Annotated in this window: 42 protein-coding genes and 2 pseudogenes; 4 read left to right on the forward strand and 40 right to left on the reverse strand. The window is 45.3% G+C overall.

All coding sequences use genetic code 11. From position 1 onward, the window contains the following. Positions 1-2: 2 nt before the first annotated feature. Positions 3-737 carry an IS21-like element helper ATPase IstB gene (gene istB, locus C6Y40_RS14640; RefSeq protein WP_071979584.1) on the forward strand — a complete coding sequence of 245 codons (735 nt, stop codon included), beginning with the start codon at positions 3-5 and terminating at the stop codon, positions 735-737. 117 nt (positions 738-854) lie between these two features. Here istB and C6Y40_RS14645 read toward each other — a convergent pair whose 3' ends face one another. The 27 genes from C6Y40_RS14645 to C6Y40_RS14780 form a co-directional block, all read right to left on the reverse strand. Next, entirely contained in the window at positions 855-2,402 is a 1,548-nt protein-coding gene (locus tag C6Y40_RS14645; protein WP_146129580.1) for an efflux RND transporter permease subunit, read from the reverse strand. A gap of 15 nt (positions 2,403-2,417) precedes the next feature. Continuing rightward, complete coding sequence (locus tag C6Y40_RS14650) at positions 2,418-2,849, reverse strand: hypothetical protein (RefSeq protein WP_146129581.1); 432 nt, start codon at positions 2,847-2,849, stop codon at positions 2,418-2,420. Positions 2,850-2,931: 82 nt separating this feature from the next. Further along, positions 2,932-4,269, reverse strand: a complete 1,338-nt coding sequence (gene gdhA, locus C6Y40_RS14655) for an NADP-specific glutamate dehydrogenase (protein ID WP_105935263.1) — start codon at positions 4,267-4,269, stop codon at positions 2,932-2,934. Between the two features lie 92 nt (positions 4,270-4,361). Further along, positions 4,362-4,733, reverse strand: coding sequence for a hypothetical protein (locus C6Y40_RS14660; RefSeq protein WP_013755265.1), 372 nt, complete (start codon positions 4,731-4,733; stop codon positions 4,362-4,364). A 49-nt stretch (positions 4,734-4,782) separates the two neighbouring features. Then, on the reverse strand, positions 4,783-5,235 hold the full coding sequence (locus tag C6Y40_RS14665) for a hypothetical protein (protein ID WP_105935235.1): 453 nt from the start codon (positions 5,233-5,235) through the stop codon (positions 4,783-4,785). Between the two features lie 10 nt (positions 5,236-5,245). After that, positions 5,246-5,899, reverse strand: coding sequence for a methyltransferase family protein (locus C6Y40_RS14670; RefSeq protein WP_013755267.1), 654 nt, complete (start codon positions 5,897-5,899; stop codon positions 5,246-5,248). Beyond that, positions 5,889-6,212: a DUF2933 domain-containing protein gene (locus C6Y40_RS14675; RefSeq protein ID WP_013755268.1), complete on the reverse strand. Its 324-nt coding sequence runs from the start codon at positions 6,210-6,212 to the stop codon at positions 5,889-5,891. Before C6Y40_RS14675 ends, C6Y40_RS14670 begins: the two co-directional genes overlap by 11 nt. Before the next feature lie 46 nt (positions 6,213-6,258). Next, positions 6,259-6,612, reverse strand: coding sequence for a cupredoxin domain-containing protein (locus C6Y40_RS14680; RefSeq protein WP_013755269.1), 354 nt, complete (start codon positions 6,610-6,612; stop codon positions 6,259-6,261). Between the two features lie 12 nt (positions 6,613-6,624). Next, entirely contained in the window at positions 6,625-8,973 is a 2,349-nt protein-coding gene (locus C6Y40_RS14685) for a heavy metal translocating P-type ATPase (RefSeq protein ID WP_170308507.1), read from the reverse strand. 24 nt (positions 8,974-8,997) lie between these two features. Beyond that, positions 8,998-9,408 (reverse strand): MerR family transcriptional regulator, encoded by a 411-nt coding sequence (locus C6Y40_RS14690; protein ID WP_044447457.1) that lies wholly within the window; start codon positions 9,406-9,408, stop codon positions 8,998-9,000. 119 nt (positions 9,409-9,527) lie between these two features. Further along, the gene (gene hypE, locus C6Y40_RS14695) at positions 9,528-10,580 is read right to left on the reverse strand and encodes a hydrogenase expression/formation protein HypE (protein ID WP_105935236.1); all 1,053 of its coding nucleotides are present in this window, start codon (positions 10,578-10,580) and stop codon (positions 9,528-9,530) included. Continuing rightward, positions 10,577-12,886, reverse strand: a complete 2,310-nt coding sequence (hypF, locus tag C6Y40_RS14700; protein WP_105935237.1) for a carbamoyltransferase HypF — start codon at positions 12,884-12,886, stop codon at positions 10,577-10,579. Before hypF ends, hypE begins: the two co-directional genes overlap by 4 nt. Continuing rightward, positions 12,883-14,019 carry a hydrogenase formation protein HypD gene (gene hypD / locus C6Y40_RS14705; RefSeq protein WP_105935265.1) on the reverse strand — a complete coding sequence of 379 codons (1,137 nt, stop codon included), beginning with the start codon at positions 14,017-14,019 and terminating at the stop codon, positions 12,883-12,885. Before hypD ends, hypF begins: the two co-directional genes overlap by 4 nt. Before the next feature lie 4 nt (positions 14,020-14,023). Further along, positions 14,024-14,833 carry a hydrogenase nickel incorporation protein HypB gene (gene hypB / locus C6Y40_RS14710; RefSeq protein ID WP_240621972.1) on the reverse strand — a complete coding sequence of 270 codons (810 nt, stop codon included), beginning with the start codon at positions 14,831-14,833 and terminating at the stop codon, positions 14,024-14,026. After that, positions 14,760-15,146 carry a hydrogenase maturation nickel metallochaperone HypA/HybF gene (locus C6Y40_RS14715; RefSeq protein WP_105935239.1) on the reverse strand — a complete coding sequence of 129 codons (387 nt, stop codon included), beginning with the start codon at positions 15,144-15,146 and terminating at the stop codon, positions 14,760-14,762. Before C6Y40_RS14715 ends, hypB begins: the two co-directional genes overlap by 74 nt. Then, complete coding sequence (locus C6Y40_RS14720; RefSeq protein ID WP_013755277.1) at positions 15,139-15,366, reverse strand: HypC/HybG/HupF family hydrogenase formation chaperone; 228 nt, start codon at positions 15,364-15,366, stop codon at positions 15,139-15,141. The genes C6Y40_RS14715 and C6Y40_RS14720 overlap by 8 nt, the downstream gene beginning before the upstream one ends. A gap of 234 nt (positions 15,367-15,600) precedes the next feature. After that, positions 15,601-17,484 carry a nickel-dependent hydrogenase large subunit gene (locus C6Y40_RS14730; protein ID WP_105935241.1) on the reverse strand — a complete coding sequence of 628 codons (1,884 nt, stop codon included), beginning with the start codon at positions 17,482-17,484 and terminating at the stop codon, positions 15,601-15,603. 19 nt (positions 17,485-17,503) lie between these two features. Then, positions 17,504-18,502 carry a hydrogenase small subunit gene (locus C6Y40_RS14735; RefSeq protein ID WP_105935242.1) on the reverse strand — a complete coding sequence of 333 codons (999 nt, stop codon included), beginning with the start codon at positions 18,500-18,502 and terminating at the stop codon, positions 17,504-17,506. A 1-nt stretch (position 18,503) separates the two neighbouring features. After that, complete coding sequence (locus tag C6Y40_RS14740; protein WP_105935243.1) at positions 18,504-18,938, reverse strand: hydrogenase expression/formation C-terminal domain-containing protein; 435 nt, start codon at positions 18,936-18,938, stop codon at positions 18,504-18,506. Continuing rightward, positions 18,935-19,489, reverse strand: a complete 555-nt coding sequence (locus C6Y40_RS14745) for a HyaD/HybD family hydrogenase maturation endopeptidase (RefSeq protein WP_105935244.1) — start codon at positions 19,487-19,489, stop codon at positions 18,935-18,937. Before C6Y40_RS14745 ends, C6Y40_RS14740 begins: the two co-directional genes overlap by 4 nt. 16 nt (positions 19,490-19,505) lie before the next feature. Continuing rightward, positions 19,506-20,729 carry a hypothetical protein gene (locus C6Y40_RS14750; protein WP_105935245.1) on the reverse strand — a complete coding sequence of 408 codons (1,224 nt, stop codon included), beginning with the start codon at positions 20,727-20,729 and terminating at the stop codon, positions 19,506-19,508. A 12-nt stretch (positions 20,730-20,741) separates the two neighbouring features. Further along, positions 20,742-21,536, reverse strand: coding sequence for a multiheme c-type cytochrome (locus tag C6Y40_RS14755; RefSeq protein ID WP_105935246.1), 795 nt, complete (start codon positions 21,534-21,536; stop codon positions 20,742-20,744). After that, complete coding sequence (locus C6Y40_RS14760) at positions 21,533-22,291, reverse strand: hypothetical protein (RefSeq protein ID WP_105935247.1); 759 nt, start codon at positions 22,289-22,291, stop codon at positions 21,533-21,535. The genes C6Y40_RS14755 and C6Y40_RS14760 overlap by 4 nt, the downstream gene beginning before the upstream one ends. Further along, positions 22,291-24,228, reverse strand: a complete 1,938-nt coding sequence (locus C6Y40_RS14765; RefSeq protein WP_105935248.1) for a 2Fe-2S iron-sulfur cluster-binding protein — start codon at positions 24,226-24,228, stop codon at positions 22,291-22,293. The genes C6Y40_RS14760 and C6Y40_RS14765 overlap by 1 nt, the downstream gene beginning before the upstream one ends. Next, the gene (locus tag C6Y40_RS14770; protein ID WP_105935249.1) at positions 24,225-25,070 is read right to left on the reverse strand and encodes a hypothetical protein; all 846 of its coding nucleotides are present in this window, start codon (positions 25,068-25,070) and stop codon (positions 24,225-24,227) included. The genes C6Y40_RS14765 and C6Y40_RS14770 overlap by 4 nt, the downstream gene beginning before the upstream one ends. Positions 25,071-25,099: 29 nt before the next feature. Then, positions 25,100-25,456 carry a hypothetical protein gene (locus C6Y40_RS14775; RefSeq protein ID WP_044447444.1) on the reverse strand — a complete coding sequence of 119 codons (357 nt, stop codon included), beginning with the start codon at positions 25,454-25,456 and terminating at the stop codon, positions 25,100-25,102. Positions 25,457-25,520: 64 nt separating this feature from the next. Further along, the gene (locus C6Y40_RS14780) at positions 25,521-25,976 is read right to left on the reverse strand and encodes a hypothetical protein (protein ID WP_105935250.1); all 456 of its coding nucleotides are present in this window, start codon (positions 25,974-25,976) and stop codon (positions 25,521-25,523) included. 443 nt (positions 25,977-26,419) lie between these two features. On the opposite strand from C6Y40_RS14780, the gene C6Y40_RS14785 reads away from it, so the two are divergent. Next, entirely contained in the window at positions 26,420-28,540 is a 2,121-nt protein-coding gene (locus C6Y40_RS14785) for an SDR family NAD(P)-dependent oxidoreductase (protein WP_105935251.1), read from the forward strand. Between the two features lie 75 nt (positions 28,541-28,615). Further along, positions 28,616-30,031 (forward strand): hypothetical protein, encoded by a 1,416-nt coding sequence (locus C6Y40_RS14790; protein ID WP_105935252.1) that lies wholly within the window; start codon positions 28,616-28,618, stop codon positions 30,029-30,031. 187 nt (positions 30,032-30,218) lie between these two features. Here the strand turns inward: C6Y40_RS14790 and C6Y40_RS14795 are convergent, their stop codons facing one another. The 12 genes from C6Y40_RS14795 to C6Y40_RS14850 all read right to left on the reverse strand — a co-directional run bounded on the left by C6Y40_RS14795 (position 30,219) and on the right by C6Y40_RS14850 (position 43,289). Continuing rightward, positions 30,219-30,923 (reverse strand): acetyltransferase domain-containing protein, encoded by a 705-nt coding sequence (locus tag C6Y40_RS14795; RefSeq protein ID WP_105935253.1) that lies wholly within the window; start codon positions 30,921-30,923, stop codon positions 30,219-30,221. A gap of 11 nt (positions 30,924-30,934) precedes the next feature. Continuing rightward, positions 30,935-31,420, reverse strand: coding sequence for a nuclear transport factor 2 family protein (locus tag C6Y40_RS14800; protein WP_105935254.1), 486 nt, complete (start codon positions 31,418-31,420; stop codon positions 30,935-30,937). Positions 31,421-31,446: 26 nt separating this feature from the next. Then, positions 31,447-31,896 carry a YybH family protein gene (locus C6Y40_RS14805; RefSeq protein ID WP_240621974.1) on the reverse strand — a complete coding sequence of 150 codons (450 nt, stop codon included), beginning with the start codon at positions 31,894-31,896 and terminating at the stop codon, positions 31,447-31,449. Positions 31,897-31,938: 42 nt separating this feature from the next. Continuing rightward, on the reverse strand, positions 31,939-32,853 hold the full coding sequence (locus C6Y40_RS14810) for a copper resistance D family protein (protein WP_105935256.1): 915 nt from the start codon (positions 32,851-32,853) through the stop codon (positions 31,939-31,941). A 14-nt stretch (positions 32,854-32,867) separates the two neighbouring features. Further along, on the reverse strand, positions 32,868-33,269 hold the full coding sequence (locus C6Y40_RS14815; RefSeq protein ID WP_071978933.1) for a copper resistance CopC family protein: 402 nt from the start codon (positions 33,267-33,269) through the stop codon (positions 32,868-32,870). Positions 33,270-33,287: 18 nt separating this feature from the next. Further along, the gene (locus C6Y40_RS14820) at positions 33,288-35,120 is read right to left on the reverse strand and encodes a 2Fe-2S iron-sulfur cluster-binding protein (protein ID WP_105935257.1); all 1,833 of its coding nucleotides are present in this window, start codon (positions 35,118-35,120) and stop codon (positions 33,288-33,290) included. A 1-nt stretch (position 35,121) separates the two neighbouring features. Next, positions 35,122-35,733, reverse strand: coding sequence for a peptidase (locus C6Y40_RS14825; RefSeq protein WP_240621975.1), 612 nt, complete (start codon positions 35,731-35,733; stop codon positions 35,122-35,124). 89 nt (positions 35,734-35,822) lie between these two features. Further along, positions 35,823-38,957, reverse strand: coding sequence for an efflux RND transporter permease subunit (locus C6Y40_RS14830; protein WP_105935259.1), 3,135 nt, complete (start codon positions 38,955-38,957; stop codon positions 35,823-35,825). Beyond that, positions 38,954-40,954 carry an efflux RND transporter periplasmic adaptor subunit gene (locus C6Y40_RS14835; RefSeq protein ID WP_105935260.1) on the reverse strand — a complete coding sequence of 667 codons (2,001 nt, stop codon included), beginning with the start codon at positions 40,952-40,954 and terminating at the stop codon, positions 38,954-38,956. The genes C6Y40_RS14830 and C6Y40_RS14835 overlap by 4 nt, the downstream gene beginning before the upstream one ends. Beyond that, positions 40,954-42,315, reverse strand: coding sequence for a TolC family protein (locus C6Y40_RS14840; protein ID WP_044447421.1), 1,362 nt, complete (start codon positions 42,313-42,315; stop codon positions 40,954-40,956). The genes C6Y40_RS14835 and C6Y40_RS14840 overlap by 1 nt, the downstream gene beginning before the upstream one ends. Next, positions 42,315-42,830: a DUF411 domain-containing protein gene (locus C6Y40_RS14845; protein ID WP_044447419.1), complete on the reverse strand. Its 516-nt coding sequence runs from the start codon at positions 42,828-42,830 to the stop codon at positions 42,315-42,317. Before C6Y40_RS14845 ends, C6Y40_RS14840 begins: the two co-directional genes overlap by 1 nt. Positions 42,831-42,929: 99 nt before the next feature. Next, the gene (locus C6Y40_RS14850) at positions 42,930-43,289 is read right to left on the reverse strand and encodes a hypothetical protein (protein ID WP_105935266.1); all 360 of its coding nucleotides are present in this window, start codon (positions 43,287-43,289) and stop codon (positions 42,930-42,932) included. A 226-nt stretch (positions 43,290-43,515) separates the two neighbouring features. On the opposite strand from C6Y40_RS14850, the pseudogene tnpC reads away from it, so the two are divergent. Further along, positions 43,516-44,388, forward strand: a pseudogene (tnpC, locus tag C6Y40_RS14855) (IS66 family transposase); the annotation flags it as partial. A 37-nt stretch (positions 44,389-44,425) separates the two neighbouring features. Here tnpC and C6Y40_RS14860 read toward each other — a convergent pair. Beyond that, a pseudogene (locus tag C6Y40_RS14860) lies at positions 44,426-45,688 on the reverse strand (IS3 family transposase); the annotation flags it as partial.

The raw sequence follows: 45,688 nt of genomic DNA on the forward strand, positions 1-45,688 counted from the left end.
AAATGAACGATCTACTCATCCAACAATTACAGCAACTGCGCATGACAGGGATTGCGGATATGTTAAAACAGCAACGCGCTCAACCCAACACCTACTGTGAATTAGCCTTCGAGGAACGGTTGTCCCTGCTGGTTGACCATGAAATGAACCAAAGACGGACAAACCGCATCAACCGACTTCGTAAACAGGCACGACTCAGGTTAAATGCAACACCGGAAGAACTGTCATACGACAATGGCCGCGGATTACAAAAGCCAAGAATGGCCGATTTATTAAATGGCGGATATCTTAGTCATCATCAGAATATCATTGTTACCGGAGCCACAGGTGGCGGTAAAACCTATGTAGCTTGTGCGCTTGGTGAACAAGCGTGTCGCCAGGGAATACGTGTTGGTTACTGGCGATTACCACGATTAAACGAGCACTTACACATCGGCCACGCTGATGGCAGTTACACCAAGCAGCTAGCAACGATAGCGAAACAACAGCTACTGATCCTGGATGACTGGGGACTGGAAAAACTCACCGTCAAACAGGCAACAGACTTACTGGAGGTGGTAGAAGACAGGCACGGCGTAAGTAGCACCATCATCTGTAGTCAGCTACCTGTAGAGCAATGGCATTCAATGATAAGTAACGGCACGGTTGCCGATGCGCTACTAGATCGCCTCATCCACAATGCTCACCGGATAACCCTCACTGGGGAGTCAATGAGAAAGCAACAAACCATGAGGTAAATACCTGTGGCAGACTGCGGTCTGCCACAACTACTGATCGGGCAAGCCATAATACCAGTGATCGGGTGTATCAGAATTGGGGTGATCGAGAGGCCGGAATTAGTGATCGGGAAATGCCTAATACGCACTCGCTACAATCGACAACCCTAGATTTATTTCTGATACCCATAGTCCCCATACGCCAAATGCTACAAAAGCAGGTAAAACGTTCGGGATCACGCTAAGTGCGCCAAGCTTGACTGATTTCAACGCAAACATCAGTACAAAGGCTATCAATATCATCGCAAGTACCGTCCCTATCAGCATACTTCGAATATTATTGTGGCTTAGATGGGCGAACATGCTACTGGGGCTAGTGACGAAAAAATCAAACGATTCGACTTTGTTCAAGTGCACAGCTATTTCGTTTTCCAGACTAATCAATTGAGTAGAAGACAAGTTTTTGAATGTCACCATAATGCGCATTGCAGTTTTATCTAAGTTTATTTGGTTGGTCACGTCTAAGCCGAACGGTAAAGACATTTCATAGAGCAATAAGTACTGCGCCGCGAGCTCTCTGTTTTTTGGAATTAAATATTCAGCAGGATCATCACCATTCATGTTGCGGTTTAGTCGCTTTAGCACGTCAGTAAATATAAATACGTGTCTTGTTTGTGGCAATGAATACAAATACTGTGTAAATGACTCCACATCTCGTAAGTAAACGGGATCTGTAACACGAGTTTGACTCGTGAGCACGTATTCTAATGTCGTTGTGCCACTAAGGTGTTGTTCACTAATATCCACGGCTTGTCGGAAAGAAACAGACTCATCAAAGTATGCAATCCAGTCATCGTTGAAATCATTTTTTTTCAAGCCATACACAGATCCTAATAGTATCATCACAGTTAAGGCGACGATGCTTCTCGCGTTTCTATGGCACATATCTATCCACGCTTTCCATGTAATTTGAATGAGGTTGCCCCACGGCGAACAAGGAAAGAACATGAGTAATAACGGTAGTAATAAAACGCTGAATAAAAACGCCATCATGACGCCAAGCGCAACGAAATTACCGAGATCTCTAAATGGCGGAGAATCGCTTGCATTGAGACTTAAGAAACCAATTATGGTCGTCAAGCTGGTATAAAAGATAGCTTTTGCATTGCGGTCGACACTTTTAGCGATAGCGTCCTCATTGAGAATTCCTTCTTGACGAAATCGTAAATAGTGCGTTAACAGGTGAACACAATCTGCAATTGCCAGCGTGACTATGATAATTGGCGCAGCGGATGAGGGGCTCGTTAACGCGCCGCCTAGCCAGCCGATCAAACCGATTGAAGCTGTTTCAGACACAATTACTACGACAAGAATATGGATTGATGCCACTGCGCTTTTAAGCGCAAACATGGCCAACAGTAAAATAAGCAGTACCATCAGCGGTAAAAGTGTCGTGGTATCTTGAACGTATAATTCGTTGAACGTCGCATTTGCCATCACCTCGCCTAAGAGGTAAACATCGAGTTGAGGGTATTCACGACGCAATTCCTCACTCAATGCATAGGCATATTGCACCGCATTATGCTCTGCACTAGCCGGTTTACCGCGAACATTGACCAAAACATTTACGGCTGTTACCGAGGCTTCATTATTGAGTAACCGCCCCATTAGTCCAGGCTCACTCAACGCAGCCTCCTTTGCCTACGCAAGTCTTTCAAACGATAAATTATCAATGTCGGGGAGTAGATCTTCAACCATAAGATCGTCGCCAACAGACCATGAATATTGATAGTTAGTCAGTGAATCAACACGATAGGAATGCGGGATCTGCCAGGCTCGCTCGGTTAGTTGATGAATGGCCGTAAAAACTTCTTCCGTAAAGACATCCCGCGATGCGAGAACCAGTAAAAACATGATATTGTCGCTACTGCCGAAAACGTCTTGGATTTCGTCAAACTTCATGCGCTGCGGATCGTTGATTTCAAAAAACTCACGATAGTCCGCATTAAAAACCACATGGTTGATACCCATGCTTAGTCCGCCTATCAAAATGAGTAAGGCAAACAGGGCAATGAGCCGATACCGCGAGAGTATCGACACCCACAAATCACAAAATTTTTCTGAACGAATCAAAAGGCGCTCACCTTATACGGGTATAAGCCCAACACAATTATGCAGAAAAACGACCGCATACGGAAACGAGTCACTCAGTGCCCTATCCTATTCCATACGCAAGCATCGCATCGGCGACTTTTACAAATCCAGCGATGTTGGCCCCCTTCACATAGTTGATGCCACCGTCTTCTTTTCCATATTCAACACATTGGCGATGAATATGCGCCATGATCTGTTGAAGTCGTGAATCAACTTCCTCTCTTGTCCAAGGAAGCCGAAGTGAGTTTTGTGTTTGCTCTAGCCCAGAAACGGCAACGCCTCCAGCATTTGCCGCTTTTGCAGGTGCAAACAGTACACTTTTAGCCTGAAAGTATTTGACCGCCTCAAGGGTACAAGGCATGTTTGCGCCTTCTGCGATCAACTGTATACCGTTATCAACAAGGAGTTTAGCATCCTCAAGTTCGAGTTCATTTTGTGTTGCACAAGGAAAGGCCAAATCAGCCTTTATAAGCCAAGGCCTTTTGCCCTGATGATAAATGGCGTGTGGGTAGTTTTCCGTGTATTCGCTCAAGCGTTGCCGTTTGACAAATTTAAGCGTTTTTAGAAATGCTAATTTTTGATGGTCAAATCCATCAGGATCGTAAATGAAACCACTTGAGTCAGACAGTGTCATGACCTGGGCACCTTCATTAATCAATTTTTCTGCGCAAAAAATCGCAACATTGCCGGCGCCCGAAATTAAGGCTGTTTTTCCTGCTAATGTCTCGTTACGCATATTCAGCATGTGCTGAGTAAAATAAACAACACCATAGCCTGTCGCCTCCGTTCGAATAAGACTTCCACCATAAGAAAGTCCTTTGCCTGTTAGCGTACCCACGAATCTGTTTTTTAGTCTTTTGTATTGACCAAACAGATAACTAATTTCTCTTCCACCCACCCCAATATCGCCGGCTGGAATGTCAGTATCTTCCCCAATATGCTTAGAAAGTTCGATCATCAATGACTGACAAAATCGCATGATTTCGCGATCACTCTTTCCTTTCGGATCGAAATCACTTCCCCCTTTACCACCTCCCATCGGAAGTCCAGTCAATGCATTTTTATAGACTTGCTCAAACGCTAAAAATTTAAGAACACTTTGCGTAACATTGGGATGAAAGCGCAAGCCTCCTTTATAGGGTCCAATAGCATTGTTAAATTGGACTCGCCATGCTCTATTGCAGTGAATATGGCCGTTATCGTCCTCCCAACATACTCTAAAAATGACAATACGGTCTGGCTCTGTCATTCTTTCTAATACATGCCCATCATCATATTTGGCATTGGCCATAACATAGGGCATTACTGCCCCTGTGAACTCTTGCACAGCTTGATGGAATTCATGTTCAGCTGGGTTTCTTGCAATTATTGCCGAATTAAATGAATTAATTCTGTCCATTTCATTCTTACTATGATCCACAGTGCTAATATCCTGTTTTAATTAGTGCTGATTGGTGAAGTCCAACATAAAGTTGCTCGATTCGCGCTACGCTATTTCTTTCTATTGCTTTGCCCGGGTGGGACACGATGGCAGCTCCAGGGTTTATGTTTCGCATTTTCACGAATGTTTTCGTCAACGAATTGGTAGTAGCCTTCTTTCATCTTTGTCCAAAAATCATCAGAAATGTCTGCACCGTGTGCACGAATGATTGTCTCAATGCCATCTAAATTGCAGTGGGTCGCGTCATAGCCGATATGCAAAGTGTTTTTGGCTTCTTCAAATGAAACGGCATCAATACCAAAGGTCCCATCAATTTCAGCAACAATTGCTAATAAATTACCGTCGGTAATGCCGGTTAACTTCAAATGCCGTACCACTAAATTAGCCTCAGAAACGCCCACTCTGTGATCTAAATCGCTCATACTTTTCTCCTATAAATTAATTACCTACACAGTTATGTCAGTCACGTCACTAATTACTTAAAACGCTATTGGCATTAACCATTTGCTGCATTAACGATTGTAAAACTGTCATTCTTTGTTCTATTAACAACAAATGTTCATCTATCGAGTTCCCCATCACAACAATGTCGCTTGCTGATATGCCGCTTTCGATAAGAACAAGACTTCTTTGCAGGCCTTTTCTATATGTCTCTTTTAATAGTATCTTTTGTTCAGTATTAGATTCACTTTGGATCCTCTTCTCAATACTCGTTAAGTAGGTATCCATCATCTTCATATGCTCAACAATCAACGTTTGCCTCTCAGAAACGTCATTGATCCGTTGGATGCGTTGCATTAATGCATCCATGACGCGCTCGTTACTGCGTAACATCTCATCGGCACTCATGGATGTCTGAGCACTCGTAAAGGTAGCGGATAAAACGCCTGCGACAAACAATATTGAAACTAATGCTTTCTTCATTTTGTAATCCTTACACGGGGCTTGAAACGTTTGAATTGAGAAATCGTGGGAACCAACCTGGCGTGGCTTGCTTATATTGCCTATAGGTATCACCAAACTCAGTTTCGGCGTGCTGCTCTTCGCGTTTGGCCAGTCGAACATAGACAACAATGAGAATGGGAAACATGAGCAAAGTGGGTAGTGTTGGCCATTGCAGTAAAAAGCCAAACATGATCACAATGAAGGCAACATATTGGGGATGCCGACAACGTGCGTACCAACCGCTGGTCGCTAAACTGCTCGTTTTTTGCGCGTGATGCAGGACATTCCACGAAGCAGATAAAACAAAGAATCCTAAAACGATGAGAACATTACTCAAGATGTGCAGTACATCCCAATGCGCATCGCCAGATAACCCCAACAGTGTATGCCACAAGTGACCATTTTCGTGACTTAAAAAATCTACGCCTGGGTAACTTTCGGCTAACCAACCGGACAAAAAATAGATGGTAAGCGGGAAACCATACATTTCAGTAAATAACGCCACGATAAAAGCGGAAAATACGCCTAAGCTTCGCCAGTCTGTTTTTGACTTCGGCTTGACGAAACTAAACGCAAAAAAGATAAATATTGCGGAGTTAATGATGACTAACGTCCAAAGCCCATAATCTGATTCACCGTGCATTGTCGCTCTCCGTTTTACGTCTTTCCTTGCGTGCCTGCTCTAACCCTTCGATATAACCTTGTCTGTATTGATCATTGTCTTCGGTTTGCTCTTTAAATGTTTGCTCGTCGTTAGTATGTGTCTCATGCCCTTTACCATGACTTCCGTGCATAAAGATATGCATCACTGGGCATAGCAGCAGGATCAAGTAAGGTAGATAAGGGAAAACATGTTCACCATGCTCGACAAACAAGAAATAGCTTGCCGCCGCTATAAGTCCGATGGCGGACCAACCACTGGGGGTGCGCCAAAAAGGTAATTTTTGTTTATTCACAATACACCTCGCTTTTGTGTCGTTTAAGTTTTCAGAAAACGGTAAGTCACTTGATCACCAAAGTGCCACGGTACATTTGCATCTGACAATGAAACGGATAGCGACCTGCCTTTTGGGGGGGAATAGTGACCATCACACGCTTGTTAAGCACTAATGTTTCACTGATCTCCAACTCGGGTATTAGTAGTGTTTCCGCACAGGGGGTCGCATCTTCTCTATAGAACATCAGTTGTACAGACTCATTCGCGGGCACTGTGATATTGGCAGGTTGATATACGCCATCTTTCACGCGGACTTCGATGCTGCCGTCTCGTACTTCAGTTGACTTTGTTTGGTAAAGCCAAAACCACCAAACAATAAGCCCAATCACGACTAACCCTATCAAATTAATCCACATCATCTTTAGGTTCTCCTAGTGCTCTTTAGCTTTGAATAAACGTAATCGATTCGCGTTGGTCACTACCGTTAACGACGAGAATGCCATCGCTGCACCGGCAATTACTGGGCTAAGTAGTAAGCCTAAAAATGGATAAAAAACACCTGCAGCAAATGGGATCCCCGCGACGTTATAGATAAATGCTCCGAAGAGATTCTGCTTTATGTTTCTCAGCGTTGCCTTACTCACTGCAATCGCATCCGCTAACCCATGTAAGGAGCCTCGCATCAACGTGATATCTGCACTTTCTATTGCGACATCAGTGCCTGTTCCGATAGCAAATCCGACGTTGGCATGGGCTAAGGCGGGCGCATCATTGATCCCATCGCCGGTCATTCCGACGATTTCACCCTCACGTTGAAGTTCGAGCACTTTGTTTGCTTTATCTTCTGGCATCACTTCAGCAACGTAATCAACAATCCCCGCCTTTCGAGCAACGGCTTTTGCAGTCATATGATTGTCCCCCGTCAACATCACCACACGTATTCCGTTGTGCTGTAGGCGGTTAATCGCATCTATTGAGTCTGATTTTATTGGATCGGCAACAGCAATGACGGCAACTAATTTTGAATCAATCGCGAAATACATTGGGGTTTTAGCCTCTGCGGCCAGCCTCTGCGCTTTATCAACGTAATGATGAAGTTCTATTGATTTTTCTTTCATCAATTTTTCATTGCCAAATAGCAAACGCTGAGAATTCAGTGTTGCCGCTACGCCCTTCCCTGCAATGGACTCAAAATCAGTCACCGAGTGGATCGGCACACCTTGCTCTTTCGCTGATTCAACGATCGCCATTGCGAGTGGGTGTTCGGAACCCGACTCCAGGCTTGCAGCTAACGAAAGCACGTCATCTTGATTGTGAGCTGACGCAATAACAACGTCGGTAACTTTAGGCGCCCCCTCTGTTATGGTGCCGGTCTTATCTAATACCATTGTGGTAATTTTCGAAGCAGATTGCAGCGCTTCACCGTTGCGGATAAGTACGCCTGCTTCAGCCGCCTTGCCAACCCCCACCATGACCGACATCGGCGTGGCTAAACCTAATGCGCAAGGACATGCAATAATCAGTACCGTGGTTGCTGACACGATTGCGAAGGCAACCTCGGGAGCCGGACCAAAATTGAGCCACGCTAGTGCGCTCATTACGGCAATGATCATAACAACCGGCACGAAATAGGCAGAAATAACATCTGCCAATCGACCAATAGGTGGTTTTGAATTTTGTGCACGTTTTACCATGTTGATGATCTGAGCTAGCGCGGTGTCTTTTCCCACGCGTTCTGCCCGAAAGACGATAGAGCCTGATTTGTTGATGGTACCGGCCACAACCTCATCGTCTTTTCGCTTCTCAATTGGCATAGGCTCACCCGTTAGCATTGATTCATCAATACTGGTTTGGCCCTCGACGACTACACCATCTACAGAAATGCGTTCTCCGGGTCGAACCCGGATAAGATCATTGAGCAAAACATCTTCAATAGGAATATCAATATCATCGCCATCTCGAATGACACGTGCAGTCTTGGCTTGCAAGCCTATCAGCCTTTTAATGGCCTCTGAGGTTTTACCACGTGCTTTGATCTCAAGGGCCAGGCCCAAATTAATTAGGCCGATGATCATGGCGGTTGCCTCAAAATAAACATGTCGTGCCATTTCAGGGACATACCCCGGAAAGAACACAACTGTCATCGAGTACAACCAGGCGGTTCCTGTACCCAAGGCTATCAAAGTATCCATATTGGCCGAATGATTTTTAAACGAATTCCATGCACCCACATAAAAATGCCGACCAGAGAACACCATGACACCTAATGTCATGAGCCCAATAATCAACCATACAATTCGCTCCGTGGTCGTGTTGACGCTCATTTCCCCGGTTACCAAACCATAGATCATGAGCGGTACTCCAAGCGACAATGCAATGACCATATGTCGCATTAGCTTTTTATAATAAGCCCAATCCGCTTGCTCTTTTTCTTCAATGGCAGCCTCATCAGAATCGGCATTTGCCAGCGTTGCGTTATACCCAGCTTCTTCTACCGCACCAACCAGTTCGCTTGGTGAGGCATTACCATTGATAAGCACTGTACGCTGTGCAAAATTCATTTCTGCGCCGGTGACGCCTGCGACTTGTTTTAAGGCTGTTTCAATTTTAGTGACGCAACTGGCACAACTCGCCCCTTGAATATTAAGTTGTATCTCGCCTGCTTCGGAAGACACCTGTCTGGTCTGCGTTTTAGTGTCAACCGCTTCGTTCGCAGTTGATGTTTTATCGCCGCCACTACAACACCCATGTGCTTTCGCACCGTCTGTTCTAGAATTCATAAACCACTCCCTATTTAAACCTTGTTATGACTTAAGCGCTGTGAAACCTTCAATTAAATGGCATATCGTATCGGCCGTTGGAGGTTGATCGGGTTTGTTTTGCCACTCTGAAGTGGCTAAGCGCATGCGCTCTCTAAGTTCATGCATGTCCTGATACCGCTGTTCAGTCTCTTTCAACCTCTTTTCAATAAGACGCCTTACCGTTGGACACGGCGCATTGGTTTGTGAAGATGTAACTAGGATCTCTTTAATATCATTGACCGAAAAACCTAAGGCGCGCGCACTTAAAATGAACCGCAGTCGCGTCACATCCGCCGGCCGATAATACTTGTATCCATTGTGGGATTTATTTGGGACCAAAAGTCCAATGCGCGTATAATAGCGCACGGTATCAACGCTAATATCTAGTGCATCTGCTATTTGTTTTACCCGCATTTTAACCCCCCGTCTTTATCAACATTGTTGTGCCGGTAAAACACGCCTTTAATCCTATGTTTTACTCTCACCTTCACACGATAAACCTGTGAGCCGCTCACAGGTCAACACCTAAACCTTCAACAGATCCGTGGAAGTGGCTCATCTTCAAGCTCACTCATGAAGCGTCGCCCTCCCATTGGCGTAATAATCGACACGCGGCCCTTTAAGCCTGTATTTTCCGTAATGACACCAATATGTTGGGCATTTTCACCGTTTTTTATACCTCGCCAATGAGTGAGTACTTCGCTGCTAATATCGGGACTAACAATTGCAATAACGCGTCCCTCACAAGCCAAAACGAAAGGATCAAAGCCTAGAATGTCACACACGCTTGCGACCTCTGGACGCACCGGAATGTTATTTTCAATTAGCTCGATATTGAAACCCGTTTCAGTTGCCACGTCATGGAGTAACACTGATAGTCCTCCACGCGTTGGGTCTCGGACAAAACGAACGCCTTCTAAGTCTCTGATTGCATTGACTAACGGGAAAACGCTGGCACAGTCGGACTTAAATTGGCCGTGCAACCCATAGTCCTCACGCGCCAGTAATACGCAAGCACCGTGATCGCCAACAGAGCCACTGACAAGTACGTGATCGCCCGGCCTTATAAGACTCGTATCCCAAATTGGTGTTTCTTGGCTGTCACCCACACCCGTTGTATTGATATAAACGCCACCACCGAATCCCTTGGGAACGACTTTAGTATCTCCCGTTATTATGGCCACATTGGTTTCTACAGCAGCTTGATGCATTTTATGGACAACCTCCTTGAGAGCCGTCATCGAAAAGCCTTCTTCAATAATGAATGCAGTACTGATATACCGAGGGGTCGCGCCAACGACAGCCAGATCATTCACGGTACCGTAAATACTTAATGCCCCCACATTGCCACCTGGAAATGTGTAAGGTGAGACAACGAAGCTATCGGTTGTCATACTCAGAAAGGGACCGGCGAAGGTTACCGAAGCCGCGTCGTGTAGCAGATCTAGTTCTTTATTGGCAGTATTTTTAAACACATCATTAATAAGTTTTTTGGTCAATATTCCACCATTGCCTTGCGCTAACCGAATAGTATCGGTGTCCAACGGTTCTGATGATGCTCGATTATTACGCTCTATGCCTTTCATGATGATCTCCTTGAGCAATATTCGTGAATTTGCCCGACACTTATTGCTGCATCGTTTAAAGGTAAACTGCTTGGGATAACAACAGGAATGTCTGATTGTGCAAAACGTTCAGCTAGGCCATCGCATAAAATGCGGTTTTGGAAGACGCCTCCGGCCAAACCAATATGGTTGAAATCATACTTTTTGCGACAACGCTTGGTTAACTCCCACGCAGTTTCAATGAGTGATGCGTGAAAATTTGCGGCGCGGATTTGTGCGGGTACTGTTTTATCAAATAGGTCAGGCACCATCGTTCGCCAGTCCATTAGAATGAAATCATCACTTTTCTGTATCAAGGATAACGGCACAATCTTGGATGGCGTGGATGCAACACTCTCAAGCATCATCGGTGCTTGCCCTTCATATGAGACTTCACTTTGTTCACAACAGGCAAACGCAGCTGCATCAAACAGTCTTCCCATCGAACTACTAAAATAACAGTTAAGTTCGTTTTTCCATGCCTTGAAACTCAGGTGCTCTGGGTCAAAGGGGGTCAAATCAACCTCCGTGAAACTAGTCTCCCATGCAAGTGCTGCGGCGCTGCGCCAAGGCTGATAAGGTACTTTATTCCCGCCTTGCAGTTTCATAGGAGCCAATGATGCAATGCGTTTCCAATTGCCCGGTGAGCCCCAAAACACTTCACCACCCCACAAATCACCATTACTGCCTATCCCTGCCCCATCCCATACAAAAACCAAACTAGGTGACGAGACTTCAGCAGATAACGCCCAGGCGGATGCGTGAGCACGATGATGTAAAATTTCACTGGACGGTAATGGGCTTTCCTTGGCCCAACGAGAACTAATATAGCCAGGATGTCGGTCACACAGAATACGCTGCGGACTGACATGATAAAGGTCTTGAAAATCACTGATACATTTTTCAAAATGTGCCTGCATTATAGGCGAATCGAGGTCGCCAATATGCGGTGTTACCACTAGTCGGTTCTTCCATGCGAATGATACCGTGTTTTTCTGATTCGCCCCTACCGCAATAAGTGGCTCTTCTACGTCATAGGGAAGCGTTAATTCTAGGGGACTTAAGCCCCGCCCCAGACGAAACGGTATAGCACCTGACATCATAGTTCTTAGAACGGAGTCGTCGAGTTTGTGACAGATATCGCGATTATGATGAACAAAAAAATCGGCCGACATGGAAAGCTGTTGTTGTGCAGACGACGTCGATGTGACCATAGGTTCACCGTATTCATTGCCTGACGTTGCGATCATCGGACGATTGAATTGCTTCATGAGCATCAAATGCAGACCACTGCATGGTAACATCACCCCCAAATCGCTAAGCATTGGCGCTACGTTTTCCGAAATGGGTGCATTGCGTTTTTTTGGTGCAAGCAAAATAGGTCTTACAGGGCTTGATAGGAGCGCTTTATCTTGACTGTTTACCACCACACAGTTATCGAGCCAACTCTGTCCAGGAACATCGCTTTGCGGCTCTGGAAGCATCACCGCAAAAGGCTTGTCGGGTCGATTCTTTCGTCGCCGCAGTAGATCAACCGCTTCAGTGTTTTGCGCGTCACAAATTAAGTGATACCCGCCGACACTTTTTAACGCAATGATTGCACCTTGGTTAAGGCATCCCACAACCGCAGTCACAACATCGTCATCACCTTGCGCGATCACACGACCGCCAACTGTTGAACAAAACACTTCAGGTCCGCATGCGCGACAACTGATAGGCTGTGCGTGAAAGCGCCTGTCATGCGGGGATTGATATTCTTGGTGACACGTCTCACACATAGGAAACGCAGACATACTAATATTTTTTCTGTCATAGGGCATTGCCCGCAACATCGAGAATCGTGGTCCACATTCACTGCAAGCGATGAAACTATAATCACTGCGCCGGTTATCTGTAGACAGTAACTCGGACTGACACGCGTCACACAAATACAAGTCTTTGGGCACTGATACCGTCCCGCTTAATGGGTCATGACTGCTTTCTTCTATCGAAAATGTACCTAAGCCATTGGGTTTAATGCTTTTCTTTTCGAGTAAATACAACGATACCATTGACGCATTATTTTGTAATTCATATGAAAACTGTTCAACATCTAATTCTGAGCCTTCAATATGTATGCGCACACACCCACAATCGTTTTTGACCCATCCCACAAGGTTTTTTTCATGGGCTAAACGGTAAATCAAGGGTCTAAAGCCAACGCCTTGGATCATCCCTGTAATGATTAGCTCATACGCAATTGTTTTTGCATTATTTTTATTTGCTTCGTGCAAGCCGGAAGCCGTCATGACTTTATCTCCACTTTTTGCGTATTTCCCTTCTCAATAACTTCTATTACTGAGCGCTCGCCAGCGCTATACCAGACTCTGCAAGCCCCCTCGTCGGAAACCATACAGGCTCCTTTGGGCGAAGCCGGTATACATTCCTTACCGAAAAACGGGCACCCATCAGGTGCCATTTGCCCAAGTATCACTTGTTCACAGGGCGGGGGTGTTTTTTGACTGGTTTGTATAATTTGTGAACTACAATCGATTGGCTCATAATGGTTGGTAACGTCTAAGTGCGACAATTTTGCAGCCAATGAAAATCCAGAACGCGGTATGACACCAATTCCACGCCAATGCGCATCAACCTGAGTAAACGCTGTTTTTAAAAGAGTTTGAGCCGCTGAGTTACCATGGTGCTTGACGACTTCGGGATAGCTATTGTTCAGCGTAATGACTCTGCTAGAACAGTTTTTGATAAGTGCATGGATCGACAAAAGCAGACTTTCTGGATGAAATCCTGAAATACTGACGGGTAAATCATGATGGTCGATAACAAATTGCCATTCTTCACATCCCATAATGGTTGCGACATGGCCTGGTGCAATAAGGGCGTCAAATGTATCTTGTTGACTCCTAAGCACATGGGCAACAGCTGGCCAAGTAAGACGTCCAGACAATAAAACTTTAAGGTTATTGGGCAAATCAGCAAGCAATGCTGCTGCAACCGGTGCCATGGTGGTTTCAAAACCGACCGCAAAAAATACAACCGCCTTTTCAGGTTCACCTATCGCAATAGATACTGCTTCTTGCACAGACGAAATAGGACGAACATCTGCTCCACTATTTTTTGCTGCTATCAATGAATCACAACCATCGATAGCACAATCGATGGGCACGCGGAGCATATCACCAAAACTCACAATGACGACGTTTTCGTTGAGTGCTAAGTGAATCGCGAATGCGATATCTTCTTCTGGACAAATACAGACGGGGCAGCCTGGGCCGGGGATCAGATGAATATTGTGTTGAAATAACGTTCTAAAGCCAGCGCGCGTGATCGCGCGCTCATGACCACCACAGACATTGAGAATACGGAGCGGTTTTGTAAGCGGCGTTTTCTTGATCAGAGATAGTAACGATTCAACACTATACATACTCTTAAGCTCCCCGTTCTTGCAATGAGCGAGAGTCACGAGCATTAATGGTTTCTATAAAGTAAGCAAACCATGCCTCAAGCTGGTTACTTTGCGTTGAAGACACTTCTATAACAGGGGCGTTATTGCCCACTTTACGAAATGACTGGATCGCACGCGCCACATTGAATTCGTCGTGGAACTGCAAGTAGTCGGTCTTAGAAATCAGCATGACATCTGCGGCACGAAACATGACGGGGTACTTTTCGGGTTTATCGTCGCCTTCTGGTACCGACAACAAGATCACATTCAAGTGCTGCCCTAAATCAAAACATGCGGGACAAATTAAATTGCCAACGTTTTCAATAAACAAAACGTCTAGCTTTTCGAGGTTAAATTTCCCGAGTACCTTAAACACCATATTAGCGTCCAAATGGCACCCTTGCCCTGTCGCAATTTGCTCAGCCTGCACACCATGACGCCTAATCCTGTTAGCATCATTTTCAGTTTCGAGATCGCCCTCAATCACCGCCATGTTGTATTGTGATTTGAGCGCTGTGATCGTTTCTTCCAGCAACCGTGTTTTTCCGCTACCTGGCGATGACATCAAATTAATCACCATCACATCATGTGCATCAAACAAAGCACGATTTGTGATCGCTTGGGTATCATTGCTACTTTTTAGATTCGCATGAACCTCAACGACGTTTGTCGTTTGCTGAATAGGCTTTTCGATTTTCCTAGGTGTTTCACACCCACAATTACCGCACATATTGTCTTTCCTTTGGTTCGGTTGATATTTCGGACGGGATGAATTCAATTCGCTGTAAAACAAACTCATCGCCTTGAATGAGTTCTGTCTGCCACGAACCACAGCTAGCGCATATGATACGGTTTACTACTGCACGGCTATGTTTGCCACACAATGTGCAGCGCACTTTGATAGCGCTAGTGTGAATTTGAAGCGCTGCCTGATCGCCGATAGAGTGTGTCCTACACGTCAAAAAAGCCTGATGCAGTAAATCAGGCTCAACACCTGAAAGTGGCCCGATTTTGACGTGGACAAGACCGACACACTTATCCATATTTGCGCGTTGGTAAACGGCAATTGTGTCAAGCAAGCTATAGCACAGACTCATTTCATGCATCGTAAGCAATCACCTGATCGAGCAACTCCCACGTCACTTGCGCTTCATCATACGTGATCACTTGCAGTGCATAACCCACATGCACCATGACATAGTCACCCACCTTGACACCTGATCCTTGTATTAAATGTAAACTGACCTCGCGAGAAACACCTTTGGCTTCGCATATCGCATTAAAGCCTTTTATTCCTGTGACTTTCATTGGAACAGCGAGGCACATTACTGCGGTACCCGTATTGCGTTACTTCTCACTCTCGCTCTGTACACAAAGAGCCCAACCGCCACTAACACTGTGACTGACAGGAGCGCGACTAACAGTATGGAATGATCGCCTTGGTGGCCCGGATGCGCGTAGCTCGCTGGTGAGCCCAACACCGAGTAGAAAATTAATATTAGTGGGTTAGTAAGATGCTTTGTAATATTTTGGATGCTCATAATAGTTCCTCAACTATGACTAACGAACTTTCAGTTGCAGACGCTCTTCACCGGTTTCATCCATCACGTGCACAGCACATGCAAGGCACGGATCGAAACTATGAAGCGTTCGCAAAATCTCTAAAGGTTGGTCAGGATCATGTAGTGTATGTTTATCTTGCAGCGCGGCTTCATAAGCGCCGGCCTGTGAATTAGGATCCCTAGGACCTGCGTTCCATGTAGTGGGCACGACACATTGGTAGTTATCAATCTTTCCATTTTGCATGACTAACCAATGCCCTAAAGCGCCTCTGGGCGCTTCCATAACCCCGACGCCTTGACCTTTTACAGGCCAATTCGCTGGGTCAAAATATAAAGGGTTGAACGTATCGGTATCGCCGCTCGCAATATTATCAAGCAATTGGTCATACCAATCCTGTAGCTGGTTGACGATAATTTTGGTTTCAACCGCTCTGGCGAGCGTTCTGCCGAGTGTCGAGAAAAGTGCTGAGGGCGCTAAGTCTAAGATAGAAAGAGAGCGGTTGACGATGTCTTGCACTGCAGCATCCTTTTTCGCATACATCATTAATACACGCGCTAACGGACCGACCTCCATTGCATGGCCTTTCCAACGCGGACTTTTCAACCATGAATATTCAGCACTCGTATTAAGGTGCTTATACGGGGGCCTTGGGCCGGTATATTCAAGGTTTGTTTGCCCTTCGAAAGGATGTAAGCCACTTGTATTTCCGCCGCTATAGCGATACCAAGATGAAGAAACGAATTCTTGAATTTCAGATGGATCATCTAAGTCGACTTCATATACCTTGCTCAAGTCGCGACCCAGTATTGCGCCTCTGGGAAATAAAAATGACGCGGGATCATCCATTGAGGTCGTCGGTAGGTCCCCATAGGTTAGAAAGTTACCCAGCCCCTCGCCTCGTGTACCCCACTCTTTGTAATAACCCGCAATGGCCAAAATATCTGGATAGTACACTTGATCGACAAATGTCTTCATTTGGGTGATGGCATCTTGTAATTGCACTAATCGTCGTGTGTTAATTCCTGTTGATGCATTCAAATTAATGGGTGACGGTACACCGCCGACGACAAAATTGGGATGAGGGTTTTTGCCACCAAATATGGTGTGAACTTTAACAACGTCACGTTGCCACGTTAGCGCATCTAGATAATGCGCTAGCGCCATTAAATTTACTTCAGGTGGCAGTTTGTAGCCCGGATGCCCCCAATATGCATTGTTAAATATCCCCAGTTGTCCCGACTCAACCAGCGTTTTAACTTTTTGTTTCATATCCTTAAAATAACCAGGAGATGAACGAGGATAATCGCTAAGTTGACCAGCAAGCGCTGCCGTTTTAGCTGGATCCGCATCTAAAGCCGATACAACATCAACCCAATCAAGGGCATGTAAGTGATAAAAATGCATCACGTGATCATGCACATACTGGGTGCCGATCATGATGTTTCTGATTAATTGTGCATTTTGTGGGATAGCCATCTCAGCTTCACTCAATGAACCTATCACGGTGCCTGAATGACGGTGCCCTTTGCCTTTTTTACCATGTTGCAGCGGCCCTTTTGGCATGGACGTCATGGCCGGATGTCCAATAGCCACTCCTAACTTGGCGTTTGTACGCCACGCTTTTCTGAGGGCATCTTCGACTGCGCGAACCGATGCCATGCCATGTACCAATGTACAAACGCCACAGATACGCTGAGCAAACGCCCACGCATCCCGAGGATCTCTGCCTTGCAGGATCAGTTCAATTCCTCGTACAGAGGTACCCGAAGAGAACGCCTGTTTGATCGTATTACCATCCATTTCAGCTTCTATCCTAAGATGGCCTTCGATTCGAGTGATGGGATCGACGACCAATCGGTCATTATTTGATGTCTTGTCCATATGCTTTGCCTATTGTGTCTTATGCGTTTTTACCGGCGTGCTTCTGTCCACCTTTACCCGGTTTAGATTTGTATCGTTCCCATGGAAAAAGGGCTTGGTAAAAACTGCCTTTATCCCAGAAGTCGGGCTCAGAGCAGCCAAGACACGGGTGCCCAGATTCAATAGGAAAACTGGTGCCTTGATTCCACTTAACGGTTGCACACGCATTAAAAGTTTCAGGCCCTTTGCAACCCAGCTCAAACAGACACCAGCCCTTCTTAGCCCCCTCGTCATCAAACGATTTTGCAAATTTACGTTGTTCAAAAAACGGACGCCGGTAACATCGGTCGTGAATGGTTTCACCAAAAAAGGCGAGTGGTCGTTGCAGTGCATCAAGGTCAGGAAAACGCTTAAATGTGAGGTAGTGAACCAACACTGCTGTTATCGCGATAGGCAGTGGTGGGCATCCTGAAATATTGACGATTGGTTTATCAGTAATGATGTCGCTGACTGCAACAGCGCCCGTCGGATTTGGGTTAGCTTTGGGGATCCCGCCAAAAGATGCGCAGGTACCAATGGCAATAATACCCGCAGCCTCTTTGGCCGATTCACGCAACATATCAACATTACTCATTCCACTGATCGTTGAGTAACCGGGATTCCCCATCGGAACCGAACCATCGACCAACAGCAAATATTGTCCCTTGTGCGCTTCCATTGCAGCGCGTCGTGCCTCCTCTGCTTGCTCTCCAGCGGCAGCCATTATTGTATGTTGATAATCCAATGAAATGTGATCGAAGATAAGGCTTTCCAGAGTGGGGGCATGAGAGCGTAAAATCGCCTCGGTGCACCCAGTACATTCTTGAAAGGGCAACCAAACAACAGAAGGTCGTTTTGCATTCCCCAGTGCATTGGCGAGGTCGGCAACCGCACTTTGAGGTAAGGCGAGCAATGATGCTGTCGTAGCGCAGAACTTTAGAAATGTGCGTCTGGATATACCTGACGCTTGTAACTGCGCATTTAGTGTGGGTAGAGACATTTTAATCCTCCTCAGCCGCGTCATTAGTCGATGTATCAGACATTGCTTGAATGTCTGATACGATATTATTGAGCGATAACACCATATCTTCTGGTTGAGATTTTATTAGCGGTGGACAGTCACAGATATGCACATATTTGCCCATGATCTCGGCTTCCTCGTTGTAATGTGTTTCAAGCCAGACGCCGGTATATCGTGATTCGATTACCACTGTGTCACCCAGTGCCTGAATATCTGCTTTCACTTCTCCATGACCCAGAAAAGTCTCCAACTGTGATTCTTCACTTGCACTCAATGGCAATCGCCGCAGGTCTATCGTGGTTTCTTCTTGCTGCGCAAGTAACTGGGATAAGGCATGACGAATCTGATGCAAAAGCGGGATCACATTGCCCGTAGTGTCAGCATTTGATGTTATAAAAATGAGTTCTTCGTTCATCGTGACTGCTTTTCAATCGCTGGGGTATTGGCGTGAACCTTACCGGTAGAAAGACACGCAAACGCGATATCCATAATGGAAGAGAGCGCGACACTGACTTTTGGACTTAAGGACGTCCCCCACTCGATTGCTTCAGGCTCTACGCCAATTAACGTCACTTCAGTCGGTTTTGAAAACAATGTTTGGCTGGTTAATAAGGTATCGCGTAACGTAATTTGGTGAACAGAGTGCGCCGTTGCCTGTTCAAATTGCTGCGCGATTTCATCATCTTTGAAGACTTTAACCGTGCCTGCGGGACATCGCATATAGGCGGCATCTATGACAATGGTATGATCTGAATTTGACACCCATTCTAATAATTCGTAGCTCAGTGTCCCAGCATCAATGCACGACACATTTGAATAGTCTTCAAGCATGGGCTGTAAGGCTTGGATAGCATGTATACCAACGCCATCATCACGCTGTAAAATGTTTCCTACCCCTATTATGGTATATTGCTTAACCTTGTTTGCGACGCGAACTGCTGGCGTACATGTTTTTGCGGATTGCATTAGCCTCTGTCCTCTATTAACTGTGCGGTGCTGGTATTGACCAGCCAATCACAAAGGATAAGGAAACAACAATCGCGCAAAGACCAAGCAATTGAAGCGATTTGAAGCGTTGTTCTTTGGGCCGCAGTAGTACGAGCTTGAATGCGATGAGTGTTTGTATAAGGTAATAAAGTGCAAATCCCTTTGACGCGAGATTAATGATTTCAAATACGTTGGATGACCAAACTAATATGCCCGCAATCGCGATAACCAGAACATAGTAAAACTGAGGAGATATGGGTAAGTGGAAGAGTTCTTTTAGCAGTCCTCCGCCACCGATAGTATCGGCCAATGCGGCGCTTAACTGACTTGCTGTCGCTGCCACTAACAATAATATGGGCAATACCCAAATGGCTTGACCCAGGGTATAACTAATGGTGGTTTCATTCAGTTCGGTTATCGGAAAATCGAGAAATATGGGACAGGTTAAACCAATAAACACAGCGTAAAGAAAAATGGCAATCCACTGGGCATATCGCCCTGCTTTAATGCGCTGCTCTGCATTGTAGTTACTGCCCATGAAGCGCGTTGTCTCAAACCCTTGCGTAACCATGAGCATACCCGCGAGCATACTAAGGGTTTCAAAATGGCTGAGGGATTGTATCGCTTCGTGTTTAAACCACGCACTTTGGACTTGTATGTCGTAGGTTGCCAGCGCGACAAGCACACCCACAATAATCGCCAACTTAATGGTTACCGCGAATAGCTCGATGGTCTCTAGCCCTCTCGCACCGCGAAGCCAAGCGACCAGCATAATGATGACAAGCAGCCCACTGGTAAACAATTTAATGAGTGTTGTATCAGCGATAGCCAAGCGGTCAAAGACAAATGCGGCAAACAAGCTAATGTAAAACGCCACGGAAATCGCATAGGCAGCGCCAAGTGCCCATTGACTGGCTTTCTCAAGCGTTGCGATACTGCCGTGGGGATTGCGAGCAAGCTCAGGCTCTGCGTGACGTATATTGAAGCGAATGACCGAACCCAACGTATATGCCAGAATGGACAACAGAATAATGCCCAGCAGCGCCCATTTGCCCATCACCGAATGCAGCAGTGGTGCAATGATCAAAAAGCCACTGCCAATTATTGAAGCCAACGGGGTGACTGTTGCTCGCCATTGGACAGATTGTCGTAGGCGAGGCAGAAACAATACTATTGCTACCAACAGTGAGGTTGCCAGCGCAATGGAATTTGTGATCACAGTTTCACCCCCTTAATGATGCTTGTACCAGCCGGCACGCTTAATATCGTTCCAGGAAGTCGATTGATGACAGGCATAACACGCCTCCACTTTGGCTTTTGGCTCGCCAGCGACTTTGGCGGAAATCATTTTAAAATGTTGCATGTAGTGACTGGGCGGCGCTTCATGACATTGATTGCAATCACGAGATTGACTCGAGGGGTGAATAAACGTCGGCAGTGACCACTTGTCTGTACTGTGGCATTGCACGCAATCCTCTCCGAACAACGTAAAGTGGCGATCATCGTTGCTGTGGCACTGTGAACAATTCAATAATGCTTCTTTATCACTGACGTCGGGATGCACAAATAGGGGATCAGCCGTTTGCTTATTCGCTAGAACATTTTCTAAAAAAGCCATCGTGGCTGCGCCTTCGTCAAACGGCACGTTTGGGTTGGGGAGCATATTGAACCCAATATCGACCAATGCAATATGGTTCATCAGTGAAATCTTAGCATCCTCACCTTGATGCTCAGTATGACAACTAGCACATTCTGTTATGTCGGCGTGAAACGCAGTAGGTTGACGCGCGACGATATGCGTATCATTTGCATGACAGGCCACACACTTGTCGCGCTCAACGCCTTCTACTGGCGTGTGACAACTCAAGCAGTCATCCGCCAAAAACGCATGCGCTTTGCTCAGTGAACCAGGCTCTACCATTTGTTCCCACGGAATTTTTGCAAGATCCTCTGGTGTGTGAAAAAAATGGCTAACACCAAAGCCCGCTGCAACTAAGCCCAGAATAACTATTATCCACTTGATCATAACCAGCGTAGTCCAAAATAAACTTCACTAAAAATGTGAAAGAACAATACGCCATAGAGCGTTATCGAAATCACGATATGAAACTTCAACCAACGAGCAAACCAAGTTTTCGCAGTGTCGTGAATCAGAATGCTGTATTCAACATCAGAAATGGCATCGATAATGGATAGAACCTTACTCTCTTGTCGAAACAGCTTACTTTGCGCTGAAATAGGTACACTTAAAGCAATGTATGGAATGTGTCTCGCTGATGTTTGGGCGAAATTCGAATATCTTACGTCGCAGACCGCGTCTTTAAGCGATTGTTTGGCGCTTGAAAGTGCACCTTGGAGTTCTGTCACTTGACGCTTTTTCTCTTTTACATTTGAGGAAATAAGCCCTAGCACATACCGACCAACAAACCCACTGATCACAACGACCATCATAAAGATGATGATGGAGACTCCAGTAGCACTATCAAAACGATGAGCGCTATGGATGAGTGCAAGAATAGGTCCCAATACTCCAGCATAAATATGAATGCGCAGTAGCGTAGGCATGGCTATTTGCTTGGTAACGACTTTCTTTAGTGCTTTGTTGCGTTTAATGATCATGTAAAGCAACGGAATAAACATTAATACCAGCGCAGTCAAACCAACGACAAATCCAGCAAAGCTGCCAGGGAATGCTGGGTCACGGTGCCACACAAACCCTAGCCAAAGTAAGATCATTAAGACCACCAAGCTGCCTACAATGGTTCGCTCTTGACTATTCACTATGCTTCCACCTCCACATCAGTTTTAGGGATGGCTTGACAGGCTAAAATATAACCACTGACCCTATCTTCTGGCTCCAACCCATCATCAACCTCCATATCAACATCGCCGCGCAGTAATTTCACTTTGCAACTGCCGCAAGAGCCTGCCCGGCACGAATTCTCAATATCAACATCAAGTCCATCAGCAACGTCCAATACGGTTTCATCTGTGCCGGCTTGTGCCTGTGCATTTGATAAACTAAATCGCACTTGGCGCGTATTGTTTACAGGCGTGTTTGGGGCGACCTCCGTTTTAGTGGCCGTTTTCTTCGGACTCGCACCACCGAAAGCTTCTGTTTTAATATTCGCTTCAGGCATACCCAATTCAGATAAAATATCCTTGGTTGCATCCATCATTGCCGGCGGCCCACAAATGTGTGCTGTTTTTAATGCTATGTCCGGCACGAATTCATTTATCAATGCCGATGAAAAACGCCCCTGAGGTCCCATCCAAGAAGTGCCATCCGCCTGTGTCATACTGACGAGTACTTTCAACCTTGGGTGACGTGCTTGTAGATATTTTAATTCCTGTTCAAAAATAAAATCGTTAGACGTTCGCGTACAAAACAGAAAATAAATGTCACCGTCCCAGCACGTCGTGGTTAAATAACGCACCGCGCTCATCATGGGCGTGATCCCAACCCCCCCTGAAATCAATACAACGCTACTTGCATCTTGACCATTGAAGTAAAACTTGCCGCCAGGCGCTTTAATTGAAAGCGTATCTCCCACATTTACGACGTCATGCATATGACGAGAAACAACACCGAATTCCTCGCGTTTGATGGTGACTTCAAAGTAATACTGCTCAGTGGGTGATGATGCGATGGTGTAAGACCGCTTCACCGGTTTTTCAACACCATCAATCGTGAGCGTAAAAGTCACAAATTGTCCAGGTTCAAAACTAAATGGGATGACTTGACCATCGGCGCTGGCAAGTCGAAACGTTTTAACATCATGGGTCTCATGAAAAATACCGGTGACTTGCATACTGCCACTATAGACACCTTTACGCGGTGACATAGTCGTAGAAGGTAATACATGCGCTGTAGCGGGTATTAAAACAGCGTCAGTCCCTACAGGTGCGTTAGTAGGTATCTCGTTAGGTGATGTTTGCTTAGTGGGCGCAGAAGCGCTTGCGGTCTCAGTGGACCTAAGCTCTTCTAGCAATGCGGCAGCTCTGCGCATTTTAAATCCATAAACATACACCATGACGACAGTGAAGATCAGCAGAACAAGCATCACTGCAGTATGAAACGGCGTCATGCCAAATAGTGTTGAGGAATCATTCACTGGTGAACTGGGTAGCAAATTCATTTGCGATTTAAACCAGGTTAATGCCACTCTTCTGGGATCTTGCCCATCTTGTATTGCCCGTTTTGCCGCAAGACCACTATCAAAATGCGCGATCCCTTCTTTAACGGTCTCAACAGCTACTTGCATTTGGGTATAGTCATCAACGGCTGCGGCACGGGCGAGCGATTCAAACCCGGTAGTCAGTTGTTCACTTCCTTGTTGCATACGCGCCGACGCTTTGCCTAAGATACTATCTCTTTGTTCCGGCGTGGTTGATTGCATCCGCATTAAAGTTGGATAGAGATCTTTAGGTTTAGGCGCTCCCATTTTCTCCATCATTTTATCCATGCCTTTTGCCATACCTGGCCCCATCATTGCGTTGGCATTGCCCGGCTGACCTTTAACTTGGTTGGCTAAAGGCGGAGAATCTGTGCTTGCCGCAACAATCGGCCCATTCGCTGCCTCAGGATGATGACTGGCATGCTCACTATCCTCAGTCTGTTGCTGTGCGTGCGCATTTATAATCACGAAAAAAAGAACGACGTTTAGAATGACACAATAGCGGTGAATGATTGATGCGCGTTTACTCCCCCTAGTCATGACGCATCCTTTTGTTCAGCCGCCCATAGCGCATTTATTTTCGCAATCTGCGGGGGTGTTAATACTGAGACGGCTTTCCCCACCGAAGCAATAAACTGTAGGCGTAGGGTGCTGTTTATGGCCTCTATTTCACTAATGGTGTCTTTAATATTGTCGTATTGAGGCAATCCTTGGGCTGTCAATTCCCACAATAATGCCTCTAATGCACTACGCTGCTGCGCAAGGCTTTTTTGGGAAGACTCCCACTCAGATTGAATCGATAACAACGTTTGATACTGCGTATCTGTTAGTTCTAATGTTGTTGTGTGGTTTAAGAAAAAGGCTTGTTCACCAAGGTGGTAAATATGAGGTGCACTACTCGCACCTGGCAAGCTTATCGTTGATGAAGGTTTGGATATCTCCGGTGTATTTTGTTCAGGAGGCATACCCATCATCGAACTATTTTTCATCATCATCTTACACATCATCCCCATGCAAGACTTTCCGTTCATTGTCATCTTCTTTTTCCCTTTTCCCATGCCCATCTTCATCTTGCTCGTCGCTTTGGGGGGCGTAGATGATTCGTTGAGTTGAGGGCTGGCATCGCTTTGTTTAACGCCGATATTGCTTTTTGATCGCGCTGCCAGTGAGTTGTCTAATGAGCGCAAAGCTGATTGGATCTTTGCAAAGTCAGCCGGTGCTAACTCGGGCGCAGTGTCTGAAGATTGTGTTTCTTGAGATTTTTCTTTCGAACTAGTTTGTTGTGTTACCGCTGAACACGCGGTTGTGAATAAGACACTAGATAATACCAGACTCACAATAGCCGCTAAACGGTAGGTTTGGTGACACTCTCTAATCTTCACAACGGCATGCTCCTATTCAAAAATATCGATTAAAACCCACGATCAAACTCGACCATGTCATAACGTGCAAGTTCGCCATCAAGTACAATAGCCTCTGCAAAATGCTCATCCTTCGTCTTACCTAATCGAATTTTGCCCACGAATTCGCGCGAGTAGCCGTCTTCCCCTTCAGAAATTGCTGTCGCATCAAAAACGGTGCGATAAACATTAAAGACTTGATGTTCTTTGAGACCATCGGTGTCAGAGACACACACCACTACTTGTTTATCATCGACGGTAACAACCTGCCCACTCATGATGTAGTCATGGTATACCTGGCTTGCACAGCCCCCTAGTAGCCCAACAGACAAGACTGCAATTGATAAAAGCTTGATTAATTTGTTCATGTAAAACTCCCGCGATTATTAAAAGAAAAGAGGCAGTCGCTTTTCCAGCCTCATAACGCATTGATTAGTTCTTTTTATGCTTGTGTATTGGCTTCGCTTTTTCAGCCGTATGTCCCATCATTTGCCCCATCATGTCTTCCATCATGGCCATACGCTGTTCCATCATTTTCATTTTCTCATCGGTCGACATATCACTGTGTTTATGCTCCATGCCCATGCCGCCTTTCATTCCTTTTCCATCTTTCATTCCCATCGAATCTTTGCCTTCCATCATGCCCATCATGTCTTGCATCTTTTGGGCATGCTCATGCAACATGGCTTCACGCTTTTCAGGATCAGATTCACTTTTTACTGCATCTAAAACTGCTTGCATTTCTTCCATATGTGTTTGCATTTTCTTCATCATCTGACCGTCCATCATCGGCATGTCAGATTTATCAGTGTGTTGATGCGCGTAAGAAGTCGCAATTGGCGCAGCGACAAGGGCGCTGGCCAGTAATAATGACGTTAATGTTTTCATAATTTTTCCTTTAATTGTGCTCACATGAGCGGTTTAGGTTTGAAATAGACGACTTGTCACCTTAATCCTATGTCTTAGACTCAGGTCAAGGTGCTATTTGGGCGATAAAAATTCGGCCAAAACCTCAAGCTCTTCATCTGTTATAGGCATTTGTGGCATTGCAGATTAGTGCTATCGTAATTTTTTGCACCCGATTTATCCTTTGCTTTTGATGAAATCCATCCTATAAATCACACGATAAACGTAATTGATTTAGATCAATCCTTCACGACAATCGGATTACAGAATCATTACATTTCCGTAATCTAATCATCGATTTATTTATCCTTGGTTCAAAATTATCTATGCTCAAGCTGCGTCAACAGGTCTCCTCATAGCTACTTTGCAGCGGCATATGCTGAATACCAGATGCAATTTTTAATTGGGTGAGCGGATAATAAGAAATGACGAAACACAAAATTGCGGTAATTACCGGTGCAGGATCAGGGATTGGATTAGCATTGACTAATGAATTCTTATCAAGGGATCCAAATATGCTTGTTGTTGCACTGTGTCGTGATAGCTCAGGACTAGGAGCGTTCAATGAAAAATTTGAACCCCGCCTCATCATAGAACACGTTGATTTTAATAACGAAGCGGCAACGATTGAAATTCAAGAAACGCTTAGCCAATACGAACAGATTGATTACTTAGTGCATTGTGCAGGTATTGTCACACCGCTTAAACCTATTCAATCAATAGGCTACAAAGAATGGCGCACGGCACAAAGAATCAACTGCGATATCCCCTTTTTGATAACACAACTGTGCCTGGATAAGTTTAAACATAGCCGCGTACTGTATTTGACAAGCGAGCAACCCGTTAGTGCAGTGAAAGGCGCATCAGCATACTGTGTGAGTAAAACGGCTTTAAATATGGTGTGTAGTTGTTTTAGACAAGAAGTTAATGAAGATGTAGCTGTTTTTGCCACCGCAGCTCCCGGAAATGTTGATACAGCGATGCAAAAAAAAATCCGGCAAGTGCCAAGCGATGTACTGCCGATGTCGGCCTTTTTAAGAGGCTTACATGAAGAGAACAAGCTACTACCGCCGCGCCTTGTTGCACAATACCTTTGGCAATTGTTAAATCGTATAGACCCAAAGACATTTAGCAGAACAAATTGGGATTTATTGCAAAGCATTGACGAAGCGCCGCTCAACCCAATTGATACCAATAAAACTATTTCAACGAAGCCAACTGAATCTGACTTACTGTCGTTGCGAAACAAGTTAAGCGGCAGTGTCTGGGACGTTGGAAGTACAGGCTATTCAGCGCGGCGTCATGTTTTTAATCGAGCCATTTCACATTTTCCATATGCGATAGTCGTGCCTGAGTCAGACGTCGATATCATTAATACAATTGACTATGCCAATCGCCTTAATTTACAAATATCAGTTAAAGGCGGCGGCCATGGGGTAACGGGTGCGGCCGTTATTGACGGTGGCATTGTCCTTGATATGTCTGCCTTTCAAAGTATAGAACTTTGCGCAGTTGGTCAGTCAGTAAGAGTGGGCGCGGGTGTGAAAAATCATAATTTGGATCTGTTCTTATCGAAATATAAGAAAGTGATCCCATTAGGCACCTGCCCGGATGTCGGTGTTGTAGGAGCAACGTTAGGCGGCGGGATCGGTTTTTTGTCACGCAAACATGGGTTAAGTTGCGACAATGTCTTGGCGTTTAATCTGATCACAGCAGATGGTCAGCAAAGAGTTATAAACACTTTGGAACACTCTGATCTTTTTTGGGCACTACGCGGCAGTGGCGGCTCTCAATTTGGCGTTATCACCCACATAACATTTAGGCTGCACCCGGCTCCAGCTTATGTTCAAGGAGGTATCATTGAATGGCCAATTCAAAAGGCAAAGCCTATTTTAAAGCAATACAGCGATGCTGTACTGCAGGGGCCGAGAACGCAATTCTTATATGCATACATCGCTCGTTCAGCGTTACAAAATGCAAAAATATCAATTATGGGGTTTAGTGAAGACCCTGACTCCAACCTAAATAACATAGCAAAATGGGAAACGGATGCCGATATCTCTGTTACGCATAAACAATACATAGAGTGCCAGTCAAATGAATATGAACAAGGGCACGCACTTTATTGGCGCAATGGGATCATTGAAGGTGAACTTACGGAACAGTTTATTGATGCGCTTTTGCAATGCTATCAGTCTTGCCCAGACAACGCAGCGGGCATTATGCTCGATCCGTTATGTGGCGCGATCCAGGATATCGAGACCCATGAAACCGCATTTATTCATCGCGATGCCTCATTTGTATGTAGCATCACGGGTGTGACTCTGCCCGATCAAGACAATACCAAGGTTATAGACTGGGTTAATCAAACCTATGAACGATTATCCCCATTTTTTAATGGCCATGCCTACCAAAATTATGACATGGGCAACGACTGTCCATTGACCAGTTATTTCGGTCACCATGTAGAGCGTTTGATTGCTTTAAAAAAGAAATACGACCCTCAACTTAGGTTTGCAGGCTCTTTGCAGCGGGATTTACAATAAACCGTTAAGCTGGTGTAATACTTACTCAAGCGCTATGGCGATCAACCGTCAGTTGCAGTAATTAGGATATATACAGTGTTTAAATGGATGTTAGTTTTTACTCTACTTCTTCCCACCATTTGCTTTGCCGATACCGATGACTATGTTCACGCAGACTTCTATCGCGGATTAGTTGGCCTTAAAAAACAGGTTGATGAGATTAATCGAGATTTACGACTATTGGAAAATGCTACGCTTTCCAATGCAGAAGTTAATCGTCGACTTGCGCGTATTGAACAAGATATTGATGCGGTGAAAACGTTATATAATGAAGCGATCAAAATGCAACCCTCAACGCTTAGCGCATCTGAGTTAGAGCAAATAAAATCATCTTTGGATATTCTTGATATGCAAGAGATTCGCTTACGATTGCAATCCGAGTTAACGCAACAGCATCAATCTGTTAAATCAGAGACATTGTTAGCTTCGCGCGACTTTACTAATGAAGCTACACGCAATTTGGCCACCACAGTATTAACATTAACAGCCATCCTAGTTGCCGTTATTTCTGCAGTTATTGCTTGGATGAACCACATTCAAAGTACTCGAACTCAAGCAGTAAAAAACAAAGCAGAACAAGACTTGGAGGCGCTAAAAGAGGCAACAGATCAAGATCTACTAGCGTTAAGGGGGGTAACACAACGTCAAATTTCAGCGCTCACTGAGCGGCATGAGAAAGATATTAAGAGGCTCACAGACGGACACCAACAAAAAATTGAACGTTTGGAGCAGATAAATTTAGAAAAAGTTCAGTACGCGGCAAACGCTTTCGATAAGTTAATGAGTGAGACGGAGACGCAAAACGGTCTTGTTTTTAAAAATTTAGCGATATCGATTTATCTTCGCCGGTTTCTAATTGAAGACGGTTATGACCGTTTCTTTGATGATCTAAGCATGACGTCAGTTGAAGACAGCACTACCGCTCGTTGCGATCCGAGTGTTCTTAGAGAGGTCATCGCAATACAAGAACATGCTATTTCACGCTTCGAAATGGTCAAAGACAAATTAGATGACGCAAGAATGCTTTACTATGAAGCGCTACTCGATTTAGCATTTTACGAAGCAGAGATGACCCGCTTTGGTGTATTAAATGACAATGCCTTGCAGAGTATTAACAAACGGTTAAAAAGTTTTGAAGAGAATTTAAATTTTTGGTTGACCGAAGAGCGCAGTGAATACCAAGATCCTGAGCGGCTTCCGCGGTTCATTTTTCGGGTGATATGCATGGTCGATAGTCTAATTTTTATTAGAGTCTGTTTACGTGATAAAAGCCTTTTTACGAAACAAGCGGCGATGCATGAAATTTCTTGTCAGGTGAGACTATTATTGGCAGAAAAAGAAATGGCCACAGACGACGCTATCACTAACGTACTCGCGGGAGCACAATGTAACAGTCTATGGCAAAAATATACTGGATTCCAGAAAGAGCGCCCAAGATTGTTTGAAGACTAGCGGTAATCTGGGTTTGTTGGCACTAAAAGCACAGCGGTCCCTACCTAAAAATGTTGTTGTACGCTAAGTATATCCACACTATTACTGATATACAAGTGCTAGAAACGCCGAGACTACTTGTAAAACAAACAACGCTCTACTTTTGTCAAAGGTCCCTTATTATCATTGTCTCATCTTCAACTTAGACTCACATAACCGAATGCGAAAGCCAATACACGCTGCCTAATGTTACAAAAAACAGAGGTTGATGTAACACATACACAGCAAGACTGTGACGTCCTAAAAACGTGATTTTAGTTGATAATTTCAGTGAAGCACAGGGATCTATACCCTTAATAAACATATGGCCAACGCCAATGCCCAGCAATACAACGCCAACCCAAGGAAATAGTGCAACATAATCGTTGGGTGATGACGGCAGCCCCAATTCCCATAAGTTAAACGGCCATTTACTTGTAACCACATTCGTTAAGAACAGTGTAATAATCCCTATCCCAATAAAACAAGCCATGACTGGATAACGTGCGAAGGGAAGGCATAGTACACTGGCCACGGCGATAAAGTGTAAAACACCAAAAAATATCCAATTACTATTGAAAAACCAATAAGTAAATAGTGATATAACGCATGCCCATACCACTATCCACATTATTCGCTTCGCAAAGGATTTCAAATCCACGCGTTGGTGATGAGCGAACACCAATGATGCACCCACACTTAAGAAAAAGAGTGATAAAATGACATACCGAAATTGTTTCCAGCCAGGACCATTTGGCACACTCCAATCTACCCAGCCAAAGAACCGCAAGTCATACGCGAAGTGAAAGATCACCATTAATACAATGGCGACCGTGCGCATGATGTCTAGGGTAACGTTGCGAGTGATGGGCATACTGACGTCGCTTAATGATGCTTGTGGGGCTTTTTATCGCGGGTAGACGAATGTGAATGTATGACTTTCCATCCTTTACTCGTTCGTTTAAACAAGTACGTTTGGTAGCCCTTTTTGTCAAATGTTGAGCCAGTTTTTCTTACTTCACCAGACACATTTACGGTCGTAATCGCCCATGCCATATCGTCATCAATTGTAATATCCATATCCAATATATCGATGGTGAGGCGTTTGAGTACTTCTTTCTCTGGCTCCACATGATTTTCGACGAGATCACTTAATCCTGTGTTTTGGCCGCCTGATTCAATGTATCGAGCACCTTTATGGTCGAGATAGTGTTCATAAAAAGGCCGTCCTTGGCCCGACTCCCAACCGTTTTCAATAGCAATGATAATTTCTTCAATCGTCGCTTTGTCTTCATCTGCCTGTGATGCAAAGACGCCCAGTGTAGTTGTGCTTAACATCAGGACGAGTGAGATTCGCATAAGTAACGTCATTTAAAGTTTTCCTATAAATTAAAGTGTTAATGGGACCAGTGGATATGACTTATTTTCCAATGACCATTGATAAGGTTAAGTACCAGTGTTTCATTTCCTTGCTTATCAATTTGTTTACCTTTGTATGTGCCAAGGGTGTGGCTTCTGGCAATTGAGACCGCCGTATCCCCATAAACGCGAACATGATGTTCAATTGTTGTGGTTTTGACAGCCGCAGAAAACCGCATATCACCGTGTAAATGATGTTGTCGATATTCTTCAGCACTGCGTTCTATTCGCGATCCCTCTAAAATAATGACTTCGGATGTCAATGCACTCATGACGTCATCCGCTTGTCCATTAGATAATGCTTCGTGATAAGCGAGCACACTGCGACCCGCTGCAGTATCCAAGCCACTGAAGTGAGTTGCAGAGTGCTCTATTGATTTGAGTGGCTCATGAGCAAACGTACTAAATGAAAGCAGCGCAATAGACAAAACAGTCGTTAAAACGTAATTAATTTTCAGATAAATCCAAAGTTAAGATTGAGGACCAAGAACAGTAGTCAAAACAGCGGTGATCAGAAAAATGCATAGTCCAATGAGCATTTCAATTTGGATCGAACGGCGCATGTCTATCGCTGCGTTACTGTGCGTTAAAAGCTTGGGCGTTAATTTTAATTTATGCCATGCGGCAAGCAGCAGGATCGCATTGACAAAGCCCAGCTTTAACAGCAGGCTTTGTCCATAGATTTGATTGAATAAATTACCTACAGAACCAACTAGCTCCCATGCTAGCAGAGTGCCGGCAAGGAGCAGCAGGCTCACCAGTCCTATAGCAAGATGACCAAATTGCCGCATCAGACTGTATAGCGGTGTAGGCGATAGGTGTAGGCATGCTGCTGACAACGGCCAAAGAGCGCCCATCCAGCTTAGCGCGATGATCACATGCACAGCCAACGCATATCCATATAAACTATCAAGCTGGACAGTGTGACCAGAGAGCATGAATGTATATCCAACGCTCCCCCACTGAATAATAGCAACAATGAGTGTCACAAAAAAATTAGGCGTTATTTTGCGAGTGAGTTGCCAATAAACCATCCCACAGAATACTAAACCCACGATAAACACACACAGCCTACTGATCGCAACGGTCCCTAGTGCAGATTGTGCAACCATATTTTGCATGACAGCATCAAACATGCCGGTAAAACCACTTTGAGACAGCGCCCCCACCTGAAAAAAGAAATCCAAAATAGTCGCCAATACACCAATTAAGGCAAACACTGCCATATATTTAATAATGTATGTTTGCCAAAGCAGTCTGGCTTGAGACAGCTTATCTTGAATAAAAGGCGCTATAAGAAGGATCAGAAATCCCCCCAAAAGCGCCGAAAGCCCGAGATAGACCGCAAGCTTAGTGGATAGGATCAATACTTCCCATATTGCCATTTTAATCTTCCTCTTTAATGGTCTTTGTGTTGACTATGGGCTTTTTTGTCATCTTGCATGGACTTGCTTCCGTGAACCATGAAGTCAAATGAACCGTCCATTTTGTGCCCATCCTCACCAAGTAACATCCACTGTGCGGTATAGTTACCCGGCGATAACGTCGGTAAGTCGTAATTAAAGAAAGTGCTAGACTCCATCGATGGAGAAAAATTAAAGTCGACAGGCTCGCCGTTTTGAGAATTTAACGTCAATTTGGCCAAACGAACTGGCTCAGTAAAAACAACGGACAATTGTGGAGGCGATGACATTAACATCGCATTGTTTTTTGGCATGGACGTTTTCAACGATGTGTGAGCATAACTGCTTGTGCTCAAGAAAAGAGCGGTCAGTAAGAACGTTGACAATAGTGTTTTCATAAATAAACCTCGGTAGTTTTAAGTAGTAGTAAATGGTGAAAATGAATCGATTTGTATAGCATTTTCATTGACGGAGTAGCGTAATAGTAATTGGGTTACATCGTTCATCATTGCCGGAGGACCGCAGAGGAAAAACAAACACCGATGGAGGTCGCGGTGTGTATCTAAAAATACGGCCAAAGGTATTTGCACGCGCCCCACCGGTCCACACCAAATTGAAGAGGCGTTTGAAACAATCGGTTGATAGGTAAAATTAGAATGCTGTGTTTCAACCGCTTTCAACCAACAATAATTTGCCAGTTCAGCAGGGTGTTTGGCGCCATAAAAGAGGGTTATAGGCAGTGTCGAATGCAAGCCAAATATTAGTTCATCGATTAGAGCTTTTAGAGGTGCTATACCCGAGCCCCCACCAATCAACACAATTTCTCGTGCTCCAAGGTCCTCCGGTATGTTAAATCCTCCTTGAGGCGCAGCTATATCAATCACCGTGCCCACATTTAAATTACCAAGATGGAAAGAACCGATGCCAGGTCTTTGATTGTTAGATTGTGCCGGTTGCATTTTTATATTAAATGTAATCACGCCACTACCATCATTTCGGTTTGCAACTGAATAATGCCTGACAGTGGTTGGATGGGAAAATGTAGCTGATTCAAAACGCGGCCAATAAGGCTGATAGCGTCTCGGTAAGTCTTTCGGAAACGCTAAAGATTGACCTTCTTTAATCGTGAATTGAACAAAACTGCCAGGCTTAAAATCCAGTGGAACACTGCCTTGATATTTAAATCTTAATTCTTTGATAAAGGGTGTAATGAATGTGTTTGAGAGCAACTCGCATGATACTGTTTTGGGGTTTGGAGACTCTACAAGCTGAACGTTGCCTTTCAAATCAGTGTTTTGCTGACAAGCTAAACGATACCCGGACAACAACCTGTCTTGAGATAAGCGGTATCGTTCTGCAACTGAAATGGCAGCCGATGGATCAAGGCGCACAATACATTGGCCGCATGTTCCCCCTCCCCCACATACTGACCCAATAGAAAGGGCGTTGTGCTGTAGACAATCCAGAAGTGATTCATTGTCCTTAGCAACGACGTTTTGGAGGTAACCTTGCTGATCTCGTACCACTAAGTCTTGCTTTCTATACCACCACCCAATGAATACTTGCTTATTTTTAACGAGGCTAACCAGCCACGTAATTCCTGAAATACTCATCAGCACAGTCAGTAACGCGAGAGCCTTGATCCACCAGTGATTAAATGAGCCGGTGTTCTGATAATCCATAAAGTGCAATAGCATCAACAAGTTTGTCCATTCCCTGTTGCTATCGACGACGCCGGCCAATTCCCCTGTCGATGCTCGGACATAAATGTGTGTCGTTTCTCTGTCTGATAAACGTACATGCCAAACCGATTGTTGCTCTTTGGGTAGATGCTCTATCGGCGGATCAACACGGCGCAAATCTTGAATAGGCGAAGTTAGCCGGAACTGATTGTTGACCAGATCACGGATATCGTTCGCTGTTAGTTCTATTTTATTTCCCTTTATCGCGTCTATTAACTCATACTCTCTTTCATTGGCATGTCTAGCATAGTGCGTCATAACCTTATAGGTCGGGTTTCCCAACAAGCTAAGCAGCTCAATAGAGAGTGCATTGGGTGAGCGTATAAGGACGTTCTCGACGGATATTAGGTTTGGCGTTAATACACTTCCTGCAATAGCGTCACTTGCGATTCTGGAGAGCGGTTTACTGTGCTCAGCCTGTCCGAGTAAAAAACCCGTAGCGAGCCAAACCATTAATTGTGAAAACACAATTAATGCAAGGTATTTGTGAATGATCCGCCAGAACATTTCAGTCAGCTGCCTTTCGCGATGACGAAAAGGAATAAGGCAGCAATAGCAAGCCTGCTAATGCGGCCAACAGCCCTATGATAGTCATGCTCACTAATAGTGTATTACTAACGTCTTCACCTTCTTGGTAATCCATAATATGGAGGCGCCATAACCAATCAAATACTTGCCAAGGGGCATGTCGAATATATTCAACCGTACCTGTGTCTTGACTGACGTAAAATGTTGGCGCAAGTGCGCCTTTAAATTCAACTCGCCATAATGGACGTCCTCGTTGCCCAACCGGACTATCCTCTTCGTTTTCACCCAGCAAGGTCACATTGTCGACCTCATACGACCGACTTGACCTGGACATTGCGATGGCGGCGGCTTGTTTGTCTGACAACGGTTGGATGACGTCTCCTGATAAGCCGCTGATCAGGTGCGTCTTACTGGTGAGGGTTAATCGGTAAACCGGCATCTCCCCCACACTGCCCAAAACGATTGACTTAGCATCAGGGTAGCGAGCGACTATCTCATCAAAGCCAACGTTTACCGTTGACAATGATGAAAGCGCGGGCGAACTTTTCATGAAATGATCGCCATGAATATAGTGGATATCAAACCAGACCATGTAGAGTCCACTCACTGACCAGAGGAGCATCTGCACACCGACAATCAACAGTAGGTATCGGTGTAACCGACGAGCAAGGCGACGCATAACTACCAATTACTCATCGTTTTGAGCTGCTGTTTTCGCCATATTAAATAAATGGCTGGTAAAATAAGTAGCGTCAATAAAATCGCACTGACCATCCCGCCCACCATGGGCGCAGCGATACGACTCATCACTTCAGACCCCGTACCTGAGCCATAAAGTACCGGTAATAGTCCGAATATAATGGTTGCGGTCGTCATCATGACTGGCCGGACACGCAAACCCGCGCCATGCAATACGGCTTCGGTTAGCATTCCTACGGTGGGTTTGATACCGTCCATTTTGCATTTGTCGATTAACGCCTGGTACTCATGATTCAAGTACACCAGCATAATGACGCCAATCTCGACAGCGACCCCGGCCAATGCAATGAAGCCAACGCCCACTGCCACTGAAAAGTTAAACCCCTCTAAGTACATAAGCCAAATACTACCGACCATCGATAAAGGCAACGTTCCCATGATGATCGCTACTTCAATAAAATTGCGGAAGTTGAGGTATAACAAGATCACGATAATAGCTAAAGTCAATGGCACTACATAGGTTAATTTTTCTTTTGCCCGCATCATATATTCATATTGTCCCGACCACGTTATGGAGTATCCTGCAGGCAATACCAGCTCCTCACTGACGACCTGCTGCGCCGCGACGACATAAGAGCCAATGTCTACGCCATCAATATCCACATACACCCAGCCATTAAGGCGTGCATTTTCACTTTTAATGCCTGGGGGACCATCTTCAATATACACATCCGCGACATCAGCCAACGCAATGCGTTTGCCTTGTGGTGTGACAATAGGCAACAATGACAATGATTCAGGTGATGAGCGATATGATTGTGGATATCGAATATTCACTGGGTAGCGCTCTAATCCTTCGACGCTCTGTGTAACATTCATTCCTCCAATCGCACTAGAAACAACTTGTTGAACGTCTGCTATGTTGAGACCATAGCGAGCGGCCCGTTCACGTTGGATATCGACTTTGACATAACGCCCGCCGGCAACGCGCTCTGAATAAACGGATGCCGTGCCCTCAACATCTGAAAGTATCGTTTCAATTTGTTGACCAATCTTTTGAATTTCCATAAGATCTGGACCTCCAATCTTGATGCCAACGGGGGTCTTAATACCGGTAGCCAACATATCAATCCGCGTTTTAATTGGCATAACCCATGCGTTCGTTAACCCCGGCAAATTAACCACAGCATCAAATTCTTTGATCAGATCCTGTGTCGTCATGCCTTCACGCCATTGATCTTGAGGTTTTAATTGTATAAACGTTTCTATCATTGTTAATGGCGCAGGATCGGTTGCCGTATCGGCTCGGCCGACCTTGCCAAACACCGTTTCGACCTCAGGAACGGTCTTGATCAGTTTATTGGTTTGTTGCAATAACTCGCGTGCTTTACCTATCGAAATACCGGCATAAGTCGTCGGCATATACATTAAGTCACCTTCATCAAGCGGCGGGATAAATTCGCTACCGATCTTATCAATTGGCCAAAGCCCAATTCCCAGTACAATAACGGCGACCAGCATGGTCAACTTGGGAAAACGTAATACCGTTTTCAGTGTTGGCATGTATAAAAACGTCAAGAACCGATTAACAGGATTCTTATGCTCCGCAAGTACTTTACCGCGCACAAAGTACCCCATCAAAACTGGCACCAAGGTGATAGCAAGCGCTGCGGAAGCGGCCATCGCATATGTTTTGGTGAATGCAAGCGGCGAGAACATCCTGCCCTCTTGCGCTTCTAGCGTAAACACTGGTACGAAACTAACGGTGATGATCAACAAACTGAAAAACAGCGCAGGTCCGACTTCAGACGCTGAATCCATGACGACCTGCCATCGATTTTCTTTCGTCAGGGGGGTTCGCTCCATATGCTTATGCATATTTTCGATCATGACAATGGCCCCATCGCTCATTGCACCAATAGCAATAGCGATCCCCCCCAAGGACATGATGTTCGCATTGATACCTTGCATATACATCACGATGATTGCCGTGATGATTCCGACAGGAATACTTATAATTGCGACCAACGAAGAGCGTACATGAAATAAGAACGCGATACACACTAGGGCAACGACGATAAACTCTTCTACCAGTTTAGAGGCCAAGTTATCTACCGCCCGTTCAATCAAAGCTGAGCGATCGTAAACCGTGACGATTTCGACGCCATCCGGCAATCCTTTTTTAAGATCGTCGAGTTTAGCTTTGACTCCGTTAATGGTTGTTTGAGCATTTTCTCCAAATCGCATAACAACGATGCCGCCTACGGTTTCTCCTTCGCCATTCAGCTCAGCGATACCCCTGCGCATTTGAGGACCTAATTGCACATCCGCGATATCCCTAACCAACAGCGGCGTACCATTTTCATTCACGCCGAGAGGGATCGTTTCGATATCTTGTTTGCTTGAAATATACCCTGTCGCCCTGACCATATATTCAGCCTCAGCCATTTCAATAACAGATGCGCCAACTTCTTTGTTGCCTCTTTTGATGGCCGTTTGAATATGCGATAGCGGGATCCCATAAGCCCGCAGTTTTTCAGGATCAACTTTAACTTGATATTGCTTTACCATACCGCCTAGCGCAGAAACCTCAGAGACACCGGGAACGGTTTGCAGTTCGTACTTGAGAAACCAATCCTGCAGACTACGTAGTTGTGATATGTCGTTTTTGCCTGTGCGGTCAACCAATGCATACAAGTAAACCCAACCCACACCCGTTGCATCTGGGCCTAATTGTGGCCGAGCATTTTCAGGCAAATTGGGAGCAACTTGAGACAGGTATTCTAATACGCGGCTTCGGGCCCAATATAGATCCGTGCTGTCATCAAAAATGATGTAGACATATGAGTCGCCAAAGAAAGAATAACCCCTGACTGTTTTAGCGCCTGGTACCGACAACATCGCTGTTGTAAGCGGATAAGTCACCTGATCTTCAACCACCTGAGGTGCTTGTCCAGGGTAACTCGTCTTAATGATGACCTGGACATCAGATAGGTCGGGCAATGCATCAATTGGTGTATTCTTTATCGTGAATAAACCACCGCCGATAATAATTAAGGTCGTCAGTAATACGAAGAAGCGGTTGGAAACTGACCATCGAATAATAGCAGCGATCATTCGTGTGCTCCTCCATGGTTGCTATGATCCATCGAAGCATCTTGGCTTTCAGACTGAATGCTCAGGATCCTAAAGTTGCCGTCAGTGATCTCAAACGTAAATGTAATGTCAGCACCGACCGTAAATTGGCTGATATCGATATCGTCGCTCAAGGTAAAGTCAAGAGTTGCCGCAGGCCTATCCCACTTTGGGATCGCTTCACGTGAAATATTGACTACACGAGACTGCGTATTGATGGCATTAATGGTGCCTGTCACCATTGCGCTTTGCGCTGAACTTGGTTCTGCTGATTTTACATGGATGGTTGTTACCAGATAGTCGCTATCACCGGTTTTGGTGATTTCAATATGCAAATCCATACCAGCTTTCAACTGTGATAAATCGATAGTGTCAGCAACAAAGAAATCCATTGTCATCGCGGGCCAATCCCACGCTTCAATTGCTCCGTGGTCAAGATTTAGCATTTTGTGTGAGGGCATAACCGAATTAATCGTTGCTTCAGTCCATATAGTGCGTCCATTTATCGTCTGTGTATCAGCATTGTCGTCAATGATATGCACCGTCGTTACCACATACTGACCATCGTTTTCTTTACTAATTTCAATATGCGCCCCCATACCTTGCCGCAAACTCGTTAGGTCTACGTGGTTAGCGACAGTAAAATCCATTGTCATTTCTGGCCAATCCCATTCACTGATGGCGCCATGGTTCACTGTTATCATGTTATGTGAGGGCATAACATCGGTGATGGTGGCTTCGGTAAAAACCGACGACGGGAGTGCACCAGGTGCTTCCATCCGTTTAAAATCTGAACTGATACTGCTTTCTGAATCGAGTAAAAAGTGTGCCGAGGTGACAATCTGATCCCCGTCGATGAGACCTGTAGTAATCTCAGTGTAGTCCTCTACCACTCGACCTACATCTACGGCAATGGACTTGAATTGCCCGTCACCCAACGCCAAGACAACACGATCTTGCGTGCCGGTTCTGATAACCGCTTCTGATGGCACAAGAACGTTGTCTGAGTCAAAGTCTGAATGTATTGTGATCTGGGCAAACATGTTCGGCTTAAGCGCGTAATCGGCATTTTTAAAGCGTAACCGAACCCGTAGCGTTCGAGTGCTCTGTTCAAGTGTGGGGTAGACGTAATCAACCTCACCCTCCCATGTTTTGCCGGGTAAAAAATCTAACGTCATTGTGACGGGAAGTCCAACAGTGACTTGCGCGGATTGCCGTTCAAAGATTTCAGCATCAACCCACACCTCATCCAACGCACCAATGGATAGGAGGGTATTGCCTGGCTTGATAAAGAATCCTTCGCGGATATTTAAATTGTCAACAAACCCGGTTTGCGGTGCCGAAAAAGTGATCGTTTGACGAACTTTTTTGCTCGATATTAAGGACTGAATCGCTTCATTTGGCATTTGCAACGCATCTAACCGCGACCGAGCAGCATTGATCAAATCGTCGCTCCCGCGGCGCATCGCGATCAGCAGCTCTTCTTGCGCATTGACCAATTCTGGGGAATAGAGCGAATACAATGGTTCGCCTTTTTTGACATACTCTCCCGAGGCTTTCACATGCAGTGTATCTACCCAACCTTCAACGCGTGGGTGGATATGTATCAAGGTGTCTTCATTGTATTGCAAATAGCCAACCGTACGAATAGGGACATGCAGCGAGCGGCGTTGAACCGATGCTGTTCTTACCCCTAAATTATTAACTACATTGGGTGATATGCTAATGGTTCCCGGACCTTCATTACCTCCGGTGCTCTCCTCATAAACGGGGACGAGATCCATTCCCATCGGAGATTTACCCGGTTCATCACGACGGTAATTGGGATCCATCGGTGCCACCCAATAGAGTGGCTGGGGTTCTGTGCTTTGCCCTGCTGCGTTAGATGGTGCATCAGAAGGAAGTAGGGATGTATATGCTAACGCAGTCATTGCACCGCCGATAACACATCCTAAAATAATGGCTTTCGTGTTATTCATTATTGTTCTCCGAATTGAGTCTTGGAAATACCTGCGGTGGTATTGAAATAATAATTAAGTCGAATGTTTGTTCTGACGAGATCCACATCGATATCCAATGCATCAATACGCGCATTCAAATCCGCGATACGCGCGCGAGCAACTTCGGCGAAATCGCCGTCATCATTGGTGTAGGCATTCAAGGACGCATCTGCTTGTTCTTGCATTTGTGCTAATAACTCGTCGTTGTATAACGATTGCCTGTCAGTTAAACGTTCTCGCTCAGCGTATAACGACTGGATGGCAGACATCATTTCGCGCAGTGCGAGTAACTTGTCAGTCTTTATGGCTTCTGATTGATTTACGGCTGCAGAGACTTCTTTGTCTTGACGGTTTTCAGTAAAAATAGGTAAATCAAAACTAACACCGACTGACAAAAAATCAGCTCGACTTGCACCTGCCGGGGTATCATCGCGAAAAGCGTAACTGGCATTTACGCCCCATTGGGGTTTGTATTTTTCTTTAGCTAACTCAACCCCGGTTTGACTCGCTCTGATACGTTGATTAATGGATAAAATATAAGGGTGATCTGCGAGTATTTCCGCGAGCTGTTGTTGGTTTTTCCTTTTTACCATTAACAACGTGTTGTCAGTGATTTTTGCAATGGCAGGTAATGTATTAGGCAACTGCAACGCGCTAAATGCATCAAAGCCAAGTTGGCGTGCAGACTGCTGGTTTTTTAGGATCCATTCCAATAACTTACCTGTGGCGCGTTCTTCCAGTGCTTGTAGTTTTGTTAATCTGTCTTCTAACCGCGTCAATTCTAACTTTGCCCTAATGATGTCTTGCTGTCGCACGCGTCCAAGGGCGGTCGCATAATTCGCTTTGGCAATGTCACTGAGTTGCTCAAACAATGCCCTATCTTGATGGATTAGCTTAATACTCTGCTGCGCGCGATAAATTTCAAGCCAAATATCAGAGACCTGCACACGTGTGCGGGCGATGCGATCAGCACGCATTAATGGGTGCTCGGCGGCTTGCTCTCTTAATTGACGAGAACGAATATCTAACGAATCCCCTCTGGGGAACATCTGCGAAACCCCTGCCTTAAGTTGCGTCATGGGTTCTTGATCGAATGCGAATCCATCTGTTGGTAAGTTCGCCAAACCAATATTAACTACCGGGTCCGGCAAACTAGCGGCTGCCACGCTACTTGAAACAATGGCTTGCTCGCGATACTCACTGCCTACAAGCCAAGGGTCGTTGTTAATCGCGATTTCAACAGCCTGCTCCAATGTCAATACCGACTTGGTTTGACTTTGGGCGAGCCCAGTATTCAAAAGCGTCATTAGTACAATGACATGAAATGAAAAGCGTCTCATTAGAATTGCTCCTCATAGGTATTAACTTCGGCATAAGTGGTTGCGCTGCCATCGTCATTGAGTTGCAGAATAAGATAAGGACGAAATTGATCACCGACTTCCATACCAGGTGAGCCAATTGGCATAGCCGGCACACTGAGTCCGATGGCGCCTTCAGGTATATTGTCTAAAAATTGCTGAATGAATTTTGCTGGAATGTGACCTTCAAAAACAAAACCGCCTGGGGACAATGCCGTATGGCACGAACGGTAATTAGGCGCAACACCATATTTGTCTTTAATTCGAGACATTAACGTAACATTGGATACGTCTGCGTCGAACCCGTGCTCTTCAATATGGTTCACCCACTTTTGGCAACACTTACAAGAACGGCTTTTGTAGACTGTTAAGGACGTTATCGGGGATTCAGTCACTGCCTCTGAATCGTTATTTATCTGTGTTGCGTCGGTACATGCTGATAAAAACAGTGCAAACACCAAGGCTATCCACATCGAGCGATGCGTAATAATTGACATAATTACTTTCTCATTTCTATTGTTTAAATAAATGGCTTGCTACGAACATTCGACTAACAAGCGATATCATTGCCCGGATTCTAGACGGACTTATCCTGCTTAAATGAGAGAGTGTTTCGGAGGGCGCTGCAATCCACCTAAAAAGATTTGGTTTAGGTTTGGGTTAAGAGACTGAATACTCAGCGACACGCCATCGGGTGACGAATGAGCTTGACTAGAGAGAAGACCAATATGAAACATCGCCATTGGACAACAGCAATCTTGCTGACAACAATCATCCATATCATCGCTTTGCGAGTGTTTCATCATGTCATGAGCGCTGTGCATATCGTGAGATCCGAGATCCATCTCCGCTGCCATTTCGTCACTGCATGGCATTTGCGCAAATGCAAATGACTCAGTCACTTGCACACTGAGCAATGCAATCACAATAATTATGTGAATGAAGGCGCTTTTCACGGTCTCGTCGTTCCTTGGTGTTTGACAGACAGCAGTCAATGACTGTTTATTAATTGTTGCTGATGTTAGCACCATCGCCTGACAACCAGATTACCCCTACATTACAATTCGGTAATATAAACAATTGTAACCGTTCAGCAGGGCCCTATTGACAGCTAAATATATTTATTTTCAGTGATCTCTTGGATCCTATTGATTGATCCCCCCAGTCTGTCAAAGTGACTTCATGCCACGTAAAAAACAGCTATCAAAGCCGCCCGCAGTCGATAACTTAGATGATGCAAAATTGGTTATTCAAGCACTCTGGGACAGGCTAAATGACCTCGAAGACCGACTGAATCAAAACAGTCGTAACTCGTCGCGTCCGCCATCGTCTAATGGGCCGGGGGCGTCCTCTTCTGCGCCAGCTAAAAAGCCGACAGGCCGTAAGCGTGGTGCGCAATCCGGTCATAAAGGTAGCAAGCGGATGTTAGCCGAGAGCGTTGATGAAACCCTGACGTACTATCCCGATGATACGTGTGATTGCGGTGGTACTATTACTATCAGTGATTCACCGTATCGCCGCCATCAGGTTTTTGATATTCCTTCTCAGGCTTTCTCTGTGGTTGAACATCAGTTACATCAGGGTCAGTGTTGTCAGTGCAGCAAAACGGTAAAAGCAACGCTACCTGACAACGTGAATCAGGGACAGATGGGCAATAACCTGCTGGCATGTGTGGCAATGCAGTCCGGTCAGTTTCACCAGAGTATCAGTAAAATCCAGCAACAGCTCGAACAGAACTTCGGCTTATCGTTCAGTCGCGGTGCTATCTCTGAAGCGCAGGGCCGGGTTAGTTCAGTACTGACGCCAGCGTATCAGGATATCAAAGAGATGATGCGCACTAATGCGGTGGTACACTGCGATGAAACCCGTCATCAGCGTGGCAACGAAAACCGTTGGATGTGGCAGGTCTGCACAGCAGAGTTATCATGCTTCATGACCCACTTCTCACGCGGCGCCTGGGCGGCAAAGAAATTACTGGGTGATAATCCAGAAAACATTGTAGTTACCGACCAGTATGCCGGTTATCATTACATTGATACTGACCACCGACAATTGCGGCGTTTTTCAAGCTAGTTGTCACCTTTAAAGCGTTTTAAGCCGCTTTACTTTCGTTTTTCTCATTCACCCCGCGGGTTGGGTTTAATGTAGTTGGCCCAACTGGCTCGCAGTTTCGTATCTTGCGTTTTCCCCAGCGGCTTGGATTAGCTTGCTTTGCCAGTTCCAGGCGAGACTGTCTGTTCGCTAGTATCGATTTATCTTGTCCCGTGTGGCGCTGATGCGGTGTGACAAACCTAAGTTGACTGTGTTTGTGTTCATAGTTATACCAGCGCGTAAACGTTAACACCCACCGCCTTGCTTCTTCTAGACTTTTGAACCCATGAGAAGGCCAGTCTGGACGATATTTGCAGGTCCTAAACAGTGACTCCGCAAAGGGGTTATCGTTACTCACTCTGGGTCGACTGTATGATGTCGTTACACCCAGTTCATACGCTTTTGCTCGCATCGTTTGCGACTTCATGGGTGCACCATTGTCTGAATGCAATACCACACCAGTATATAACGCATTTTCATGTATCAGCGTGCGTTGCAGTAGTTCAGCTGCATACTCACCCGATTCACATTCATAGACCTCGGCACCCACAATTTTACGACCGAAAATGTCCTCTAACATATAGAGGTAGTAAAACTGCCCGCGTACCACGCTGGGTAAATATGTAATATCCCAACAGAACACTTCACCAGGCCTGTTAGCAACGAACGTATCCGGTAACTTATTGGCATTCGGCGCCATGCTACGCCCACGGTGATGAAGTTGATTATGCGCTTTTAACACCCGATAAAAACTCGACTCCGACGCATAATACACGCCCTCATCAAGCAACGTGGGCACAATCTGTGTAGGCGGCAAACTTGCAAAGCGCGTTTCATTACTCACTGACAATATCATCTGCTGTTCCGCTTCCGACAGCTTATTAGAGGGCGTCGGACGAACGGCTTCAGGGCGTTTATCGGCCTGAATAATACCGCGCTTAAACCACCGTTTATAAGTTCTGAGGCTAATCTCAACTTCTTCACACGCCAAGCGCAATCGAGCGCCGGCTTGTTTAGCGTCTCGAATTAACTTCACTAATTCCGTGCGCTTTGAGATCGAGGTTAATCGTCCTCGTTGTCGTTCTCCCAAAGCGCATCCAGCTTTTTTCTCAATACCAACAATGCGGCTGTTTCTGCCAGGGCTTTTTCTTTTTCACGCAATTCACGCCTGAGCTGTTTAATTTCTTTTTGGTCAGTCTTGCGCTGGCGTTTGACTGTCAATTCTTGCTCGCGTGTTTGGCCAAAGCCTTGTAATGACGCTGAT

The organism is Marisediminitalea alba (assembly GCF_002993365.1).
In the GTDB taxonomy this organism is placed as follows: domain Bacteria; phylum Pseudomonadota; class Gammaproteobacteria; order Enterobacterales; family Alteromonadaceae; genus Alteromonas; species Alteromonas alba.

Coding starts and splice junctions, on each gene's coding strand:
- C6Y40_RS14665 (WP_105935235.1), bottom strand. CDS start 5,235: ATGAAGAAAGCATTAGTTTCAATATTGTTTGTCGCAGGCGTTTTATCC.
- C6Y40_RS14685 (WP_170308507.1), bottom strand. CDS start 8,973: ATGAATTCTAGAACAGACGGTGCGAAAGCACATGGGTGTTGTAGTGGC.
- gdhA (WP_105935263.1), bottom strand. CDS start 4,269: ATGGACAGAATTAATTCATTTAATTCGGCAATAATTGCAAGAAACCCA.
- C6Y40_RS14815 (WP_071978933.1), bottom strand. CDS start 33,269: ATGAAAACACTATTGTCAACGTTCTTACTGACCGCTCTTTTCTTGAGC.
- C6Y40_RS14810 (WP_105935256.1), bottom strand. CDS start 32,853: ATGGCAATATGGGAAGTATTGATCCTATCCACTAAGCTTGCGGTCTAT.
- C6Y40_RS14795 (WP_105935253.1), bottom strand. CDS start 30,923: ATGCCCATCACTCGCAACGTTACCCTAGACATCATGCGCACGGTCGCC.
- C6Y40_RS14830 (WP_105935259.1), bottom strand. CDS start 38,957: ATGATCGCTGCTATTATTCGATGGTCAGTTTCCAACCGCTTCTTCGTA.
- hypD (WP_105935265.1), bottom strand. CDS start 14,019: ATGTATAGTGTTGAATCGTTACTATCTCTGATCAAGAAAACGCCGCTT.
- C6Y40_RS14780 (WP_105935250.1), bottom strand. CDS start 25,976: ATGAAAACATTAACGTCATTATTACTGGCCAGCGCCCTTGTCGCTGCG.
- C6Y40_RS14690 (WP_044447457.1), bottom strand. CDS start 9,408: ATGCGGGTAAAACAAATAGCAGATGCACTAGATATTAGCGTTGATACC.
- C6Y40_RS14775 (WP_044447444.1), bottom strand. CDS start 25,456: ATGAACAAATTAATCAAGCTTTTATCAATTGCAGTCTTGTCTGTTGGG.
- C6Y40_RS14835 (WP_105935260.1), bottom strand. CDS start 40,954: ATGAATAACACGAAAGCCATTATTTTAGGATGTGTTATCGGCGGTGCA.
- C6Y40_RS14715 (WP_105935239.1), bottom strand. CDS start 15,146: ATGCATGAAATGAGTCTGTGCTATAGCTTGCTTGACACAATTGCCGTT.
- C6Y40_RS14680 (WP_013755269.1), bottom strand. CDS start 6,612: ATGATGTGGATTAATTTGATAGGGTTAGTCGTGATTGGGCTTATTGTT.
- C6Y40_RS14735 (WP_105935242.1), bottom strand. CDS start 18,502: ATGTCTCTACCCACACTAAATGCGCAGTTACAAGCGTCAGGTATATCC.
- C6Y40_RS14745 (WP_105935244.1), bottom strand. CDS start 19,489: ATGCAATCCGCAAAAACATGTACGCCAGCAGTTCGCGTCGCAAACAAG.
- C6Y40_RS14840 (WP_044447421.1), bottom strand. CDS start 42,315: ATGAGACGCTTTTCATTTCATGTCATTGTACTAATGACGCTTTTGAAT.
- C6Y40_RS14800 (WP_105935254.1), bottom strand. CDS start 31,420: ATGACGTTACTTATGCGAATCTCACTCGTCCTGATGTTAAGCACAACT.
- C6Y40_RS14765 (WP_105935248.1), bottom strand. CDS start 24,228: ATGACTAGGGGGAGTAAACGCGCATCAATCATTCACCGCTATTGTGTC.
- C6Y40_RS14785 (WP_105935251.1), top strand. CDS start 26,420: ATGACGAAACACAAAATTGCGGTAATTACCGGTGCAGGATCAGGGATT.
- C6Y40_RS14730 (WP_105935241.1), bottom strand. CDS start 17,484: ATGGACAAGACATCAAATAATGACCGATTGGTCGTCGATCCCATCACT.
- C6Y40_RS14670 (WP_013755267.1), bottom strand. CDS start 5,899: ATGCACGGTGAATCAGATTATGGGCTTTGGACGTTAGTCATCATTAAC.
- C6Y40_RS14740 (WP_105935243.1), bottom strand. CDS start 18,938: ATGAACGAAGAACTCATTTTTATAACATCAAATGCTGACACTACGGGC.
- istB (WP_071979584.1), top strand. CDS start 3: ATGAACGATCTACTCATCCAACAATTACAGCAACTGCGCATGACAGGG.
- C6Y40_RS14845 (WP_044447419.1), bottom strand. CDS start 42,830: ATGTCAATTATTACGCATCGCTCGATGTGGATAGCCTTGGTGTTTGCA.
- C6Y40_RS14720 (WP_013755277.1), bottom strand. CDS start 15,366: ATGTGCCTCGCTGTTCCAATGAAAGTCACAGGAATAAAAGGCTTTAAT.
- C6Y40_RS14660 (WP_013755265.1), bottom strand. CDS start 4,733: ATGAGCGATTTAGATCACAGAGTGGGCGTTTCTGAGGCTAATTTAGTG.
- C6Y40_RS14820 (WP_105935257.1), bottom strand. CDS start 35,120: ATGTTCTGGCGGATCATTCACAAATACCTTGCATTAATTGTGTTTTCA.
- hypF (WP_105935237.1), bottom strand. CDS start 12,886: ATGACGGCTTCCGGCTTGCACGAAGCAAATAAAAATAATGCAAAAACA.
- C6Y40_RS14825 (WP_240621975.1), bottom strand. CDS start 35,733: ATGGTCTGGTTTGATATCCACTATATTCATGGCGATCATTTCATGAAA.
- hypE (WP_105935236.1), bottom strand. CDS start 10,580: ATGAAAGGCATAGAGCGTAATAATCGAGCATCATCAGAACCGTTGGAC.
- C6Y40_RS14755 (WP_105935246.1), bottom strand. CDS start 21,536: ATGATCAAGTGGATAATAGTTATTCTGGGCTTAGTTGCAGCGGGCTTT.